The organism is Amycolatopsis sp. lyj-90 (genome assembly GCF_046549035.1).
Taxonomy (GTDB): Bacteria; Actinomycetota; Actinomycetes; order Mycobacteriales; family Pseudonocardiaceae; genus Amycolatopsis.
Map to the genome: position 1 here is coordinate 288188 of NZ_JAJPWP010000011.1, position 57671 is coordinate 345858.

Annotated in this window: 35 protein-coding genes and 1 pseudogene (2 of these 36 running past the window's edge); 13 read left to right on the forward strand and 23 right to left on the reverse strand. The window is 65.8% G+C overall.

Annotation, left to right across the window (positions count from 1 at the left end):
• The 3 genes from ACLJPX_RS35620 to ACLJPX_RS35630 form a co-directional block, all read right to left on the reverse strand.
• A protein-coding gene (locus ACLJPX_RS35620; RefSeq protein ID WP_410604745.1) for a hypothetical protein crosses the window boundary here: on the reverse strand, positions 1 to 67 show its beginning. Its footprint begins 284 nt before the window's first position; only the first 67 of its 351 coding nucleotides appear in the window; it begins with the start codon at positions 65 to 67; its stop codon lies beyond the left edge, outside the window.
• Between the two features lie 225 nt (positions 68 to 292).
• Positions 293 to 1570: a type VII secretion-associated serine protease mycosin gene (mycP, locus tag ACLJPX_RS35625; protein WP_410604746.1), complete on the reverse strand. Its 1278-nt coding sequence runs from the start codon at positions 1568 to 1570 to the stop codon at positions 293 to 295.
• 91 nt (positions 1571 to 1661) lie between these two features.
• Complete coding sequence (locus tag ACLJPX_RS35630) at positions 1662 to 4097, reverse strand: hypothetical protein (RefSeq protein ID WP_410604747.1); 2436 nt, start codon at positions 4095 to 4097, stop codon at positions 1662 to 1664.
• A 19-nt stretch (positions 4098 to 4116) separates the two neighbouring features.
• Here ACLJPX_RS35630 and ACLJPX_RS35635 point away from each other — a divergent pair, with 19 nt between their 5' ends.
• Positions 4117 to 7167 (forward strand): AAA family ATPase, encoded by a 3051-nt coding sequence (locus ACLJPX_RS35635; RefSeq protein WP_410604748.1) that lies wholly within the window; start codon positions 4117 to 4119, stop codon positions 7165 to 7167.
• Positions 7168 to 7175: 8 nt separating this feature from the next.
• Here ACLJPX_RS35635 and ACLJPX_RS35640 read toward each other — a convergent pair whose 3' ends face one another.
• From ACLJPX_RS35640 to ACLJPX_RS35670, 7 genes are all read right to left on the reverse strand, one after another.
• Positions 7176 to 7709, reverse strand: a complete 534-nt coding sequence (locus ACLJPX_RS35640) for a type VII secretion system-associated protein (protein ID WP_410604749.1) — start codon at positions 7707 to 7709, stop codon at positions 7176 to 7178.
• Between the two features lie 2 nt (positions 7710 to 7711).
• Positions 7712 to 10021: a hypothetical protein gene (locus ACLJPX_RS35645; protein ID WP_410604750.1), complete on the reverse strand. Its 2310-nt coding sequence runs from the start codon at positions 10019 to 10021 to the stop codon at positions 7712 to 7714.
• Between the two features lie 209 nt (positions 10022 to 10230).
• Entirely contained in the window at positions 10231 to 12810 is a 2580-nt protein-coding gene (locus ACLJPX_RS35650; RefSeq protein ID WP_410604751.1) for a helix-turn-helix transcriptional regulator, read from the reverse strand.
• Between the two features lie 393 nt (positions 12811 to 13203).
• Complete coding sequence (locus tag ACLJPX_RS35655) at positions 13204 to 14676, reverse strand: SCO6880 family protein (protein WP_410604752.1); 1473 nt, start codon at positions 14674 to 14676, stop codon at positions 13204 to 13206.
• Complete coding sequence (locus ACLJPX_RS35660; protein WP_410604753.1) at positions 14676 to 15797, reverse strand: hypothetical protein; 1122 nt, start codon at positions 15795 to 15797, stop codon at positions 14676 to 14678. The genes ACLJPX_RS35655 and ACLJPX_RS35660 overlap by 1 nt, the downstream gene beginning before the upstream one ends.
• Positions 15798 to 15806: 9 nt before the next feature.
• Positions 15807 to 16109, reverse strand: a complete 303-nt coding sequence (locus ACLJPX_RS35665) for a hypothetical protein (RefSeq protein ID WP_410604754.1) — start codon at positions 16107 to 16109, stop codon at positions 15807 to 15809.
• Complete coding sequence (locus ACLJPX_RS35670) at positions 16109 to 16792, reverse strand: hypothetical protein (protein ID WP_410604755.1); 684 nt, start codon at positions 16790 to 16792, stop codon at positions 16109 to 16111. The genes ACLJPX_RS35665 and ACLJPX_RS35670 overlap by 1 nt, the downstream gene beginning before the upstream one ends.
• A gap of 746 nt (positions 16793 to 17538) precedes the next feature.
• Here ACLJPX_RS35670 and ACLJPX_RS35675 point away from each other — a divergent pair.
• Both ACLJPX_RS35675 and ACLJPX_RS35680 read left to right on the forward strand, forming a co-directional pair.
• Positions 17539 to 18117, forward strand: a complete 579-nt coding sequence (locus ACLJPX_RS35675; RefSeq protein WP_410604756.1) for an SMI1/KNR4 family protein — start codon at positions 17539 to 17541, stop codon at positions 18115 to 18117.
• Between the two features lie 467 nt (positions 18118 to 18584).
• Complete coding sequence (locus ACLJPX_RS35680) at positions 18585 to 19262, forward strand: NAD(P)-dependent oxidoreductase (RefSeq protein WP_410604757.1); 678 nt, start codon at positions 18585 to 18587, stop codon at positions 19260 to 19262.
• A gap of 762 nt (positions 19263 to 20024) precedes the next feature.
• Here the strand turns inward: ACLJPX_RS35680 and ACLJPX_RS35685 are convergent.
• The 5 genes from ACLJPX_RS35685 to ACLJPX_RS35705 form a co-directional block, all read right to left on the reverse strand.
• The gene (locus ACLJPX_RS35685) at positions 20025 to 20996 is read right to left on the reverse strand and encodes an aldo/keto reductase (protein WP_410604804.1); all 972 of its coding nucleotides are present in this window, start codon (positions 20994 to 20996) and stop codon (positions 20025 to 20027) included.
• 2 nt (positions 20997 to 20998) lie between these two features.
• Positions 20999 to 21418 carry a hotdog fold thioesterase gene (locus ACLJPX_RS35690; protein WP_410604758.1) on the reverse strand — a complete coding sequence of 140 codons (420 nt, stop codon included), beginning with the start codon at positions 21416 to 21418 and terminating at the stop codon, positions 20999 to 21001.
• A gap of 18 nt (positions 21419 to 21436) precedes the next feature.
• Positions 21437 to 22663 (reverse strand): cytochrome P450 family protein, encoded by a 1227-nt coding sequence (locus tag ACLJPX_RS35695; protein ID WP_410604759.1) that lies wholly within the window; start codon positions 22661 to 22663, stop codon positions 21437 to 21439.
• 127 nt (positions 22664 to 22790) lie between these two features.
• Positions 22791 to 23480 (reverse strand): O-methyltransferase, encoded by a 690-nt coding sequence (locus ACLJPX_RS35700; protein ID WP_410604760.1) that lies wholly within the window; start codon positions 23478 to 23480, stop codon positions 22791 to 22793.
• A 5-nt stretch (positions 23481 to 23485) separates the two neighbouring features.
• Positions 23486 to 24361, reverse strand: coding sequence for an L-tyrosine 3-hydroxylase (locus ACLJPX_RS35705; RefSeq protein ID WP_410604761.1), 876 nt, complete (start codon positions 24359 to 24361; stop codon positions 23486 to 23488).
• A 1294-nt stretch (positions 24362 to 25655) separates the two neighbouring features.
• Between ACLJPX_RS35705 and ACLJPX_RS35710 the strand changes: the two genes are divergently transcribed.
• The 8 genes from ACLJPX_RS35710 (at position 25656) to ACLJPX_RS35745 (ending at position 42066) form a co-directional block, all read left to right on the forward strand.
• Positions 25656 to 26810, forward strand: a complete 1155-nt coding sequence (locus ACLJPX_RS35710; RefSeq protein ID WP_410604762.1) for an epoxide hydrolase family protein — start codon at positions 25656 to 25658, stop codon at positions 26808 to 26810.
• A 599-nt stretch (positions 26811 to 27409) separates the two neighbouring features.
• Positions 27410 to 28864, forward strand: a complete 1455-nt coding sequence (locus ACLJPX_RS35715; protein ID WP_410604763.1) for a cytochrome P450 — start codon at positions 27410 to 27412, stop codon at positions 28862 to 28864.
• Positions 28861 to 29838: a terpene synthase family protein gene (locus tag ACLJPX_RS35720; RefSeq protein ID WP_410604764.1), complete on the forward strand. Its 978-nt coding sequence runs from the start codon at positions 28861 to 28863 to the stop codon at positions 29836 to 29838. Before ACLJPX_RS35715 ends, ACLJPX_RS35720 begins: the two co-directional genes overlap by 4 nt.
• Complete coding sequence (locus ACLJPX_RS35725; RefSeq protein ID WP_410604765.1) at positions 29835 to 31181, forward strand: cytochrome P450; 1347 nt, start codon at positions 29835 to 29837, stop codon at positions 31179 to 31181. Before ACLJPX_RS35720 ends, ACLJPX_RS35725 begins: the two co-directional genes overlap by 4 nt.
• A 37-nt stretch (positions 31182 to 31218) precedes the next feature.
• Positions 31219 to 32790 carry a prenyltransferase/squalene oxidase repeat-containing protein gene (locus tag ACLJPX_RS35730; RefSeq protein WP_410604766.1) on the forward strand — a complete coding sequence of 524 codons (1572 nt, stop codon included), beginning with the start codon at positions 31219 to 31221 and terminating at the stop codon, positions 32788 to 32790.
• A 187-nt stretch (positions 32791 to 32977) separates the two neighbouring features.
• On the forward strand, positions 32978 to 34024 hold the full coding sequence (locus ACLJPX_RS35735; protein WP_410604767.1) for a polyprenyl synthetase family protein: 1047 nt from the start codon (positions 32978 to 32980) through the stop codon (positions 34022 to 34024).
• Positions 34025 to 34100: 76 nt separating this feature from the next.
• Entirely contained in the window at positions 34101 to 35399 is a 1299-nt protein-coding gene (locus ACLJPX_RS35740; protein ID WP_410604768.1) for an acyltransferase domain-containing protein, read from the forward strand.
• 16 nt (positions 35400 to 35415) lie between these two features.
• Positions 35416 to 42066, forward strand: a complete 6651-nt coding sequence (locus ACLJPX_RS35745) for an SDR family oxidoreductase (RefSeq protein ID WP_410604769.1) — start codon at positions 35416 to 35418, stop codon at positions 42064 to 42066.
• An 80-nt stretch (positions 42067 to 42146) separates the two neighbouring features.
• On the opposite strand, the gene ACLJPX_RS35750 is transcribed toward ACLJPX_RS35745, so the two are convergent.
• Together ACLJPX_RS35750 and ACLJPX_RS35755 are read right to left on the reverse strand one after the other, a co-directional pair.
• A complete protein-coding gene (locus tag ACLJPX_RS35750) occupies positions 42147 to 43940 on the reverse strand; it encodes a 1-deoxy-D-xylulose-5-phosphate synthase (RefSeq protein WP_410604770.1) in 1794 nt (597 codons plus the stop codon).
• Positions 43941 to 44249: 309 nt separating this feature from the next.
• Positions 44250 to 45893 carry a PucR family transcriptional regulator gene (locus tag ACLJPX_RS35755; RefSeq protein ID WP_410604771.1) on the reverse strand — a complete coding sequence of 548 codons (1644 nt, stop codon included), beginning with the start codon at positions 45891 to 45893 and terminating at the stop codon, positions 44250 to 44252.
• 242 nt (positions 45894 to 46135) lie between these two features.
• Here ACLJPX_RS35755 and ACLJPX_RS35760 point away from each other — a divergent pair, with 242 nt between their 5' ends.
• Positions 46136 to 46345 (forward strand): hypothetical protein, encoded by a 210-nt coding sequence (locus tag ACLJPX_RS35760; RefSeq protein WP_410604772.1) that lies wholly within the window; start codon positions 46136 to 46138, stop codon positions 46343 to 46345.
• A 24-nt stretch (positions 46346 to 46369) separates the two neighbouring features.
• On the opposite strand, the gene ACLJPX_RS35765 is transcribed toward ACLJPX_RS35760, so the two are convergent.
• The 6 genes and pseudogenes from ACLJPX_RS35765 to ACLJPX_RS35790 all read right to left on the reverse strand — a co-directional run bounded on the left by ACLJPX_RS35765 (position 46370) and on the right by ACLJPX_RS35790 (position 56376).
• Positions 46370 to 49666, reverse strand: coding sequence for a serine hydrolase (locus tag ACLJPX_RS35765; protein ID WP_410604773.1), 3297 nt, complete (start codon positions 49664 to 49666; stop codon positions 46370 to 46372).
• Between the two features lie 23 nt (positions 49667 to 49689).
• Positions 49690 to 50409: pseudogene (locus ACLJPX_RS35770) on the reverse strand (ABC transporter ATP-binding protein); the annotation flags it as partial.
• Complete coding sequence (locus ACLJPX_RS35775) at positions 50406 to 52331, reverse strand: dipeptide/oligopeptide/nickel ABC transporter permease/ATP-binding protein (RefSeq protein WP_410604774.1); 1926 nt, start codon at positions 52329 to 52331, stop codon at positions 50406 to 50408. The pseudogene ACLJPX_RS35770 and the gene ACLJPX_RS35775, both read right to left, overlap by 4 nt.
• A gap of 2 nt (positions 52332 to 52333) precedes the next feature.
• Positions 52334 to 53326, reverse strand: a complete 993-nt coding sequence (locus ACLJPX_RS35780) for an ABC transporter permease (RefSeq protein ID WP_410604775.1) — start codon at positions 53324 to 53326, stop codon at positions 52334 to 52336.
• An 18-nt stretch (positions 53327 to 53344) separates the two neighbouring features.
• Entirely contained in the window at positions 53345 to 54937 is a 1593-nt protein-coding gene (locus ACLJPX_RS35785; protein WP_410604776.1) for an ABC transporter substrate-binding protein, read from the reverse strand.
• 47 nt (positions 54938 to 54984) lie between these two features.
• A complete protein-coding gene (locus ACLJPX_RS35790) occupies positions 54985 to 56376 on the reverse strand; it encodes a serine hydrolase domain-containing protein (protein WP_410604805.1) in 1392 nt (463 codons plus the stop codon).
• Between the two features lie 447 nt (positions 56377 to 56823).
• Here ACLJPX_RS35790 and ACLJPX_RS35795 point away from each other — a divergent pair, with 447 nt between their 5' ends.
• Positions 56824 to 57671, forward strand: partial view of a LuxR C-terminal-related transcriptional regulator gene (locus ACLJPX_RS35795; protein WP_410604777.1) — the 5' portion only. Its footprint extends 103 nt past the window's final position; 848 of the gene's 951 nt are visible here — the first part of the coding sequence; its start codon is at positions 56824 to 56826; its stop codon lies beyond the right edge, outside the window.

Sequence of the window (57671 nt, forward strand, 5' to 3'; positions counted from 1 at the left end):
TATCCGACTTCAGCTTGTTGAGCATGTCCTGAACACCCGAAGGGTCCAGCTTGAATTTGTCTGCCATTACTCCACCTTTCCGTTGCAGGATCCTCGGGGATCACTGACCGACTACGTCAGAGCCGACGGCCGCTACATCGACCACCAGCTCCCTGTGCACCTCGACCACCGAAACACCACGGAAAGCGGGCAAACTGCCGCCGACCTACCCCAACCCCGGAATTCCCGACGAACGTGCCTTCCGAAGGCATACCCCTGCCACGCACCTTCGCCGTGAAACGTCTCCAGACTTTCAGAGCCTCCTTTCCATTCCCAGTGATTCGTCTTGGAGACGACCGTTCATCGAAACTTTCTGCCCCGGCGCACCGGCAAACTCGATCACCCTGGCAGGCGTCCAGCGCCGAGTGCGCGCACCTCGCAGCAAGCCGGCCACCAGCAACGCCAGCGCGCCGAGGACCGGTACGGAGATCGCCGCGACCAGCGCGACGACGTCCCCGTTTCCAGCAGCCTCCTTCGCTGATGGCAGAGGTGCCGGCTCAGCCGAGACAACCGACCCCACCGCGCCCGACTCTTCAGGCAGGACTGCCGTGACAGCCGCCACCGCGTTCACGGTGCCCCAGCCGAACCCGGGGTCGGGCAACGTGGCCGCCGGGTGATCAGCGGTCAGTTCGAGGCGCCGTTTGACCTGCTCCGCACTGAGATTCGGATGGTAAGCCCGCACCAGGGCGGCGACACCCGTCACGAACGGCGCCGCATAGCTGGTGCCGCTGCCGAGCCAGTGACCAGCGCCGCGAGGGCCGACGCTGGTCACGCCGACGCCGGGCGCGACCAGGGACAGGAAGTCCCCGGTCTGGGAGAAATCCGCCTTCTTGCCCGTGATATCGATGGCGCCCACCGCGATCACCGATGGCAAGGAGGCCGGGTAGGTCGCCGGGTCGCCCTGCTGTGCGCTGTTCGCCGCGGAAGCCACGACAACAACGTCACGTTCCGCGGCATAGCGGACCGCTTTCGCGAGCTCGGGGTCGGGGGCGGAGGTACTGGCCGAAATGTTGATCACCCGGGCGCCACCGTCGACCGCGGCCCGAATGCCGTCCGCCATCTGGACGGCGGTCAAGATCGGCGGAGAACCGTCCTGGGTGACGATGGCGCACCGGATCGGCAGGATCTTGGCCTCCGGCGCGATTCCGCTGAACCCGGTGTCCGTTCGCACGCTCGCGCCGATGATCCCGGCCACGAACGTGCCGTGGCCGAAACAGTCGTCGTCAGCGGTCCGGGCACCGGTTTTGGCGGCAGGCTCGGCGCTGGGCAACGCTGCCGGAGCGGCGACGTCCAGCCCACGCAGCACCCGGCCGGACAGCTGGGGCGTCTTCGCGTCGACACCGGTATCGACGACACCGATGATCACACCCGCTCCCCTGGTGAGGGACCGGAGACGATCCAGCGCGAGCCGCTGCTGCGCCCACGGCACCCCGTTCTCCGAGCCGACCGGCGGGGAGAGGCAGCCCTTCTGATCGGCGGGGAGCGGTGCCGGCGCCTGCTGGGCTGCCGCCTGGTGCGGAAGCAAGGTCATCCATGGAACAGCGACGACCACCAGGCAGCGTGTCACCGCCCGGCGCCGTGACGATCGTTCCCACCTCATCGAACGTCCCTTCTCGAGCCGCTCACGAGGCCAATGTGGCGGAGCGTTCCACCGCGACTGGAGACGACGCCTGCGCGCGCCACTCGACCAGGGTGGTCGTCATCCGGTTCACCGCACCGGGCTCGTCGACGACTCGTAGAGCGCCGCGGCGCCGCCGTTCGAGAGCCTGGTCGAGCTTGGCCAGGGCGTTGAGGTCCAGTTCGTCGAGCTCGCCGGACGGGGAAGGCTGTTCGCCCGGCGCGAGTTCGCGGAACAGTGCCGCCGTCCTCGGCACGATCGGACCGTCTTCCTCTTGCTCGTCGGCCGGTTCGGCAGGTCGCACGGCCAAGGCCTTGAAACGCGCGCCGGCGAAGAACACCACTTCGCTGACAGGCTGCCCGATCCGCAACTCCGCCGTACGCCGGGCAGAGGCCGGCCAGATGAGGACGTCGAGTTCGGCACCCGGCACGGTCACGTCGAGGTCCGTACTCCCGACGAGGAAACCCGGCTCGGTCAGGAGCGCTCCGGGCTCCGCCGTACCTTCGAGCGTATGGTCGGCCTTGCCTTGCCGAAGCACGGCCCGCCGATGGATCGGCAACCGCCGCAGCCCCGAAACGAGGCAGGGAACCTGCCCGTCGAGCCCGCCGTCGTGACCATCCCGTACGGCGGCATCCAGCTCGGAAGAGCTGCCCCGGCCACTGCCCAGGTAAAGACAGACGGCCACGTAGTCCGCTTTGGCTTCAGCCTCCTGCTGGCGCATCGAGGGCCAGGTCGCGAGCGCCGCGTTGACCGTCGCGAGAGCTTCGCCGTAAGCCTCTCCGGCCGCGGCGGTGAACCGGCTCTGCTCCGCGGCCGTGCTCGGCCGGTCGGTGACCTTCAGCGTCCGTACGGGCGAGGTCCCGGCGGAGGGGAGCTCGAGACGGGGCGGCTGGGTGGCGCCGGGGGCCGCATCGGCAGGGCGCGGGATCCCGGCCGGATCAGCTGCCGGCGGCGGAGGCAAGGTCTCCCGGGATTGGTGTGTCGTCGTCGGTTCGCCGCCGCCATCCGCTGGCCCCTCGGACGGCCTTCCGGCGGTTTCCGGCACATCGACGGCTCGGCCGGGCCCGGCTGCCATTCCCGTCGGTGGTGTTGCGGCCGACGGCATTGATCGAGCGACGTCGTCCAACGGACGTGCCACGTCCCTCTTCATCGAGGAGGGTTCCGGCGCACTCGAAACCGTCGGCACCGGAGGCCCCGAGACCAGCGCCACCGGCGGCGTCACCATCGCCGGTGGCCTGCCGACCGGCGTTATCGCCGGCATACCCCGATCTGAGGACACGGCTCCGGTGTCAGGGCGGACCGTGGGCGTGGTGCTCAACAGTTCACGCGATCGGTCGTCGAGCTTCCCGGCCAGCCGCAGCCGGGCCGTTCCCCGGAGATCCGGGGTGAGTTCCTCCAGCACGGCCTCGGCCGCGGTGAGCAGCTCCGCGCCGAGCGGTTCGCCCGGCGTCCCCAGGTGCAGCGTCCATCCATCCGGGTCGAATGGCGACTCGGCCGAAGCGGGATCGGAAGGCCCGGTACGCAGCGCCAGTCCGGACGGCACCACATCCGCCAGGACATTGCCCATGCGGTACCCGGCGCGATCCCGACGCTGCCAGCCCCGGGGTGGCGACACCGATTCGACCACTTGCTGGGAACCGTCCGCGCACTGCCGAAGCAGCGTCGCGAACGGCGGGAAGCTCCCGGCGAACGGAGCGGTCACCACACCGATGTCCCGGGCGAGCACCCGCGCCATTTCGCGCAGCCAGGCGTGCGTACGGGCTTGAGAAGGAGGCACGACCAGTTGCAGCGGGACACGCGGCATCAATGCGGCCACGACGGAGGGATCCGGAACCTGGCCATCGGCACTCACGACGACTTTCGCCACGTCGGGATCAACCTGGACCGAGAATGCGAGATCACCAGGCACGACCGGCCGGGCGTGGACGTCGCGCACCGAGATACCGGCCGGTATCGGCTCGATCACCACACCGTCCACGGCGATCGGCGCAACGGGGAGTAACGCCTCCCAGCCCGGTGCAGGATGCCGATGTCCGCCAGGGCTCGACGGAGCGCCGGGGCGAAAACGCCGCCAGCCACCACTCGCGTACAGCGCGGCTCCAGGGCGTGCGCTGAAGTCCCCTGACGGAGCGAAGATCCCGACGTCCAGCGCGTCCGCAAGCGCCTGCGAGACGAAAACGTCGGCTCCCAGGCCCGCCAACGCGACCCGCACCGCCTGGACGTCTGCTCTCCCGACGATGTTCCGGTGCAGCAACGCCGGCAGCAACGTGGCCAGCGACGACTCCCTTGCCGCTCCCGCGGACACCGCCACGAAGAGCTCTCCCGGGACCGGCGGCGGCCAGGCGAACGACTCCGCCTCCCCGGATCGCTTGATCAGGAGGTGCGGCCCCCGTCGTTCGGCGACGAAGTCGCCGGCGGACTGGGGTGCGGAGCTGGTCATCCTGCCTCCCGGCTCGGCAGTGCGGTTCCTGGACAGCGGTGCACTTTCGTGCACGGGCACCGTCGTGGTCTCACGCACCGCCGTGATTCCGGACAGCGCCTTGGTCACCAAAGCAACGTTCTGGCTCACGCTGCGACTCTCCTTTCCTCATTCGTGCCCGTCTGCGATCGGTCCGAGTTTCAGAGGACCACCCGGTACTCAAGAAAATCTCTATCCACCCCGGTGGACGCCCCGAGCGACCGGAGGATGTCCGAAACATCGGAATGGGAGAACTTCGGGCACGATCTCCGACGAACGTCCTCTGTGTACATCTGCTTCGCGTCGATTCATCGACGATGACACGGTGGAGGACATCCTCGATGCCGTCGGCGCGGCGGAGACACCTCTGGTGTTGTTGACCGGATTCGCCGGCACCGGCCGTACCACCGCGCTCGCCCGGCTTTGCGAGCGCTACGAAACCCAGCGCAAGCATGTTTCGGCGATGAGATTCACGTCGAGAGGCGATGTGCTCCCCGCGAAGTTCTCTCTCTCGCCTGCCGGAAGGCACGGGGCGGCCGCCACACGATTGCGGGGGCCGGTCCGTGACGAGCCCGCGTGGGCGACGATCGGCCCCGTCGCCGGTGCCGCCGACGAGCCCGCGGTGGCACGGCGGGCGGCCCATGCCGCGGCCGCCGCGCTGCGACGCGCCGGTGACGGCACGGTCCTGCTGATCGACGACCTGCAGTGGATCGACCGTCATTCCCTCGCGGTCCTGGAAGCGCTGATCCGGATGCTCGATGGCCGGCACCTGACCTGTGTCGGAACGCTGCGCGTCCCGGTGAACGGTGCCGCCGCCCACTACGGCCCCGACGTACTGGCCCGGCTCCGCAAGGAAAGCCTGGTGCACACACTGCGCCTGCCCCCGCTGGACAAAGGCCAGATGACCGACCGGTTGAAGAACACCCTCCAGGCAGCACCCGAGCCCGCTCTCGTCGATCGTGTCCACACCGCGAGCCGCGGCGTGTATTCCGCCGTACGCGCGGCGACAGAGACCTTGCTGCGAAACGGAGCGATCCGCGTTGTCGGGCAGTCCGCGTTCCTGGTCCCCGGGACAGCCCGGGCGGAGCCCCCGCTACCGGCCGAGTGTCTTCAGCTGGTCCGAGAACTGGGGCCGACCGTGTGGGAGTCGGCCAAGGCCCTGGCCTGGCTGTTCCCACTCGGTGACGCCGCGCCACGATTGGCCGGCGCCGTACTCGGCATAGCCGAGCGCGAAGTCCTAGACCACTGGGAGTCCTTACGCAGGGTAGGCGTGGTCCACCGCGGGACCGCCGCGATGTGGCGCTTCACCATCCCTCTCGTCGGCGACGCGTTGGCCGGATTCTGCGGACCGTATGCGTCCCGGGGCCTCGCGGCCGCCGCTGTCGAGGCCTTGTGGTCAAGCGAAGCTTTGTGCCACGACCCTGACCATCGTGCGAACCTCGTCGCCGAAGCCGGCAGGCTGATCGACCCAGCCCGTGGAACGGAAGAACTCATCGGCCGTGCCATCGAAGCCGGCGACGCCAACGTCCGATCCGCCGTCCGATGGCTCGAAGCCGCGGCCGACCTCGCCGATGACCCGGCGCAACGGGCCAATGCGCTGCTTCCCCTGGCCGCGGCTTACCTCGCCTACGGCGACCAGGAGAAAAGCGTGCGAACCGCGCGGCTGCTGCTGGAGGGCCTCGAGGAGCACCTGGGCCCGGACGCCGTAATCGAAGCCCAAGCACTGCTCGTCCGTGGCCTCGGCGATCTGGGCGACACCGAGGCCCTGCGCGACATGGCGGACGGCGAACTGCGGCTCCCCTGCGGCGCCGGGGAGCGAGCGGCGCTACGGAGCTTCGCCTGCGCTCGGCTCGACCGCTGGATGGAGGCCGAGCGCTGGTCGGAGGCCGATGGCCGGGCATCCCAGGACGGACGTGCACACGCCGTTTTCGGGCGTCTCATCAAGGCAAGCGGCAGTCTGTGGCAAGGTCGAGCGGAGCCGTTCGACCAAAGCTTGCGCGATCGGGAACGATGGCCGCTGCGCGCGGTAGCGCGTTATCGTTTCGAACAAGTCGACGCGCATCTGACCGGACTGCTGGTGAACGGCGAGCTCGGCCGTGCGGAGAAGCTACTGGCTGACGAAGGCCTTCCCTTGAACGGCGCGGGACTCGCCAACCGGGTGATGGCCGCGGCTCTGCGCGGCGACTTCGGCTCCGCGACCGAACTGGCCTGCCGGTTTGTGGCGCTAGGGCCAGGCTCTGGCCTTTTCCCCGCGCGGACCGGGATGTTCCACGCTGCGGTCTCCGCGCTTGTCAGCCAAGGACGCTTCACGGCAGCGCGCGAACTGCTGACCGCCGCCCGCAAGCAAACACCGGCGCTGGCGCATCTGCTGGACTTCGCGGAATCGCGGATCGATCAAGCGCTGGGTGACCACCGTCGCGCGGCCGAGCGGTTGACCACCGCACTGACAGCGGCGGAGGAACGTGGCCTCGTGGTCGGCTGCGATACCGCCTACGCGGAATTGGCGGACTTGGCCCTCGATGCCGGGGATCGGAAGACGGCGGAGCGCTGCTTGATCGTCGTCGACCGGCTGGCACACGACCTGGCGACCGGCCGTGCCACGCTACTCGCTCTGTTCATCCGCGCGGTGGTCGAGCACGACCCTCACGTGGCGGCCGAATGCCTGCGCCGCGCTCGCTCGAGGAATCAGCCTTTCGAACTGTCACTCACCATCGCGTGTTTGGTGAAGCACGGGGTCGCGGATCCTTCCCTTCTCCGCGAAGCCTACGAACTCATGGGCGACGGCGATGCCCTCCTTCACCGCGCGAAAGCCCGGAATCTCATGCGAGAACACGGTGTCGCCGTTCCCGGTCGACGTGAAACGACGGAAGAGAACGAGCGGCTTCTGGCGACACTGGTTGCCGAAGGCCTGAGCAACAAACAGATCGCCACCGCTTTGGACCTGAGTGAGAAGAGCGTGGAAGGGCGCCTGAGCCGGCTCTTCTCCCGGAGTGGATACCGCTCGCGCATCGAAATCTCCACGGCGGTCGTGAACGGCGAACTGAACCTCTGAATCGCCGTTCAGCCGTCGTCCGCCATCGTCCGGATCGCTTGCGCCAGCACCCGCATGGACGCGGGGGAATCAGGATTCAGCAGCACGTCCACCCCCTGCGACGGCAGTGCCTCGGCAAGCTCCTCGAGCGTGACGTCAAGCCATCGAAGATCACGCCCGGCCTGTGGACGATGACCGTAGGACGTCGTCACCAGGACCACTGCCACCCCGTCCGGGGCGGACCGGACCACGGCCGTGCCGTCCTCGTCCACGGCGATCGCCAGCACGCTGTCCTGTAGCACGACACTCAAGTGATCGGCGACATCCTCGCCGCCGGCAAGTGCCCTGAGCACCGCGTCCACAGGATCGAGCGGCGAATCCGGTGAGTTCGGCCGGTACTCCGGGTTGGGGTGGAAGCGGCTGGGTTCGCCAGCTTCATCGACCTGCCACGCCCCCAGGATGACATGCGGGGGGATACCTTCCTGCTCATCGCTCAGCTCGAACGCGGGATCCAGAAGAAGCAGCACCTGGCTCTCAGGTGGCTCCTCGGTCGGCCCTCCCACTGTCACTCCTTCCCGACCAGCGCATCGGTCATGCCGGGCACGCGGTCGAATCTGCTTGCCTCGGCCGGTGGCACCGAAGCCGATGTCCTGGTCCCTCGATCGGCGAATGTCCTCAGGGCCGCCCGCACGAGATCGTCGCGGCCGACGGACTTGTCGCCCTCGGCGGCTTCCGCGGCCGCCAGCTCGCGTACCAGGATCCTCCCTCGCTGCGCTCCATCGGGTTTCACGGATTCGAGCACCTTGAAGGAAGTTCCAGGCGGGAACACAACCCGATCGGCGACACTTTCGTTCACCGGCTCGATCGACGCCGTGAGCCTGCCGGTGAGCGACCAGATGACCAGATCGGTCGAGCCGCTCTCAGCCGGCCCTAGCACCGTGCGTGCGTGGAAAAAGCCCCACTCCCGTAGTATCCGTCCACCCTCCAAGAGGTCCCATAGCCCGTCCTCTGGCTCGATCACCGTCGCAGCCGCCTTGCGGTGCAAGGGAAACTTGGTCATGCCGGCTGCCACGCAACGTCCGAAATCGACATGGGGACCGGCCTTGCCGAGCCGCAGGCCGACGTCGACGTCCGGGTCCTCACCTGCCAGGTAGAGCCCAGCGGCCACCGCCGCGATGAGACTCTTCTCGGAAACCTTCCGGTTGGGCGAAAACCGTCGCATGACGCCCTCGACCCGGTCGGACAGCGCGTCGAAGGCCGACTCGCGGCCGTCGCGGACGAAGCTTTGCTGGACGGTGAACCCTGCCGTCGCCGGCAACGCCCGCTGTTCCGGATCCGGCACCGGCTGCCAGACTGAACGCTTTTCCGCCATCACGGACGGCAGCAGGAACTCGGTGGATTCCGCGGACTCGCTGAGCGGCGGTTTCGAAGACGTTTGGGGAATCTCCATAGTGACGGACACCGCGTCGTCGTCGACGGGTACGCTCGCCGGCTCCAGGCGCGCCGCGATGTCGGGGTCCGCGACCACCGTGGCCGTGGTGGCCGGGGCCACCTGCCGTCGTAGCAGCTCGGACAGGCGAGGCAGCGGGGTAAGGGGCGCTGCGGGGACAGCCTCGATGCCGGCCGATGTCCGCGACAGATCAGCTGGGGAAGCCACCGAAACGGTCTTCGTCACGTCACGGAGCTTGTACGGCAACTCGTCGATCACCCGTACGGCGAGTTCTTGCTCCGCCGGGTCGTGGAACACGAGAAGTGCGGCTGGGTCGGCGGGCATCGTCCTGACGGCCGTGGCATGGGCAGGCTCGCCAAGGGGTCGAACCCACAGACCTGCCTGGACGACTTCGATGACAGCTCCGGACTCATGTCGATAGATTCCCGGCCGGTCCTCCACCAGGTTCTCGCCGGGGTGCCGAGAACGACGGACGTGCGGCCCGACCGGATCGGCCGCGGGATCGGGCCGAGGCTGGTAAGCGAGCTGGTCGGCGAACGCACGAACACCGTGGGTGCCGTCCCGGCGTAGTACGAATGCCTCCGGCAAGTCCGGGCTGCCGATCGGGAACCCCGCGTAGCAAACGACTTCTTCGCCAAGCGCGTCGGCAAGGGCCTGTCCGGACGAGTCGCCTTCCGTCACGGCGAACTCACCGAAGCAGAAGAACCGGACGCGAGCCCGCACCTCCTGGGGGACCGCTGCCCACCACTGCGCGACATCCGCCAACGGCAGCGGTGACACACCGTGCGCCCCGAGTACGACGGTACATTCGTGCGGGGAGACACGCAGCCAGCGAATGAGCTTGGCGCGGCTGGCTTCCAGCCATGCCTCGGGCCCCTCGGTGTGGAACCAAAGCCCGGCCGGCAGCGGTTCGGCCGACGTGGCCGCGCCTACCCGGAACGGGCTCGACGCCACCTGCCCTTCCCACGCCGGCACTGGATAACGCCGCCCTTGAAACGTCGGAGACTGCACCGGCGTGCAGACAGCCCATCCTTCACTGCTTTCGGGCGGCAGGAAAATCACACCGGTCGGGCCGACCAGCATCGCGCCATCGGGGCAGTACACGGGGAGTCCTACGCGATCCGAGAGCGCTTGCGCGGCCGACAGTGGGATTTCACCGGCCTCCTCGGAGGGGAACAACCGGATCGGTCGCTGTTCCTCGACGGCCAACGTCGCTACAGCGTCCCATTCTCGGAACGACGTACGGGCGGGCAGGAAGTCCACGACGACCAGGACACAGTCTGTGCCGGCTCGCAACGACGATGCCAGCTGGGCCGCCTGGTCGGTCATGCCTTGAGGGCCGTGGACGACCACCGCGTCGCCGACCCGCAGGCAGGCAGCGACCGCCTTGCGACGACTGTGGCGCCGCAACTTGAAGAGCGACATCGGTTTCGCCTTCCGGTTGTCGTCGGTGTACTTCGCGGAGAACCGGTACCGGGTCTCCGGCGGCTCCTCAGGTCCCTGTCCACTGTGATAGACCGGCAGGTCCATCGTGACGCTGAACACTGCCTCACCGCTATCCGAGCGGAGATCCCTCACGAACAACGCTGATCGCCGACCCCTGAGCGATTCCGCTCGGGAGGAGCCCGGCGCCTCTAGGCACCGATGGCGTCCTGGTGCCGCCCCAGCTTCGACGTCGCCAAGCCGTACCTGGTCCGGCAACCGGCTTTGGTGAACAAGCGGGAAAGGTACTTCTCGACCGTCTTTTCGCTCATCCGGACCCGCCGGGCGATCTGCCGGTTGGTCTGCCCCGACCGGATGAGCTCCAGGATCTCCAGTTCGGTTCCGGACAACACCTCCGCGGCCGGCTGCTCGACCGCGCCTGCCGACTGCGGAACACCGCCGGGACGCGTGTTCTCGTACGCTTCACGCAGCCGCCCCTCCGGCGAACCGGACAGCTGCGCGGCCGACGTGCCCAGGAGCACGAGTTCGCGGTCACCGAGCCATCGGACAAGCCTTTCCGCTGTCTCGATCTCCGCCCCGTCGCCCGACAGGCCACGCACCAGCCCCAGCACCCCCGACGAACGAGAGGACTTGCGACGTTCGTGATATGTCTCCGCGAGCTCGACGACGACGCGCCGCTGCCCCTTGTTTTCGACGCGGCCCGCGAGCCAGGCCAGCCGGACAAGCAGCCGCGCGACTCCGACCTCGTCTCGGGCGAAAGGATGGGCACGGAGGGCCCGCTGGCCGGCTTCGAACGCCTTCTCGGTTTCACCGGCACGGTGGCGCAGCCCGGCCTCGACCCAGGCTCTGTGGTGAGGGAAGTACCCCGGCTGCGGCACGATGTCAAGCAGAGCGACCGCCTGATGGCCATCGTCATTCCAACCCCGCATCTCGGCCGCCAGCAGCCGGGCATGCTCGAGGACGAGCTCACTGACGGTGTCTTGGAGCTCCAACTCCTCCAGCGCCGCGAGAGCGTCGTTCCACCGGCCTTCGGCGTACCCGGAACGGATCCGGTGGTACGCGGACAACGGGCCACGAGCCGGCACCTGGTAGTCCTGGCCCAGTACCGCTTCGAACGCGGGAGCGAGGTCTCGCACGGCGCAGGCGTCCGCGATCAGGGAATCCCTGTACAGCCGCTCCCGACCGAGCGGGTTCGACTCAGCCGGGGCGCAGCCGATCCGCTGCCATACCGGCAGCAGGCAGGCGGCGATGCCATCCGGCTCGACGCGGTCGCCGGAGAACCAGCTGTCGGCAAGCCGCACTACCGAGCCGCTCTCCTCGTCTCGGCCTAGTTCTTCCCGGACTTCGCGGGGAACCGGCTGCCCCAGGTGCAGCGCCGCCAAAGTCGCCGCCACAGCGAGCTCAGCCCGTTCACCGGCCCTCAGCTCGTCCTTCGACGCGTCGGCGGCGAACCCTGCCATGGCGGAGTAGTCGGCTACGCGGACCAGATGCCGGATGACGCGGCGCTGGAAGGCGACGCGCCCGGCCCCTGGGCCTGTGTGCCACCAGGCGGCGAGCAGGTGGCGAGTACTCGTTGCGGCGTCCGCGGCCAACGTCACTTCGGCGCTCCGGAGGACCGCCCCGAATTCCTCACGACTGGGCAAGGCCTGTCCGGCGGAGGCGATATGCCTGGCCGCGGCGCCCGGACGTGCTCCAGGCCCGTCCCCGGGTTCGAGCATGCGCTCGGCGATCGCGCCATGCAGCCGCTCGCGTGCGCCTTCCACGGCAGTCGCCTCCACCGCGGTGCCGATACCCGGTATCCGGCATCGGATCAAGCCGGACGGCTCCCAATCGAGAAGGCCGTCTCGGAGCAGTGTGTCGACCGCGCGGCCGGCGTTCCCCTCCAGGAACCGAAGGTCATCGACGAGCAAGCCCTCCGGGCTTGAAGCGAGCAGAACGACCTGTCTGCCGACTTCGCCCAGCGGAGCCAGCAACTCGAAGCAGGGATGCCCGGCAGGCAGGGCGACAGGGGTCGCGGGATCGCGTAAGCGGGTACGGCCACCGACCGCGTCGAGCCTGCCTCGGTCGCGGAGATCGTTCATCGTCGACACCACAGCGCCCGGGTTGCCCCACAGCGGGCCAAGGGCTTCTCGAACCGACCGCTCGACCGTCGGCGACACGGGCCCCGCCAAACGCCGCAGGAGGTCCGACGTCCTGTCCGGCGAAAGTGGTCCGAGCTCGATCATCCGCGAGAACGTCTCGCCTAGCGGAGTCGGTACGCGCTCCGGCGCGACCGTGCACGAGGCGATCACGAGATGTCCCGCGCGGTGCACCGGGGCCACGGCCGGCATCGGATCGGGAAGATGGTCGACATCGTCGAGGACGACCGTCACCGCCGCAGAGGTGTTCAGGCGGGTGTAGAGCGTGCTCATCGCGTGCAGCAAGCCGAACCTCGTCCAAGGATCGGCGTAACCGTCTTCTGTGCACAACTTGCTGACTTCGTCCAGCGAATCCGGGAGCCTGGGGTGCGCGTCGAACAGCTCGTACTGCCCGCGCACCGCATCGAGGACAGCCCGGAAGCCGAACCTGTCCCACGCCGGCCCGTCGGTGAGAGAATGGACCGAGAGAACCGGCTGCGCTCGGCCCGTGAACACCCGGCAAGCCTCCTGCAGCAGCGCGGTCTTCCCGCTGCCGGGAAGGCCGTGAACCAAAACAGGGCCAGAGACGCCGCCCTCGACAAGGGCATCGAGTTCGACCCGCCGCCCCACCAGTCCGCCACGCTGACGTGCCATCACTCATCCCTCCGATCCCGGATTAACGAATCCAGCCCTGGGCATCCTTTCTTCCCACGACGTCACCGATTTCACTGGAGACGACTCAATGATTTCTCTATCCACGTCAACCTGGTCATTCCAGGCAATCCCGCTGCCCTGGAATCACTGGAAACCTAAAGTTCCAGCGGGGGTGGCTACAGTCGGCCCCGTGAACCCTCAGCCGAGCCCCAAGGCGAATGACGAAGCAGCGCCGGATTCCGACGTGTTACCCAGCGAAGAACCGACGCCGATCTATGACGAACTGGCTCTCGCTTTCAGCGGGTCTGGGCAAGAGTCCGACCAGAATTCGGATTGAGCCCGAACATCCGGCGGTCTCGCCGATCGACTGCGCCTCGTTGTCCAAGCCATCCGTCACGCGGTCACGGCCATACCCCGCGCCAGCGGATAAGTGACGATCGCGGCCGCGTCGTGCCAGGTGTCCTGCCACTCCAGTCGGCCGATCGCGCAGTTCGCGGCCGCGTTCGCCACCCGGGTGGACGCTCGCGCGAGCTCACCGGCATCGGCCGCGGTGACGGAGAGCGCCATTGTCCAGACCACCCCATGGTGACCGCCGCCTGGAGTCAGATCGTCGAGCCGCCGCCGGGAGGCGGACAGCAGCATCTCGTCCGTGCCGTCTCCGACCTGTCCCTTGGCGGCGGCACTGCGCCGGCTCGCGCCGTCGACGGCGACGTCCCGGACCGCCCTCGCCCTGGCGACCCGCGCAGGGACGAACTCCATGCGCACACTCAACGTGCGGATCACCGCCGGGTTGACCTCCACCAGCAACGGGGCGAGCCAATGCGGTCCGAGCGGCACCGCGGCGACCGAGTCCGGCGGGACTGTCGCCACCCGGTGCAGCCAGCGGTCGTTGACCGTCACGTGGCCCTGTTCCGCCTGGTAGCCCTGCCAGCAATTGCTCCAGCGGACTCCCTCGTGCTGGTCCACAGGGAAAGCCGGATCCTGCATCGACCGCAGGACCGCGCAGGTCCGCTGCTCACCCAGCACTCGCGGGCGGACCAGGTCCGCCCGTCCCACGAGTTCTGTCAATCTCGCCAGTTCTTCCCGAACCAGCCCTGCCCAGCCTGTTTCGCCTTGACCGTAGCGCCGGGCGCCGGCCGCGAACTCGCCGGTCAACGGGAAGCGGGCGACCAGATAGTTGCGATGCTGCTCCGAGGTGTACGTGGTGAGATCGATCAGATCCTCGTAGGAGCTGACGAGCGCCTCGATACCCGGTCTGCTCGCGATCCGAGCCGCGACGAACGCGCGATGGCGAGCGGGATCGTGCGGCAGGATGCGGTTGATCTGCTGGAGTCCGCGGATGAAAGACCCGTCTCGGGCGAGCTGGGACAACATCACCCCGTACCGCGCCGAAGAGGCTTCGAACTCCGCGATCGTGCGCAACCGCTGTGGTTGCCCTTCGATCTCGATCACCACCGACAGGTACGGTGCCTCTCCTGGGTTGTCGTGCCTGAGGACGAACATGTCTTCGTGCGGCGTACCGGCCAGGTCCAACGGTGCGACCCTGCCGACAGGCGGAGGCAGCACCGGTTCCGTCCCTTCAGAGCCGACAGTGTATGTCGTGGTACCTCGCCATCGCCGGAAGAAGAACCGGCCGCGCCGAATCCATCCCGCGGCCCAGGAACGCCCCCCGTTCCAGGGGTACAGGACCATCACACCGCTCGCGAGGATGCCCAGTCCCGAGACGGTGCCCGCAGCACCGCCCACCGCCAGCCACAGGAAAGCGGCGACCAGGGCGGTGACACCGAGCGCGACGCCGGTGCGGTTGTCCACTCTGCCCAGCACGCCACGGCCGGCGATCTCCCCGCCCAGTACCGAAGTGCGCATCAGGTGTTCCTCCGGCCAGGTGGCGTCATCACTTCAGTGCTGCTCGCTTCGTCCATGTGGTTCGCTCCGGAGGTAGCGGGCCGCTCCTTCGCTTGTCCGCGGTCCCGTTGCGGGGTGCTCCGATGTCGCTGGGCGGTTTCATAAGCCTGCTCGATCGTGCGCGCGGGACCGGATGCCCGATCGAGGGTCGATGGTGTGATCACAGTCACTCGATCCAGTGACGCGGCGGCCGGGCCTCGGACACCGACGGGGGCCGACCCCACGCCGTACGGGCGGACCGCCGTCTCCCGGCCGCCAGCCGGGAATTTACGGACGAGCAGGAGAGGGACAGCGCTCGAGACAGCCAACGCGACCGCGAGGAGGCACAACAGGATCAAGCCGCCGACGCCTTCCGGCTTCTCCTCAGCCGACCCGAACGCGCCGAAGGCCACTGCCAGCAAAAGGAAGAGGGCAGGTTTGGCGAAAACCAGCCCCAGCCAGACCTTGGGTGCTTGCAGCGCCTTCAGCCGCCATCGAGGATGCACGAGCATGCCCCAGCCGATCCCGGCGACGATCCCTGCCACCGGTAGTCCGACCTTCTCGATCGCGAGCACGACGAACACGCCCAGCGCGCCGGCGACTATCAGAACGGACACGATCAGCCCGACGAAGGTGCCGCCAGGCAGCTTGTCCGCGGTCAGTGCGGCCAGCGTATCGACACGGGAGCCCGTCTTTCCGATCGTCGTGGCGCCCCACTCAGCGATCCCCTTGGTCGCCGCGTTTCCCACATTGATCACCAGGACCCCGATCGCCGGGGAGAACGTGATCAAGAAGACGGCCAATGGCAGGTACTTGAACAAGGACTCTCTCAGGTCGTCCCGCCCGCCCTGGCGCATGCTGTGCACGATCGAGAAAACAGCGGCGAAGGCCATGATCACGAGGCCGATACCGGCGGCCGCGGCGTACTGGGCCAGGAATCCGGGAGTCGTCGGATCCAGGTTCCCCGGTTCTCCCAACCCGTCCAAGATCTGCTTCACCAGATCGAACGCCGAACTGTGGACCGAGTTCGCCAGGTCGTCGAGAGGGGTCGACGGATCTGTGACGAAGTCGGCCTTCGGGGCGTGATCGCCGATGCCAGGCATGTCGCGGTCTCAGAACACAGCCAGCACGGCACCGAAGATCAGCCCGAGGCTGGCCAGCAGCCCCAGCCCGATCACCGATCGCTTGAGTGCCGCGGTATGGCCGGCGACCGACGACTCATAGCCGTTGCGTTTCGCCGACTGCAGTTCCAGCGTCGCTCGGATCGCGCCGAAGGCGAACAAGACGAACGCCAGCCCCCAGACACCACCCAAGAGCTTCTTCCAAGTGGAATTGAACTCGACACCGAAGACGTCGAAGTTGGGCACGACGCCGTCGAAGGGGTTCGGCGACTGGGCGAGAATGTGAATGATCATCAGCTCACGGCCATCTTGTAGTCACGGACGGCGAGATCACGATCGGTCTGTTCCATCTCCCGCAGGACGGCCCTCGCCAGCGGCCTGCACAGAGAGTCGTTCCCGGTCGGCACGGTGTCCTGCCGCAGCCTCACCCGTATGACCTTCGCCGTTCGTGCCCGGAAGTGCCGGACGATCCTGCGAGCCAGCTTCCGGTCGCGCCCGGTTTGGATGGCCACCACGACAGCCGCCTCCGCCAGGTCAGGCCGTCCCCCTGCGGCAAGGCGGTCCAGCAGCCACTGCGCGGCGTTCGCCGCCAGCACGTCATCGGGAACCGGGATCACCAACTGGTCGGCCAGCGCCGTCTGGCGCTGCCAGTCAGCACCGCTCAGGTCCGACGGCATGTCCCCGATGACCAAGCCGCCGGGCCTGGTGTCGCCGGCCCCGTTCCACAGACGCACTCCTGGCTGGCTTCGTTCGATGGCGCCGAAGAGCAACCTCGAAACCACACTCTTGTAACTTCGAGTCTGAAGATTGATCACCGCGATCAGGCCGGAGAGTGCGTTACCGGCAGCCGGGCCCGTCACGACCGGGGTTACGGGTACTGGCTCATCGGAGCTTTTCGGCCGGCTCGTCCTCACGCGTTGTTCCTCGCGCGAGGAATTCCCCTTGCCGTGCGATGCCTGGACGACCGGCTTGCTCAAGTCAAGAGGTTGCTCGGTCTCATAGCCTGGCGGATTCTCATGCATGCTGATCGAGCCTTTCTCCCGGAATCGGTCCCGGCGTCCTTGACACCGAGGGCGCGGCAGGGCCCATCAGCCGCCCCGACTTCACAGTTGTCGGAGACCCCGCCCCGTGAGCGGTCAGACCCGCAGGCACGGCGTCCGCCTCGTATGGGTCAGCCGCCCTGGCGAGCGACATCGTCGGTCAAGGTAAGCCCGAGGTCCGTACTCCCTCGCACCCCGCGTCGACAGCCGGTCCACACTCCCGCGTTATCAGCACTCCGCCAAAGACGCGGGCCACGGCGGAAACGCCGACCACATCGCTCACCTCCTGACCTAATCGTGAGGCTACTGGGAGTGTGTGGCCGCGGCGGCTAATTGCCCAGCGAAGTCATGGATCTATGTCCGAACTGCGAACGAAAAGGGTGTTCTCGGGCAAAGCAGGCCCCGTCTCGTCTCTCGCACCAAGGCCACTGATCCCCAAGGGCGTCTGCGTCTCGCTACCGTCCACCCCGCTTTCGCGGACCGTTCGAAGCGTCATCGAGATCACGGCGGCACGCACAGACATTACCCCGACAGTGAAGACAACCCTCTCTCCTGCCCGACCGGCCTTCCGAACCCCGGAGTTACGGCCAGCAGTTCTACCCGAAAGGGCAGACTGGTTGGCGCGCAAATATCCTCCCTGCAAGAATCGCTCGAAACTTGTCATCATCACAAGGAGTGCGTCCATGGATCGACCAGAACTGCTATCACCGGCCGATTGGCACGGATTCCTGCGAAGCTACAGCGCGGAGTTCCTCGATTCAGAGTTCCTGCATGAACTCGAATCCGAAGGACGAGACAAGTACTTTGTCAGCGAAGTCCAGCGAAGCAGCGGCTGGCTCGGATACGAACCGGCGACCGAAGAGGAAATCGCGACCACGGAGAAACGTATTGGCACCAGGTTGCCACCGACCTATCGCAATTTCCTGCTCGCCAGCAACGGCTGGAGCACAATCTCCTACGCTGTCGATCTGCGCAAGGTCGACGACATTGGCTGGTTCGCCGACCTCGAGCCGAATATCATGAAAACATGGTCCGAACTTGAGCACTTCGCCGACCATATCGAACTGCTGAAGCAATGCCTGCTGATTTCGGACGACAACGGCGGAAGCGGCCAGTACCTGCTGCTTCACGCGTCGAGTGCGGGCGACAACGCGGACTGGGACGCGTACGAATGGTGGCCTGGCGACGGGGAAGCACCTGAACACTACGAAAACTTTGCAGCCATGGTGACGACTTTGCATCAAGACTATCACGAGGACTGATACCGAAGAATCGACAGACACCACTTCGTCCCTCTACACAACCGCCCGACATCGAGTAACCGTATCGATTTCCTTATATCCTTGGCCTGCCCCGCTCACTCCGGCCACCCTGCCGACTTCCGCCTCGCGGCCGACCGCCGAAACACTCGGCGAGATGAGCACGACTCCACACCGCGGCACCTCGCCTCCGGAGAGATTCTCCAGATTAAAGAGAACTCTTCCATGGTCAGATTTCAGGCAAGGTCTGGTTCCATGCGGTGGAACCAGACCTTGCATCCGCATTGCCCGCGATGAAGAGTGACCCTGCCGATACCGATTCAGCGCCGGAAGCCGGATCAGCGCGTCAGCCCGCAGTACGGAGGGCACTGACGAAAAGGGCTTGGTCGCCGATCTGCGGGTCCCTGCCGGAATTCGGATATCCGCCTGCGCAAACGCACGACCGAAACCGACCTCCGGAAGGGTACCTCATGCCAAAGATTGCTGTAATAGGCGGCACCGGCTATGCCGGATCGGCCATTGCCGCGGAGGCGGCCGCTCGCGGGCACCAGGTCACGTCGCTGAGCCGCTCACTCCCCGACACTCCGATCGCGGACGTCAGCTATGTCCAAGGCGACGTCTCTGACGAAGAGCCGCTCGCGGCGACCATCGCGGCCGCGGACGTCGTAGTGGGCGCGATCGCCCCACGTGGCTCACTGTCCTCGACGTTCCGCGACGTTTACGGCACTATCGCCCGCCTGGCCGACGCGGCGGAAGTACCGCTATTCGTCGTCGGAGGCTACTCCTCGCTTCGCCCGGCTCCCGGAGCGGATCGCTTCGTCTCCGACCTCAGCCGCATCCCTCCGAAGCTTCATGGCGAGATCCTCGCCGGCTCGGCGCTCATCATCGAGGACCTCCCTGCCACCCCTGAGACTCTCGACTGGGTCTTCGTCAGTCCGGCGCTCCGATTCGGCGCCCGCATGCCCAGCGATCCACTCGGTCACTACCGGCTCGGCGACGACATCGCGGTCCAGCCCGGTAACGGAGGCCTGATCTCCGCCGCGGACTACGCTCTCGGATTCGTCGACCTTATCGAGAAGGGCGGTCACCACCGGGCGCACGTCAATCTCGGGAACGCCGTGGAAAGCTCCGGCAGCCCGTCGTCCTGATCCGGCCCGGCCACACCGCCGGCCGAGCGGTATCCGGCTCATCCGCCGGATACCGCCGGTTCCCGGGGACACCCGCTCTTCCCGGTCGCCACCACCGGCGCGCCAGGAGCCTTTTCGCCGTGATCGCGATGACGAGGTGACGGGAGGCGGCACCGTCAGCCGCGGCCCGAGCAGCGACAGTCCGGTCTCGCGGGCTCCAGCGTCTCAAGTGGACTCGGCACCCGACTCGCCCGCGGGGCCAGGGAAGTCGCGACTCAAGTGAGATAGGGCACTTGAGGTTCCAAAATCGGGCACTGTTGTGTAGGGACGGTTGGTTCAGTTCACTTCCTCGTGCATCCTGAGAATAACGACAGGCAGTGAGTGGAAGTGGTCATCATGGACCCGAAGGTCTTGAGCTTCAGGGACAAGGCGATACTCCGAGCGGTCGCGGCCGGAAGAGCGGAAATGCTGGCCGGATGTTGTCCTGATATCGCCATCGACGGCGCGTGGTGTGACCATATCGCGGCCGCGAAGCTGGTAGGCGAAGGCTGGATATGCGCGGTGCGACCGGTCCGACCCGGAGAGAGAGTAGCGGTTCGACTCACCGATGAGGCTTTCGCAGCAGCGGAAATCTGGCAACCCCGGAGCGCGTGAGAATCATTCGGCTGTTGGGCGATGCCGGGGCCACCTGCCGCTGACAACCCTTTCCGGCTCGCCGCCGAGGCGGCGGGCGTGGAACATGCCGCATTCAGACGCTGGGCGAGAAGCCCAATTCATCTGTCGTCATATCCGGTGTTCAGGGTAAGTGATCGGTATCTCCGACACCGCGTCCAGGCGCTGCCTGATCTCGCCGGGGAGCACCAGCGACTCGGATTCGAGGGACTCCGCCAACTGTTCAGCCGTTCTCGCCCCGACGAGCGGGGCCACCACCCGCGGCCGGTCACGGACCCAGCTCAGCGCGATGGCAGGCGGCGACACCTCCAGCTCCCGCGCGCACCGAAGAACTTCCTGCACAATCGTCGCGCATCTCTCGTCGGTCGCGTACTTCTCGACGTACCAGCGGAAGAACTTGCTCTCCCGATTGGCGGCGCGAATCCCGGAAGCGTACTTCCCGGTGAGCACACCACGGCCGAGTGGAGCCCACGGCATGATGTCGATACCGAACTCGTGGGCCGCCGGGACCACCTCACGCTCGATGCCACGCTGAAGCAGTGAATACTCCACCTCCGCCGTCGCCAAAGGCGCCTGCCCGCGAAGCTGCTGAACGGTTGCGGCTTCAGCGGTCTGCCACCCGCAGTAGTTGCAGACGCCGACCGCGATGGCCTTCCCCGAAAAGATCGCGGTGTCGACCGCTCGGAGGGTCTCCTCGATCGGCACCGCGTAGTCCCAGGCATGGACCTGCCAGAGCTCGACGTGGTCTGTTCGAAGACGTCGCAGTGAGCCCTCCAGTTCGGTGAGCAGTCGCTCTGCGGAGGCGTCCGTCTTCAGCGGCGGTTTCCCTGGGACCAGTCCCGCCTTTGTCGCGAGCACGAAGTCAGCACGGGTGAAGACCGTCGACAACAGCTCGCCGATCATTGTCTCGCTCCCACCATTGCCGTACACATTGGCGGTTTCGATCAGCGTTCCGCCGGCATCGGCGAACAGGCGCAACTGCGCGGCCGAGTCGTCCTCTGAGCCCCTGCGGCCCCACGTCGAGGTTCCCAGGCCGAGCCGGGACACCTCCACCGCCCCGCCGGAGAACTTCCGCTTCTCCATCGTCATCGTTCCTTGGCTCGCAGGATGCAGCTCAACCTGGCAGTACAGACCCGGACCCCCGCATCATCGGAGATCACGATCTCGAAGGACGACATCGTCCTGCCGAGGTGCAGAGGTGTGACGACCCCGGTGACCTGGCCCTCATACACGCCGCGGTGGTGCGAGCAGGACAGCTCGACACCCAGCGGGACACGGTCGTGATCAGCCGCATGCTTGGCCGCGGCGGCCGACCCCAACGTCTCGGCCAGCACCGCGCTGGCGCCACCGTGCAGCCTTCCCCACGGTTGCCGGTTGCCTGTCACCGGCATGGTTCCCACCAACCGGTCCCGATTCGGGTCGGTGATCCGGATACCCATCCGAGCCGCCAGCTGGTCAAGCTTCGGGTCAAGCAGCGTATCGGCTCTGGGCAGGGGCGCGTTCATTTCAAGCACCTTTCGTCGTCAGCGCAGGATGACCGGAAGTGCGTCCAGGCGCCGCATGAACTTGCCTGGACGCCAGCTCGCCCGCTCCGGAGGGTCCACCAGGCGCGTGTCCGGGAACCGCCGGAACAGCGTTCGCAACGCTGTGGCGGTTTCGATCTTGCCCAGCTCCGAACCCAGGCATCGATGCACACCGTGCCCGAAGCCCAGGTGACCGGTCGTGTTCCGTTCGACATCGAAGACGTCCGGCTCATCGAACCGTGCTGGGTCGCGATTGGCCGCGGCAGGTGAGATGAGCAGAAGCTCGCCCGCCGGAATCGTCACGCCATCGAGTTCCAACGGCGCGGAGGTATAGCGTGGTGGGACGAAACGGAACGGCGACTCATACCGCACCACCTCGTTGACACACTCGGTGAAGAGCTCAGGCTCGGCGAGCACCTTTGCCAATTGCCCGGGATTCGACAGCAGGGCGAACACACCGTTACCGATGGCGCTGGACGGCTCCATCCCCCCGACCAGGATCAGGATGTAGGTCGAGATCAACTCATCCTCGGACATCTCGTTGTTTTCGTACAAGCGCAAAAGGCGTGTGCTGAGATCGTCACCCGGCTCCTCGCGCTTTTCCTCGGCGAGTTTCTTCGCAAAAGCATGTAGTTCGCCCACAGCCTTTTCGATCTCGCTGATGTTCGACGAAGTGATCATCTCGCTCTCGTTCGCGGCCAGCATGTTCTGCTCGTCGGGAATGACGCCGAGCAACTCGCAGATGATCGTGCCCGCGATGGGGCGCGCGAAAGAACCGATGAGTTCGACCGGCTCTCCCACCGGCAGCGTGTCCAGTAGTTCGTCAGCGAGTTTCTCGACCCGGGGCCGGAGCGCGGCCAGCCTCGCCGGAGTGAAGACGTTCCCCACCAGGCCGCGCAAGTGACGATGGCTCTCACCATCGCGATCGAAGAAGCCTCTCCGAGATCCGTGAGGGAGGTGTGCTCTCGGCATTTCGCGAACCATGCAGTGCGAATTGATCTCGCGCCGGTGCTCGACAAGATCACGCAGTACCGTGGGGTCCGCAAGGACCTTGCGGACATCGTGATAGCGGGTAATGGCCCACATCCGGTAACCGTTGTTCTCGATCGCGAACGCCGGAGTCGCCTCCCTGACCCCGGCCAAAGTCCCGTACGGGTCGACCATCAGATCCTTCATCCTGATGCGGCCCAGAACCTCGGGGATCCCGTCCTGCTGCGTAAGCTCCATCTCGACCTCTCATATGCTCAAGGGCTTGCGTTCACCAAGGGGTCGGCATCGTGCGGGGCCTCGCCCCTTCCGCTTCTTCGAGGAGGATCTCCCGTTGCCGACCGGGAGCCGGGAAAGGCCATGCCGGTCAGGACTTCTTGCGGGCGATGGTCAGTCCATCCGCGACGGTCAACATCACCGACTCGACCCGGTTGTCGGCCAGGACATGCGCGTTGAACTCCCGGATCGCCTTGGCGTTGCCCACCGCGTCCGGGGAGACGGCCTCGCCGTAATAGAGCACGTTGTCGGCCAGCAGCAGTCCGCCTGGCCGGATCCTCGGGACAAGTAGTTCCCAGTAGTCGAGGTAGCCGACCTTGTCCGCATCGATGAACGCCAGGTCGATCAGGAGCCCTGCGGGCAGCTCGCGCAAGGTGTCCTTGGCCGGCCCGAGCTTCAGTCGAATCCGGTCGTCCAGCCCCGCCTCCGCCCAGGCATCCTTGCCTATCGCCGTCCACTCGTCGGACATGTCGCACGTGATCACCTGCCCGCCGGGTTCGAGCCCCGAAGCCAAAGCCAGCGTCGAGTATCCGGTGAAGGTGCCGACCTCGACGATCGTCCGAGCGCGGATCGACCGGGCGAGAAGAGCAAGAAGCTTGCCCTGCTCCGGCGGGATCTGCATTTCGAACGACTGGCCGAGCTGACGAGTGCGCTCGATCAGCCGACGCTGGACATCTGACAGCGGCTCGGCCTGTTGCTGAACGTAGTCGACGAGTTCGGGGGTGACCGGCACGGCCTTCAGCTTGGTCCCGGGAAGTCCTGTCTTTCCTGGCGTGGTCATGCCGTTCAGCCTTTCGTCAGAAGTTCACAAGCGATGTCGGCGAGGCGGTCGAAGTGATCGCGCAACCCGCCCTGAAACCGGTCAAGGTCGTCCCGCCCGTACCGCGTGAAGATCGGGTACGCGGCCAGGTCCGCGAGGATCAGCTCGGTGCGGACGATCAATTGATCGACGAATTCGTGTACACAGATCCCGGCCCTGCGGGTGCGAAAGAACGCGTCGAAAAGTTCCCGCTCGTCGTTCTCCGGTGGGCTGCCGACCCGTCCGGCATCACGGAGAAGCGAATTACCCTCGGGCACCAGGCGTTTGGCGACCGATATGTGCACCAAGCGGTTGAATCTGACAGCACGTTTGAGCCGGGCGCCGGGTTCACACTCCGGCAAAGGCGGTTGCAGCAGCTCTCGCACCTTCTCGTAGTCCCTGGACCAGGTCCCGCTGAACGCCGGATGGCAGGCGATCATGCGAGGCCTGATCACGTCGGCGTAGACCTGCGTAGTGCAAGAACCGGAGTAGAGCAGCAGTGCGGAGTACACATCGAACAGCTCGGCTGTGGCCGTTATCTTGCGGTGAACCGCCGAACTGGTATCCGGATCGCAGCCGCCATGACCTGTTGATTCGGAGAGGGCCCGGCAGATCAGCCTCCACACCACGAATGAAGCGTGATGACCGAGCAACCAGCGGCGCCACGCCAAGGTTTCGGCGCTCTCGGTCGTGCTCGGTCCCGACCGGAGGACAAGGACGTTCTGGGTACTGTCCTGCCTTCGACAAGAAACGCCGTCACACGGAGCGAACCGAGCCGAGGGCATGGGTAGCCACAGGTCCGCGAGCACCCCTTCGGAAGCGCCGTCGAAGGGCGCCGGCATGCGCAAAGTCGCGTCGCTCATCTCATTACTCCTGCACGAAACCGATCAGGCAGGTCAGCGGCCGTGCGAACCTCATGATTCGGCGGGCGGTCATGGTGGTTCGGCTCGCCCATTTCGGCGAGTGCGGTGACCAGTCCGGCACACCACCCGGCTTTCACCGGCGCGGGCGAGAGATGTGTCAGCCGCCTGGCACGGGCACACGGGTGAGACATCGCAGGGACCGTCATCGGGCCGGCGACGGGCGGCCCGGCCTGTTCCGCCGAAGCCATCGGCGCATGCCCGTCCCGGGACAACCGTGTTGCGCACCAAGCGAAAGGCGGCTTATGGCGCGCATGTGAGCCGGTCGGCAAGCTGCCCTCGATCCAGCTTGGCCTGTTCGCCTCGCAGATTCGCCACGGCGCCGACACGCGGTGTCGCTGTGCCGCACCATCACCCTGTCGAGGTCGCACGGCTCGATACCGATGACATCCAAAGGAGCATGTGTCGTGGCAAGCCTTTCGAACCACGGCAGTCCTCCTCGATGCTCTTCGGACGATTTCCCAGTCCTCGAACTCTTGTCGTTACGTCATATGTCAGTCGACTCTGGAGATGCCCTAAACTTTCGCCGATAACCTGGGCCCTGGCGATAGATCACACATATTCTGCCCGAGAACGCAGCGTGAATGGCCGGGTTCACCCGGACTGGCAGCAGAAGCGTGCGCTGGTGTGGTATGTCGAGCCGCAGGTTCTGTCATCCCGCTTGACCCACTTCGACGTGTGCCGGAGCCGTGGCCCCGATGCCGGATCGTCGCTTGCCCGCCCTGGCCGTGCGGCGATCCACCTTGCACGTTTCGTTAGACATGCTGCCCGTTCAGGCAAATCGCGCCACCCGGTCCGCCAGTTCCTCCGGGCGCCGGCCATGGCGTCGGCGGTGAGCACGTGGCAGTGCGCGCGATCGCCCAGACCCGGGCGAAGCGACGTACGCGGAAATAGGACAAGGCCGAATCAAGAACTCATCTTGCATCGGCAGGCAGCCACGGAACGGACGGAACCCGCCGATTCGAGTACGGCAGGAACGCGGCAGGCATGCGAAATTCCGACAACGTGGTCACGCGACCGGAAATACCCGGAAGCGCACTTCCCTTGCACGGCTACGTCGGCAACCTGTCCGCGAGCGCGACTTCCCGGGATGGGTGAAGAACTCGAGCATCGCCCTGTTGAACTCCTTCAGGCCGGTGTTGCCGGTCCGCCCGATCCGGCAAACCGCCGTGACGGTTTCAGCACTCGCCGATCTGGCGGTGCGCCCATCGCGGAACTCCGGCTAACATCGCTCGGCATGAACGCGATGCCCTTTCGGGTCGAGGTCCCAGAAAGAGATCTCGACGACCTCCGCGCCAGGCTTCGCCGCACCCGCTGGCCAGAGAACGAGACCGTCGACGATTGGTCGCAAGGCGTCCCCGCGGCGTATCTCCGCGTGCTGTGCTTGTACTGGGCGGACACCTACGATTGGCGTGCCGCGGAGTCCCGGCTCAACTCGTTCCCCCAGTTCCGGACCGAGATCGACGGTCTCGGCATCCACTATCTGCACGTCAGGTCGCCGCACCCCGATGCGCTGCCGCTGGTCCTCACCCACGGTTGGCCGGGGTCGGTCTTCGAATTCCTGGACGTGATCGGCCCGCTCACCGATCCTGTCGCCCATGGCGCGGACGCGGCCGACGCCTTCCACGTCGTCGTGCCCTCCCTGCCCGGATATGGCTTCAGCGACAAGCCGACGGAGACCGGCTGGTCTGTCCAGCGCATCGCGGACGCATGGATCCACCTCATGAACAGCCTGGGTTACCAGCGCTACGGCGCCCAAGGTAGCGATTGGGGCACCAGCATCACCACCCTCATGGGGCTGAAGGCGCCGGAGCGGCTGGCGGGCATTCACCTCGTACCACCCTTGGCCGCGCCGGATCCGACGACGTTCGGCGATCTCACCCCGTTCGAACAGAAGTCTCTCGCGGACCTCGAACGAGCCCAGATCGACGGTTCCGGGTATGCGAATCAGCAAGCGACAAGGCCACAGACCATCGGCTACGCACTGGTCGACTCGCCTGTCGCGCTGTGCGCTTGGATCGTGGAAAAGTTCCAGGCCTGGACAGACTACGACGGCGATCCAGAGCTCGCTTTGAGCCGCGACGCGATGCTCGACGACATAACGCTCTACTGGTTGACCGGTACCGGAGCCTCATCCGCCAGGCTGTACTGGGAAAGCCTCGCCTACGTGTCCAACTGGTTCGCCGGCTCCACCGCGGAGCCGGTCACCGTGCCGACCGGCTGCTCGATCTTCCCTCACGAGACCCCGCGTCCGTCTCGCCGCTGGGCCGAGCGCCGGTTCACCGACATCCGGTATTGGAACGAACTGGAGCGGGGTGGACATTTCGCGGCCTTCGAACAGCCCGGCGTGTTCACCGAGGAGGTGCGCTCCTTCTTCCGGCTCGTGCGATGACCTCCTGAGACCAAGCTGTCGTCCGCGCTGTGCCGCGTTTACCCGGTCAGCGACGTTCCGGCCGAGGATCTGTGCAGCACCCGGATCGACGGCCGATGTGGGTACGGCCAGCGACGCGTCCACAGACGGACCTCGCTTACGTCTCGCCTTGTTGTGGTCACTCTCCGCATGAGGCTGAGATCGCTCCGTGACTTGCCGTCCGGCACGCGCCTCCGTCGCGTCGACCACGGTGGCCGCTCCCTTCGCTCTCGCGCGGGCTCTGCCACCGCTTTCGGCCACACCACTCACTAGGGCAGGATCGACTCCGCCAGAGCGCCTCGGCCCGGAACGGGCCCGCCATCCCGACGGAACGCGCGGCCTGACCTCCATGGCCCGCCGCGGATGTTCACCCCTCCCCCGCGCGCGGCAGTCCAGCCGATTCGGGCATCACTGCCTGAAAGTCTTGGAATCCTGGACGTAAGTCTTACGCGATCAACAAGGCAGACACACGCGAGTTAGGTTCACACTTGACCGCGCGACCGCCTGAGAAGAGGCCGACAGGCCGGCGAACGATGGCCCAGGGGTCCGGGAAGCACGGTGCGGGAAACCGTCGCCCGGATATGAGGACCAGCTCACCGAATCCATTCATTCCGTGTTTTCTTGTCAACGGAAAGCTGGTAGTGATGAACAATCTGCGAGTCACGATGACCGGATCCCGAAAGACCGGAGCGGCAGCCGCTCCCGGTGGCTGGCCCGGTGTCGGCCACGCACCGGCCCTCATCGCCAACCGCCTGAAGTTCCTGTCGTCACTGCCGCCGGCCGGAGAGGTCGTCGAGATCCGGCTCGGCCCGATCCCCGCCTACGTCGTCACCGATCCGGCCATCGTCCACCAGTTGCTGGTCCCGGGTGATCGCGACTACGACCGTGGCCGCCTCATGGCGAAAGCGAGCGCGTGGTTCGGGGATGCTCTTCTGACCTCTCACGGCACGTCCCATCAGCAGCAACGCAAATCCCTTCGATCCGCCTTCACCGCAGAGCAGGTGACCGCCCACATTCGACACGTCCACAGCTCCGCCGTCGTGCTCGCACAGTCTTGGATCGCGGACGAGGTTCACGCCGTGGACGATCAGATGAAGGACCTCGCACTGGCGAACACGGCACACAGTCTGTTCTCCACCGACCTCACCCAGGAGAATTTGGACCGTATCCGGGTGAACATGCCGATTCTCTTCAAGAGCGTGCTTTTCCGGACGATCCTGCCCAGCGGCTTGGACCGGATGCCGACGGTCGGGAACCTTCGGTTCAAGAAGGCCCTGCTGGCCATGGACGACGTAGTCGGCACCATCATCGCGGACCGGCGTACCGACAAGGGAAGCAACAGCGAGCATGGAGACCTGGTCGCGTCCCTCCTCGCGGCAAGGGACGCCGATGGCGAGGCGCTGTCGGACCGGCAGATTCGCGACCACGCCATGACGATGCTCGTCGCCGGAAGCGAGTCCACGGCAGCGGCGCTGAGCTGGGCCCTGTATGAGATCTTCCGGAACCCGGACATCGCCCAGCGAGTTCACGAGGAGTTGTCGACCGTCCCGACGCGCAAGGCCTTGACAATCGATGACATCACCTCACTTACCTACTTGAACGGCGTCGTCAACGAGACACTCCGACGGTACCCGGTTCCTTTCATCATGCGCAGGACCCTGAAGCCTGTACGCCTGGGCAGGGTGGAGCTCCCCGCCGGCGCGGAAATCGTCTACAGCCCGTATCTGCTGCACCACGACCCACGGTGGTTCCCTGAGCCGACACGGTTCGACCCCGAGCGCTGGTCGCCGGAGCGTCGGCGCTCGATCGTCCGAGGCGCATACCTCCCTTTCGGCGCGGGCGCGCACGTATGCATCGGCAAGAAGATGGCGCTCGCCGGCGTCACCACGACACTCGCGGCGATCTGTTCACAGTGGCGCCTCGAACCGCTGGCAGGCAAGAGGATCCGGGAGGTGGCGACCGGTACCGTGCAACCGAACCAGTTGCCCATGATCCCGCGGCGGCTGCCCGTCGGACAGCCGAGGCGACCGGCATGACCGAGTTCGTCGGCCCACCGACCCTCGCCTTGCCGTTCCCGAGCGGCCGATACGCGGAAGAGCACCATGTCCGAGCGCGAGCACGCGCTGTCCGCGAGCGCCTCGATGCCGCCGGATTGGGACGTTTCGTGCAGGATGACGCAATCATGGCCGACCTGATCTGCCGCACCTCACCGCAGGCCGACATCGGCAGCATAGGGTATGTGGCCGACTGGTTGCTCTGGGTGTTCCCTCTTGACGATCTTTGCGAAGAAGTCTTCAGCGAGACCAAATTCGCCGAAGGTATTCCTACTGACACCGCCTTTGACATGAACAGTGTTCCAGTCTCCACCTTGCCTCAGGTCGTGACCACGGGGGTGGCCGACTTCCACCGAGAGGTTACGGCACACATGAGCTCCGAATGGAGCGATCTGTTCAGCTCCCACTTGAACACGTATATTCTCCACGCGATCCATTTCGCCGGCTTGTCGGACACGGAGAACCTTCCCGAGCTGAACGATTTCCTGATACTCCGCAGAGAGGAAGGTGCAGCCAAGCCCACCATTGACCTCATCGAGGTCGCGACACGGGCCGACCTGCCCGATGAGGTGCACGACTCTGCACTCTGGCGACAGATCTGCGATACCTGCGCCGACGTGCTCACCTGGAGCAACGACATCTTCTCGTACCGCAAAGAACGACGTTCAGGAACTCGATTCAACCTTATCGACGTCCTCGTTCATCACGGCCGATTAACCGAACAACAGGCCCTTGTTCGAGCGGTCGACATGACAAACGCAAGAGCCCAGGATTTCACCGACAGAGCCACAGAGCTCCTGTGCCACTCCGACTTTCTCTCCCTCGCCGCGGAAACACGTGCGGCCGCACGTCGTTGCCTCGAAGGCATGAAGCACTGGATGCGGGGCCAGTACGACTGGTTCGTGATCACCCGGCCGGACCGCTACCAAGTACAGGTGGGACAGGAGGCCAGATGAACACCATGGAAGAAGCACCGGCGGCTCCGGGGTCCCTGCCGATATTCGGTCACCAGCTCTGGCTGAGGTGGTATCCGTTGCGATTCCTGGAGCGGCAGCGCGCCTTCGGATCGATCACATCGCTTACCCTGCAAGGAAAACGCGCCTATCTGGTCAACGAACCTGATCTGGTCTGGAGCTTGCTCACGGAGTTCTCCGGTCAGGTCGGGCGTGGTTCGACAGCAGACAAGACTCGCGCCCTGACGGGCAATGGACTGGGCAGCTCCGATGGCGAGTTTCACCGTCAGCAACGGCGGCTGCTCCAACCCGCCTTCCACCACGCGCAGGTTTCCTCCTATGTGCCTCTGCTGCGGCGAGCCGTGGAGCTTCAGGCGTCACGATGGCGAGAAGGCGAGACGCTGGACCTCGTCCTGCAGATGCTCGCCATTGCCGCTACCGGAGTGCTCTCGAGCTTCTTCGGTGTACAGAACCCCAAGGCCATGGCCGACGTCGTGTCCACCGCCTTGCCCACCTGCCTGGACGGTGCCGCCCGTCAAGCCTTCGCGCCGGTCAAAAGCTTGACCAAGCTGCCTACCGCGAGGCGACGGCATTACAGGGCCGAGCTCGCGAAGCTACGACACCTCTCGGACGCGCTCTGCAACCATGGTCCCGCACGGCCTGCTGACGCTTCCTCCGACTTCCTGAGTATTCTCCGCGACGCGCATGAACGTGGACTGCCCGGACTCGATACCCGGCAGATCGGGGACGAGGTCAAAACCATGCTGGTGGCCGGCGTGGAGACAGTCGCGACGACGACATCCTGGATCTACCACCTACTGAGCCAGAATCCCGCCAGCTATCGGCGCGTGCACAGCGAACTGGAGCGGGTGCTGAACGGTCGGCCGGTCGAGCACGAAGACCTGGCCAAACTGGACTGCACGTACCGAGTGGTCTGCGAAGCCTTGCGACTGTTCCCGCCGGTTTGGCTGGTGCGGCGGCGCGTGTCGATACCCTTACGACTAGGCGAACAACACATCCCCAGCGGCACATCCGTCTATTACAGCCCGTACGCGCTGCACCGCGACCCGCGATGGTATCCCGCCCCGGAGAGATTCGACCCCGACAGGTGGCTTCCGGAACGCAGAAGGGACCTCCCTCGTGGCGCCTATCTCCCGTTCGGGGCCGGAGTCCACCGATGTATCGGCGAAACCTTCGGTATCGCGGAGGTCATGACGATTCTCGCCACGCTCATCCCACGCTGGGAGATCCTGGCCGATTCGGACCGTCTCGCCCACCCGAAAGCCGTTGTCACCCTGCGGCCGGATCGAATGCCGGTCACGGTGAGGTCACGTCGGCGACTCTGACCGCCACTCAGCAACCACGACGCAGAGAGGTTCGCCGATGCGCCCATTCGCCCGCCACTGTTCGCCTTGGCCCTCATCGCTGCTACCCGGCTCCATCGAAGATGCCATCGGCCTCCTGCGCCGTCATGTCATCAACCACGTCGACTCCACCGGAGCAGTTCGTCTTCCTTGCCGCAGTCGCCCGCTGGAAACCGCGCTGCTGTTACGACTTCTTCAGCACACCGGACAACCATTCGACCGCCAGGCTCGCTACTTGCGCACCCTTCCGCCGGGGAGCGACCCCTTCGACTTGGAGATCGCCGAAGCCGCCGTGCGAAGGAACGCGACGATCACCGATGAGCTCCGCCGGGACGTGATCGCAAAGAGCCCGCACTTCACCGGAGCACGCAAGCAAGCTCTGCTGGACGGGCTGTTCGCCATCCTCGGCGACACCGATGACAGCGACCCACGATACGGCCATGACATCTTCCACCGAGGAGGGTTGCATTCCTGGGCTCAGGTGCAGGTCACCGCCTTGAAGGGTGTTCTGACCGGGAGGCTCGACGACCAGGACGTCCATCTTCTACTGGCCACCCAGCGGCTACCCGACATATGGGAAGGCAATCTCCTCATCCATCTCTTCACGCTGCACGCCTTGCGGCGACTGCCTGGCACCGAGCAGGTGGTCGAGGAAGGGGTACGCAAGGCGCTTCGACACATAAGGGCCGACGGCGGCGTTCCCTTCGTCACCGACACCGACACCTGGTGCACGGTGACCGCGGGCATCGCCTTGTCCGCCGCCGACGCGCCGGAGGCCATTCTGGACAGAATCGCCGATCGGCTGGTGCGCTGCCAACTGCCCGGCGGCGGATGGTCGGTCACCGACATCGCCCTGCAAACCGACGTGGACGACACCTCTGTCGCGCTGCAGTTCCTTCAATCCCGTCATCGACCGTCCGGTGACCCGGCAGTCGAACGCGGGTTGTCGGCGCTTACGGCGGTTCGTCATGCGCAAGGTGGCTTTCCGACATACGTCCGCGACTCGGCTGCCGAGGCTTCCATGACCGTCGCGGCGCTGGACGCCTTCACCTTTGACTTCACGAGACATCGTCGCATCCTGATGGATGGTTTGTCGTTCCTCGCGGACGAGCAGCTGACGGACGGCACTTTCCCCCCAGACTGGAGCAGCAGCCGGCTCCATACCGTCTTCCGGGCCGTTCTGATGGCGTCGCGGATTCCAGACGGACTGTCGGGCTCCGCAGGGCAGATCGCGCGGCGGGCGCTGAACTTCGTTCTCCAGAGCCAGAACGATGACGGCGGCTGGGGTCAGCGCGACGGGGTCACCAGCGACCCGATCAGCACCTCCTACGCGGTCATGGCACTCTGCGCTCAGGACGATCCGCGACCCGTTGCGGCCGGAGCCCGGTACCTTCTGCGGCATCAGCGCGAAGACGGAAGCATTCCATCCGTCAGCGACTCGATCGGCCCGCGCCCCTTCGTTTTCAGGATTCCCCTACTGGCGGACATTTTCGCGCTCATGGCACTTGGTCACGTCAGCAGGCGGTTCGCCGACGCCGGCCGACAGACCGGCCGAACCGATCCGGGATCAGCGGAAACGCTCTCTGGGTGAACGTCGCACGGGTGGACGGGATCCCGCTGTCCTCACGCCCTCAGGAGCCACGGCGCGTGGATGGGGCTCGTCTTGCCCGATATTCCGGCATGAGTGCACTAAAGACATAGAAGCTCCCAGATTGACCGAAGGCCGAAGCTACTATTCGGACCGGTCGGCTCGTCCCGACCAGCTACCGGTTCGTGCCGTGGAAGGAACCGACGTGTCTGTGAAACCGATCTCATGGCCGAGCGACCTGATGGCCGATCCAGGTACAGCCGGATGCGGACCGTTCGAGACACGGTTGCACGCGGCGATCGACCAGCTGCCCGAAGCGCTGCGCCGGATATCGGGATATCACCTCGGCTGGTGGGATGCCAGCGAAAGGCCCGTCGACGGGCACGGTGGCAAGGCCCTGCGCCCCGCATTGGTACTGGCTTGCGCCGAGGCGGCCGGGGGTTCCGCCGGGGCCGCCTTGCCTGCCGCAGTCGCGGTGGAACTGGTGCACAACTTCTCGCTCCTGCACGACGACGTCATGGATGGTGACCGCACTCGCCGAGGTCGCCCCGCGGCGTGGACCATGTTCGGCTCTTCGGCGGCGATCCTCGGCGGTGACGCGATGCTGGCCCTGGCCACAGATGTCGTCGCCGCCAACGATGCACCATGGTCGTCGATCGCCGTCGGGTGGCTCAGCCAAAGCGTTGTAGAACTCTGCGAAGGCCAGTCGGACGACCTCGAGTTCGAGACGGCGGCGGCCGTCTCCCGGTCCCGTTGTGAACGGATGGTGGCAGGCAAGACCGCCTCGCTGATCTCGGTCTCGTGTGCGCTCGGCGCTCTGGCAGGGGGAGCCGGTGTCGACCGAATCGAGGCACTGCGCGGCTTCGGCCGGCATCTGGGCATGGCGTTTCAGTTCGTCGATGACCTGCTGGGTATTTGGGGCGATCCGATCGTCACGGGTAAGCCTGCTGGAGCCGACCTGCTCAAGCGGAAGAAGTCTTTACCGGTTGTGGCCGCGCTGACCTCCGGTACCGGGGCAGGCATCGAACTCGGCCGCATCTACCGTTCCGACAAGCCCATCGACCAGGCCGTGACCGCAGAACTCGTCGAGCTCGCCGGCGGCCGGCGCTGGGCGACCGAGCGGGCCGAGGAGGAGCTCGCCAGGGCGCTCTCACAGCTCACGATCGCGGGATGCGAGGAGTCACCGACAGACCAGCTGATCGAAATCGCGCACCGGGCCGTCCGACGTACCTGGTGATCGTCTTGCCGAAGCCTGATGCGCACGCCATATTCGCCGAAAGTTCGACGGCTGCTCCCATTCACAGGAGATCAACTTGAGTAGGCACCATTCGAGGTCAGTATTCCTCTTCCCAGGGCAAGGCGGCTACACGCCAGGGATTTTCGCTGCGACAGCCGAGACGGACCCGGCAGTCACTCGAGTCCTGACCGATGTAGACCGCACGGCTACCGCCTTGGGAGGACCGGAGGTCTGCGAGCTGCTGACCGACCGCGATGCGCCCTCGCTGACGCAACTGGTGACGTCAGATCCGGCAAGGCTCCATTTGGCTATTTTCGCTACCGAGATGGCGGCCTACACTCAGCTGACCGCAGGTGACACGGGTCCGGACTTGCTGGTGGGCCACAGTTTCGGTGAATTCGCGGCGCTGACAGCCGCCGGCTGCGTGGATCTGCACACCGGCACCTCCCTGGTGTGCCAGCGTGACTTCGCGTTACGCGCGGCCGGCCCCGTAACAGGCGGCATGCTCTCCCTTTCAACCGGCTTCCGTCGTGCGGAGAACCTGGTGGCCGCTGTGGACGACTGGCATCTCGCTCTCGCTGCCGACAACGGCCCTGACCAGGTTGTCGTGTCGGGCCCACACGAGGCACTCGACAGGCTCGCGGCCGTTGCCGACGCGGCAGGGGTGAGCAGTCGACGTCTGCAGATACCCTACCCTTTCCACAACCGGATTCTCGGAGACGCTGCGGAGCGATTCCAGAGCCAGCTGGACGACTTGAAGATCGTCGCACCGAAAACGCGAGTGTACTCACCGACCTTGAGCAGGTACATCGAGACCGCCGAGGACGCCGCAAGGGTCTTCAGTAGGCACTTACTTCAGCCGGTCCGATTCCTCGAAGCGGTCCGGGTCGTTCACAGTGACGGTTACCGTCGGTTCGTCGAGTGCGGCGCGCGTTCGATTCTCGTCGACTTGGTGAACACAGCAGTCGCGGGAGCCCTCACGGCCACACCGCTCCGGCGACGAAAAGCACCGGACAAGGCCGTTCCGGCGATCGCCTCCGACCGGAACACCGTTCTGCCTGCCGAGGTACCCTCCGATGTGCCCTCCGCGGCTCCCACTCCCCACGTCGACCTCGATCCGGCGAGTGCCTCGGACGTACTCCGCGAATTGCGGTCTCTGTATGCGGAAGCGGTCGGCTATCCGGTCGACGTGTTCGAATCAGGAGTCGAACTCGAAGCCGACCTCGGTATCGATTCGATACGACAGACAGAGTTGCTCAATCGGGCGCTCAAGAAGTACGAAATTCCAAGCTTGGACGTACGGATAACTGAATACACCACGCTGGAGGCAGTCGCAGCCCTGGTGTCGGAGCAGGCTTCCGCAGCGGCCAAGTGATGACGCGGAGGGCCCAGTGAGTAGCGGCTTCGAAGGCAAGATCGCCCTGGTCACTGGCGGTACGAAGGGTGTCGGTCGCGCGATCGCGCTCGAACTCGGCCGCCGTGGCGCACACGTGATAGCGAATTGGTTCCACAGCGAGAAGGACGCTGAGGATACCGTTCGCCTGATTCGCGGTGCGGGCGGTTCAGCCGAACAGTTGCGAGCCAGCGTCGCCAAGCATGACAGTGTGGAGAGGATGTTCACCGCGATCGCGCGGAAGCACGGCAGACTCGACATACTGATCAACAGTGCGGCACGAGGCGTATTCGAGCCAACCGAAGTTCTCACCGACCGAGACTGGGAACGGGTGCTCGACACCAATCTTCACGGCCCGCGGTGGTGCGCCAGGGCGGCACTGCCATTATTGCCGAAACCCGGTGGGGTGATAGTCAACGTATCCTCTGTCGGCAATCGGGTCGTAATCGATAACTACACGTCGGTTGCGGTCAGCAAAGCAGGACTGGAGTCACTCACCCGATATCTTGCCGTCGAGTTCGGAAAGTACGGCATTCGGGTAAATGCCGCCGCCGCCAGGATGCTGGCCGGCGCCACTGTGGGATTGTTCCCAGGAAGCGAGTCGATGCTCGAAGCGGTGGCGGCCGGAACGCCGCTGGGTCGTATCGGGACCGCCGAGGAGTTTGCCGGCCTCGTCGCCTTTCTGGCCTCGGAAGACGCCGGCTGGGTGACCGGCGAGGTAGTACTCGCCGACGGGGGCAACTCGTTGGGTGGAGCCCTCGCCCGAGCCGGCGGCACTTGGGGCCCGGCACATCGTCAAGAGGCAGCCGACCGAGGAGGGCGAAGCGAACAGGTCTCGTCGCCACAGGATTCCGACGACGCTGTCGCCATTGTCGGCATGGGGATCATGGTACCCGGAGCCGATTCCCCGGAACGATTTTGGAAGCTGCTCCTTGGCGGCGAGCCGACGTTTTCGGAACCCGGTGATCGCTACCCTCAGGAACATTTTTGGGCTGCGGACCCGGGCGAGCAGGATCGTACCTACGCGGCCAAAGCAGGATATCTGGGTAAATCCGATGAACCCGACTTCGCCGGCGGATGGCTCCGCCAGGCCATCCGGCAGGCGCTGCCCGCATCGTTCGATTCCGAACGAGCCGAACTGGTCATCGGCGCATGCGCCGACGGCAATCAGCATCTGGAACAGGCGTTGGTCGTCGAAGGCCTCAGCCGACGACTCGCCTTCAATTGGGCAAGCCAGGACCACAGTGACCCGGAGGAACTACACGATCGCCTCCGTGAGGCACTGCGCGCACACTATCGAATGGACGATGGCGACCCTTCCAGTCATCTACCGGATGGTGTGGTGCGAAACGCGATTGCCGGTCTGCTCCCGACTTCGACCCCCTACACTGTGATCGACACAGCTTGCTCCTCTTCGCTCTATGCGCTCGATCTCGGCGCCAAAAAGCTGCTCGCCGGCGAGTGCGATCTGGCGTTGTGCGGTGGCGTGTACATGGTGACTCCTCGATTCAACGTACTGTTCGGTAAGCTGAACGGTCTCAGCCGCAGAGACGACCTACGCGCTTTTGACCGCTCCGCGGACGGCACGATGTTCTCCGACGGTTCGGCGATGGTGGCATTGCGCCGACTTTCGGACGCACGACGCCGAGGTGATCGGATTCTAGGCGTACTCGCCGGCTTCGGGGCAGCTGCCGACGGCAAAGGAAAAGCGATCTACGCGCCGAATCCGCGTGGTCAAGAACTCGCGCTACGGCGCGCCTTCGAGATCAACGACCTCTCGAAGAGTGACGTCGGCTGGGTTGTCGCCCATGGGACGGGTACCCCTGTCGGCGACGAAGTGGAGCTCCAGACCCTGAACACCGTCTTCGACGGTACGGAAGTCGTCTGCACCAGCAGTAAGTCGCTCGTCGGGCACACGGGGTGGTCTTCAGGAGTGGTCTCCGTGATTCATGCGCTGCTCGGCCTGCGACATGGGGTGGTGCCAGCCCAGTACGGAACGACCGATCCCTTGCCACACGCGATCGGAGCGTCCGTCCGAGTACCTGCTGAAGACACCGCGCTGCGTCAGCCGGTCAAGGGACGGCAGGTCGTGGGCGTATCCGCGTTCGGGTTCGGTGGCACCAATGCGCACCAGCTCATCGAAGGTGCGGCCAGTGACGCCAGGGCGCCGCGATGTCAACCACCACAGCTGGTCGATGAGATCGTGCTGGTGGCGTGGAGCGCGCACCTACCGGGTGCCCCGTCCTCCGCGGACATCCGAGACCGCCTGCGCAAAGGAGAAGCACCCTCCGAAGCCACCAGCTTCGGCTCACCGATGCCACTGCCCGGCCCTCGAGCACTGGGTATGCCACCTGCGACGGCGGCAGCTCTGGATCGAACTCAAATCATGGCTTTGGCTGTCGCAGAACGTTTCATCGCGGAGAACGGCACTCTATGGACGGGGATCGAAGACAAGACGGGCGTAGTGGCCGCACACTACGGACCGGTGCTCGCCTGGGCCGAAGCATCGCTGCGATGCTACGCCGACGACCTCCTGACTGTCGCAGCGGGCGATCATCTGGACCCTGCCGAATTCGCCAAAGCGGCGAACGCTTGTGTGGCCCAGATCCGATCAGAGGTGCATCCGACGACGCCCGACACCCAGCCGGGTTTGATGAGCAACGTCATTCCGGCACGCATCGCGAACCGGTATGACCTGAACGGCCCGGTTCTGCTCGCCGACACCGGTGCGTCGTCGTCGCTCGCCGCGATCGACATCGCGAGCCGATACTTGCGATCGGGCCAGATGAACCTGGCACTGGTACTGGCGCTCCACGGCGATAGCTCGCCGGATCTGGCCGCCCTTCTAGGCCAGGACGGGCTGGCGGAGGGCGCGTTCTTGCTCGCCTTCGCACGCCGCAGCGACGCGATGCGCGAAGGCTGGCCAGTGCTCTGTGACGTCAGCACAAGTCCTCCGGACGACACGCGGCAGGAAACCGCTCCCTCCCGGTCGCGCAGCTACCTCGCCGCCGACGGGATCGTCGACTTGCTCACTCAACTAGAACGTATCTCGCACGGAGGTGCAGCCGTCGTGACCGGACAGTTCCCAGCTCCCCAGGTCGGACTGAAGACCACCGCGACGGCCGCCCACAACCGTCGCTATGTCAGCTGTCTCGTCGAAGAACCGATCGCGCTCGCTCCGGCTGTTCCCGCGACACCCGGCGACGACTGGCTCGTCATCGTGCAGCGCGGCTGTGAAGGCGCACTCCCCCGGGAACTTGCGGCTTCCGGAGCGGAAGTACTGGTGGTCGACGGTCTCCGGCCTCGTGAGGACCAGTTCGCGACCAGCGGGCCCTTCCGGCACGTTCGGGTGATCGGCAGCCTCGACACGGACACCTGGCCGGGGCCGCCTGCGCCTGACGTGCTGGCGCTGCACGAACTGCTGTTCCTGGCCGCGCGCGCCTATCGAGATCAGCTCGAGACAGGGGGATCGCTCGGTGTCCACCTCAGCGATCCGTTGCGAGGTGGAGTTCCACACCCTCATTCCGGTCTCTTCACCGGGACGATGAAGAGCCTCGCCTGGGACCTACAGGGCTCGCTGTCGGCTGTCGTGCTCAGTGACAGCGGCGGTACGGAAACGTGGGGGCGGCTGCACGATGAACTGCGGCAGCACCGGGGAGACCCCCTCAGCGTGTACCGCGGCGGCATTAGGCAACGATATCGACTCGCCGAGGTGCCGGTATCTGTCGAGGAAGACGCCGACCCGTTGCGACCAGGGGCGGTAGTGGTCGCCACCGGTGGCGCGCGGGGGATCACAGCGGCCTGTGTCGAAGAACTCGCACGACGCGTACCCCTCCGCGTGTGGCTGCTCGGGTCGTCGCAACTCGACGATGTCCCTGACGACATACTGCGCGCCAACGAACCCGAACTGCCCGCATTACGTGCCGCCTACCTGCGCGAACGCCGCGCGATGAAGTCATCAGCCACTGTTCCTCAGCTGAGCGCCCAGTTCGACAGGTTGCTGCGTGCCCGTGAATCACTGCTGACCTTGCGGAGGCTCCGGCACTCCTGTGGCGCGGACGCCGTGCGTTATGTGACCTGCGATGTGACTGACGCCGCCGATGTGCGCCGGGTCGCGAACGAGATCGCGGGAGTCGAGCGCTCGATCGACCTGCTCATCCATGGGGCGGGCCTCCACGGTGGTGGCGACATCTCCCGTCTCACGCTGGAAGGTTTGCGTAAGATACGCGACGTCAAAGTCGCCGGATACCACAATCTGCGCGCGGCGTTCGTCGATCCGGCGCCGCGGCGCTGGTGCAGCTTCGGCTCGGTATCCGGACTAGTCGGTCTGCCGGGCGAGTCCGATTACGCTCCGGGTAACGACTTTCTCACGTCCGCCGCCCGGTACAGCGCCCACGTCGAAGGCCGTGACGAACAGGGCATCGGCTGGCCCATCTGGTCCGAAACGGGGATGGGCTCCTCGGAACTCGTCCAGGCACACAACGCGCGAACGGGCTTGATGGCGCCACTTTCAACCGCAGAAGGAGTCCGGCATTTCGCGCACGAAATCGCGGCACACCGGACAACCGAGCCGGTGGTGTCGTTCCTCCACCAGATCGAGCTGGAAAAGTTCGGTACTCAGTTCCCTGGCCTCTTCTTGACCGCCGACGACGCGCCGCCGTCATTCCTGCTCGACACGCCGTACCTGCGGACGCCGCGGCATGCCCGATGGACGTTGGACATGACGGCCGAACGAACAGGGTGGCTTGAGCAGCACCTCGTCAAAGGGACACCCACCGTCCCGGGCGCCGTGCTCGCGGCCGTCGCCGCTGAGGCCGCGATCCAGCTTCGCCCGCGCCTCGTCCCGGTGGAACTTCGCTCTTTGCGCTTTTCGTCGTTCGTGCGCCCCCACGCGGGCGACAGCAGACGGCCGTCATCGCCATTCCAGGTGGACGCGTCGATGGTCGGTGAGGACGAGATCCACGTCGTCATTTCCTCCGACGTGACAGGCCCTGGTGGACAGTTACTGCGCACCGGACGCGAGCACTTCAGCGGCACGGTCGTGCTCGGTACGGTGGAGACCGATCAGGTCACGAGGGTGCCCTCAGTCGGCGCCGAAGTGTCCGATCCGTACTATCTCGAGGGCGCCGCGGTTCACCTCGACGGGATGTTCCACGCCACGGACGCCTGGCTGGCAGGGCCCAGCGGCTCCAGCGCACGATGGCGGCTCCCGCAGGCGAGCCGGCCGGACGAACGATTCCTCGCCCAGCGGTCACCGATTCCCGTAATCCTGATCGACAGTCTCCTCAGGACCGGGGTGTTGTGCGCGGACGAGAGCGGTCGCCAGGTGGTGAAGGTACCTCGAGCCGTCGAGAAGGTAGAACTCCGTGTCGCAGGCAGTGACCAGCTGATCGCCCGCGACCACCCGACGATCACGCTGCACCACCATGCGGAAGACGGCATCGACGAAGCTGTCAGCGGCAACGAAGTTCTTCTGCGCGTATCAGGCTGCGAACTGATTTCACTCAGCGGCACGCCAACGGCGGTTTCACCAAGGACCATGCCCACGGCCAAGACCATTACAGCAGCGGTCGCGGAGAAGGCAGGGGCGGAGTTCGTGATCCGCGAGGTCGAGTTGGACCTTCCCCGGGCGGAGGAAGTTCGGATCCGGGTGGAGGCATCCGGTATCTGTCATACCGATCTCTTGGTCCGAGACCAGATCTATCCGCCTGGCTTGCCCGCAGTGCTAGGCCATGAAGGTGCGGGCGTAGTGGAAGAGGTCGGTTCCGCCGTGCGCGGCATCGAACCGGGTGACCACGTTGTGGTCTCCTACGCGTCCTGTGGTGACTGCACCCACTGTCTACGGGGTTCGTCTTGGTGTGATCAGTTCCTGCAGCTCAATCTCGGCGGCAGCAGGCCTGACGGCAGTTCGCCGATTTCGCTGAACGGCGAACAGCTGTCTGCCCACTTCTTCGGGCAGTCGTCGTTCGCGACCCATCTCGTGACCTCGGTTCGCAATGTCGTGCGCATCCCGAAGGACGTCCCGTTCAAGGTGGCCGCACCAATGGGCTGTGCGGTGCAGACGGGCGCAGGCGCCGTGCTGAATGCGCTGAGGCCTCCCGCGAACAGTTCCATGGTGGTCTTCGGAGCGGGAAGCGTAGGGTTGAGCGCGATCATGGCCGCACGAGCCGTCGGTTGCTCTCCGATCATCGCGGTGAACCGGCGGCAGGATCGGCTCGAACTCGCGAGTGAACTGGGTGCCACACATCTCATCGACGGGAACGCCTCCGACATCGTCGAACAGGTTCTCGCCATCACGGGCGGAGGCGCCGACTACACACTGGAAAGCACTGGCGACCAGAAAGTGATCGCCTCCGCTGTGCGCGCACTCAAGATGGGCGGCGTGTGCGGCCTGCTCACTGTGGCACCGCCTGGAGTCGAGGTCGGTATCGATCTGTCTCACCTGCTGTTCGGCCGGACGATCAAGGGGATCCTGGAGGGTGACCTCCTCCCGCAACTGCTGATCCCGCAGTTGGTCGACCTCTACGTCAAAGGTCTGTTGCCGGTGGACCGACTCGTCCGCACCTACCGCCTGGATGAGATCAACCGGGCGGTTTCCGACGCGAGAACCGGCACGACCATCAAGCCGGTGCTGCTTCCTTCAGGGTAGGCCGGCGACCTGCAACTGTCGGGTCTTGCGACGCTCGGAGAGGACGGGAGGAGGAAGCGCCGGCATACCCAGGGCGATGCTCATAGCACCACTTCCTCGACCGACCGCTCGTCCTGGGCGGCCGGTGACAGCGAACGCAGAGCCGCTCGCGCGATCGACGGGCCGTCGAGGCCACAGGCACCCAGGATGGCGGCACGCTCGCCGTGAGCGAGGAAGGACTGCGGCAGCCCCAAGTTCGTGACCTGGGTGGCGACCCGGGCATCCGAGACGGCCTGGCCGAGCGCAGAGCCCATACCGCCGCTGCGGACGCCGTCCTCGACCGTCACCACGAGTTGATGCCGGGCCGCGAAATGGACGAGCGCCGGGTTGACCGGCAAGACCCACCGAGGGTCCACGACAGTCACCCCGACACCCTGCTGTTCGAGTATCGCGGCGGCCTCCAGCGCCGCGGCCGCGGTGACACCGGCCGCCACGACCAAGACGTGCAGCGGCATACCGGAGCTGCGGTGCAGGAGGTCGAGGCCGTCCATCCGTCGCAGGGCCGGGATCGCCGGCCCTGCGACGGCCTTGGGGAACCGTATCGCCGTCGGTCCTCCAGTGACCGCGACGGCCTCTCGCAGCAGAAGGGAAAGCTGATTGGCGTCACGTGGCACCGCGACACGCATACCGGGCACATGACCGAGCAGTGCGAGGTCCCACATACCGTGATGACTGGGTCCGTCAGGACCGGTGACACCAGCACGGTCCAGGACGAACGTCACGGGTAACCCGTGTAATCCGACGTCCAGCAACGCCTGATCGAACGCGCGGTTCAAGAAGGTGGCGTACAAGCAGACGATGGGATGGCTCCCGCCCATCGCGAGACCGGCGGCCGCGGTCACCGCGTGCTGTTCGGCTATCCCGACGTCGAAAGTACGTTCGGGAAAGGATTCCGCGAACCGTCCGAGCCCCACGGGCAGCATCATGGCGGCGGTCACCGCGACGACCTCGTCGTGCTCGGCACCGATCTCGGTGATCACATCACCGAACAGGCTTGTCCAGCTTCGCCCGGCGCCGGGTTTCGGTTCACCGGTCAGGGGTTCCATCACACCGACAGCGTGCATACGGTCCGCGTCGTCGTTCTCCGCGTGGACGTAGCCGCGTCCTTTCTCGGTCACGCAATGCACGATCGTAGGCCTGCGTCGAGCGGCGGCTCGGCGCAATGCCCGTTCCAGTTCGCCCTGGTCGTGTCCATCGATCGGCCCGAGGTAGCCGAAACCGATCAGCTCGAACAGGCTGTCACCTTGACCTTCGCGAGAGCGGAGAGCGGCGAGGTGCCGAGCGAGCCCTCCTGCCGTAGGGGCATAGGAACGGCCATTGTCGTTGAGCACCACCACGACCGGCGAGCCGCTGACTCCGAGATTGTTCAGCGCCTCCCAGGCGAGGCCGCCTGTCAGGGAACCATCTCCGACCACCGCCACGACTGTTCTCTCGGTCTCACCCCGCAAACCAAACGACTTGGCCAGCCCGTCCGAGTACGACAGTGCGGTCGAAGCGTGAGAATTCTCCACGAGATCATGGACGGATTCCGAGTTCCGGGGGTATCCCGAGAGCCCACCGGTCTGGCGGAGTGTCTCGAAGCAGTCGCCCCGGCCGGTGAGGATTTTGTGCACGTAGGACTGATGACCGGTATCGAAGACGATCTTGTCTTTCGGTGAGTCGAATACCCGGTGCAAGGCCATGGTGAGCTCGACGACCCCGAGATTCGGACCGAGATGGCCGCCGGTACGGCTCACCTCCCGGATCAGGAAGGCCCTGATCTCTTCGGCCAAGCGGGCCAGACCGGCGTGGTCGAGATTCTTGAGTTCCGAGAGGCCTGGAAAGGTTCGAGACACGCTTCTTCACCTCTTCCGGACGGCCGGGACTCCTTCGCCGAACCCGGGAGGACACCGGACCTGCGGCGGCCCGTCGCCGCTCTTCGTGTCGACCGCCGCGGTGCCAAGCACGGCATGAACGACCATCATCCTCGGCGCCGGGACCGCAGGAAGAGGGCACTCCAGGCGCGCAAGGGCAGATCTTCTGCCGGATCCGCTCTCACGTCGTTCGATCTTCTTGCCGAGACGGAGTTCCCGAGTTAAGCCAGAGGACCGAAGCGTCGCGGACGTAGAGTGTCCTCGCTGGTCGCCATGGTGCCGATCAGCCGGTCAGGACGCCCCGCTCTCCGAGGGTGCCGTCGTGTCAGGAAGTACGTTGGCATGCAGGACCCGCAATTCGATCATCATCCGCAAACGCTGATCCGGGTCGGTGAGGTCCAGGCCGCCCACCTCGGCCGCCCGCCGGATTCGGTAACGGAAGGTGTTCTGGTGAACGTAAACGGACTCGGCGGCCAAGATCACGTCGCCGAAGGCGTCCAGCCACGCTCGCAACGTCTCGACAAGATTTCCGCCATGCTTCCGGTCGTACCGGATCAGTTTGGCCAGTGCGCCTGTCGGAGCTTCGCCACGTGAAGCGGCCAAGTCACGAAGCTCCGATATCAGGGCTTCGCCTTGTAGTTGCGAGAACGCGCCCAGGCGTCGATGGGGGTGCCCGTCCCGGAGTACGCGCAAGACACGGTCCACGCCCGAACGGCTGTGCGCCATGTCGGACAGACCGTTCGCGATCGGCCCCACGGCCGTGATCGACGGCAGCCGAGCGCCCACCCGTTGCAAGAAATCCTGGAGTATGCGGACAGCGCGGCATTCCGCCTTCTCCGCGTCGCCCGTCGTCGGCAGCAGCCCATAAGTCACCGCTCCGACCTGCGCGGCGGCCGCCCGCGGGTGCACACTGGTCAGATGCACGGCGAAGGCGTCGGCGAGGCGATGCCGGTCGTGGATCACGGCGGCACCATCGGTGAAATGAGAGACGCGTTCGTCGAGCGTCACCCCCAACACCAGCAGCGGCTGTCCCGAAAGTCCCAGCCGCTCAAGTGCCTCTATGGCGCCGTATCCTCCTTCCAGCGCAGTGCTCAGCAGGTCCGCCCGGAGGCGCTGCTGCACATCGGCGCTGGCGCGGACACTGAGCAGATGCAGCGCGACCAACTTCGCCGACTCGCGCAGTGCGATGTCACGATCGTCGTTGAGCGGACCGGTGACCACCGCCCAGATCGAGCCCAATACCTCGTTGCCCGCACGCACGGCGATGGCCACGCGAGGCAGTGTCTCGTCCGCTATGGGTTCGATATAGACGGGATCTTCACCGCGCAACAGTTCACGAAACACGCCGCGCTCCCGCAGGATCCGGGAATAATGCTCAGGGACCTGTCTGCCGAGGATGGTCTCCACCCGCGCGGGGTCCGCCTCGTCCTGCCCGCCGGAGAAAGCGAGAACGCGCGAACTACGATCCTCGATGGTCACCGGCGCGTCGAGCAAACCGGCGATGGCGTTGGCCACGGTGAACAGATCGCCGGCGGGCAGCCCGCCGAGCGATTCCGAATCGACCACACCACCACTTGCGCCACCAAGCAGTGACCGGACCATCTCGGCCAGATGTCCCCAGGGCACTCCCCGGTTCAATCCGAGCAACGCCACCTTGGAGGCCCGGGAGGCAGCGCGGATTTCGTCGGTCACCGGGGCCGGTGAGCGGACCACCAGCGCGGCGGCGCCCTGTCCGCCGACTTCACCCAGCAGCGCGGCTATCCCGCTGGAGTCGCAAGCCCCCACCCCGAGCACGAGAGCGCGTGCGGGAAGCACCGGCGCGTCGAGCGGATCGTGGAACACGACGCCACCGACTTCCTCGGTGGAGGTGACATCGCCGTATGCGAGGTCCAGCAGCGTGGCTCCCAGATCGTCGAGAATCCGTTCGAGGCTCACGCGGGGGCGTGACGTTCCGGGTCGGGGCATACCCCTATGGAAACGCGCGCTTCGACCCAATTGGTCGTCCACACCCAAGAAAGCGGACTTCCTTTGTCGAATCCTGCACCTTTCACCTCTACATCTTGCACATTGCGATCCAGCCTGATATGGCCAAGCCTGCTGGAGTACAGCCTGCTGTACTGATTTTCCGGGCGCGGACGGGGTCGGCCTGAGAAGCCGGTCCACCTACCGTTCTTGTCATGACCGATGAATCGAATGCCCCGCAGACCCACCGCCGCGCGTTGCTCTGGACCGTTCTCGTGATCAGCGCCGTGGCCAACGCCGCCGCGTCCATGGCCGGACTGAGTGCCTACATCAGCGCCGGCTTCGGTTTGCTGACCCTCGCGTGTGGCGCCACGTTGATCTTTGGCCGTCGGAAGAGCCATGAAAGGCCGGGGAGCCGAGACTGAGGCCTCAGGGGCATGCCGCGGCTTTCAGCTCACCTTCGGGGTCGCGCGAACACCGAAATGAAGGTATGACTCGCCGTTCGGCAGTTCATAGAACGTGAGCGGTGCCCACGTTTCGCCCCCGGGTGGCTTGAGGGCGAACAGTCCGGGCCCCGCCGGTATCAAGGGAAGTTCCTCCACCGGGTCCGGAACCAGTTCGGCGAGGGGACCGAGAATGGTGGTCCTGAGCAGCGGTCCGTCCGGGCCTTCCTCTACCTCCATCCGTACCCCGGCCCTTTCGTAAACCCCGGCGTACCGAGTGACGTCGAGGTCAAGTCCTTCGGCAGGTGGCGCGAACGGTTCCGGCATGGCCACTTCGGCGACCTCGGCGAAGATCTCCCGGTAGAGATCTGCGAAAAGGTCCCGGCCGTTCCCGCCGTTGGTGAGCAACGCGACGGCGATGCCCTGACAGGGAAGGACACGCAGGAAAGCCGTCTGCCCGAGGGTCCGGCCGTCGTGGCCGATGAGCCGGTGCCCGTTCCAATCGAACCGGATCCAGCCCAGGCCCCAAGAGTCGCCGAGGACGATCTTGTCCGGGAGATCGGCCTGGTGTGCGGCCATCGACGCGGTGGCCTCCTCGCTCAGGACCCGAGTGCCGTCCGCGGCGACCCCACCGCTGAGATGCATTCGCGCGAAAGCCAGAACATCGGCGGTGGTAGAGGTGATCAGTCCGGCCGGACCGATCGAACGAGGCAGCGACCAGGAAGGGGACGGAACCATCTCTCCTTCGTGCTCGTCATGGCCCAGGGCCGCGGAGTGAAGAAGCACTTCCTCCGGCAAGGTGGCGGTGTGGCTCAACCCGAGTGGCGTGAGCAGCCGGTCTCGCAACGCCTGATCCCAGGTCTGCCCGGTGACCTTCTCGATCAGCCTGCCGATCACCGAGTAACCCGAATTGCAGTAGGAGAACGTAACGCCGACAGGGTGATTTTGCCTCGCTTCGCCAAGCTCGTCGACGTACTTGGCCAGGCAGTCGTCACCTCGTCCGGTGTCGGTGAACACGTCGCCGTCGATGCCGCTGGTGTGATTGAGCAGATGCCGCAGAGTCACGGTTTTCGCGATACTGGGATCGGCGAGCCGCAGTTCCGGCAGTACCTCGGCGATCGGCGTGTCGAGGGCGAGCAATCCCTCGTCGACCAGCGCCATGGCCACCGTCGCCGTCCAGACCTTGGAAATCGAACCGATCTGGAACAGGGAATCGGTGCCGGCCGGGACTCCGGTGCGAACGCTGAGGACTCCGTGTGCGGCTTCCACCAGCTCGTCCTCGAACCCGTTGTTCCCGATCCGGAGGATGCCCAGCTGGGCACCGGGGACTTTGTGCCGCCGCGCGAGGTGGGCGAGCCGGCTCCGCCAGTGCTCACCGTCAACCCGGGGGTGACCGTCACGACCGACGTGCAGTTCGATCCAGTCCACCAACCGGCGGTTGTAGTCGATCCGGTGAGATGGCTTGCCGAAGACGACGAACCCGTGCGAAGCGTCAGGGTAGACGACCAGGTTGGCAGGAACGCCCCGCTCCTTCAACGCGGCGTGCCACAGCTGAGCTTGACCGAGCGGGAAGGCCGAATCGTCGGCTCCGTGGAGTAGCAGCGTGGGTGTCCGGACCGCGCCAACCCGAGCGAAGGGCGACATTTCGGCATAGTTATCAGAATCCGCCCCAGGAGCTTCGCCGAGCTCGAAGGCGCTGAGCAAACGCCGGTCGTCACTCGTACCGCCCAAGCTGACGAGGTCACTGGCTGCCCCGCCGGCGATGGCTACCGCGAACCGGGCATCGTGCCCGGTCAGCCAGCAGGCCATGTACCCGCCGTAGCCGTACCCTGCCACCGCGAGCCGGTCCGGATCAGCGAAACCATTCAAGACAAGCTGGTCGATCGGCTCGAGAAGGCCTGGGGAGTCGGCAACGCCGCAGCGACCTTGAATTCCGGTGTAGAACTCCTCGCCGAATCCGTCGCTGCCGCGCGGGTTCACCAGGAGCACCGCCCAGCCCCGGTCGACGAGTTCCTGGTGGTAGAGATGGGCGCTGTTCAGCGCCCCGCTCCAGGCGTTGTGCGGTCCACCGTGGATATCCAGTAACAGTGGCATCGGGCCGGGTCGATCGTGGTCGTACATCAGCCACGATTGCACCGATGTGCCGTCCTCGAGGGTGAACCACTTCTCTTCCCGAGGGTAGAAATCGAGCCCGGCGGTGGACACGCCGTGGTCGGTCAGCACCGTTCTGGAACCGCTGTCAAGGTCCACGACCGCGATCTCGCCGAACGAGGTGGACGTACTGAGCGCCATCGCGGCGACACCCTCACCGACGGACAGGCCTGAGACCAGCACGTCATCGGCCACCAGCGGCTGGGCACGACCACCTTCCGAGGCAACCGACCAGAGATGCGTCCAGCTCTGTTCCCGCAAGCAGAACCACACCCGGCCGTCCACCTCCGCCGGGCGGTCGCCCAGCATGGCCGACGCGCCGGACATGACGTTGCGGTCCACTTCGGACGCGAGGTCGGTGGTGGCACCATCGGAGACCGCGACTCGATACAACCTGGAGTGGCCCGATGGGTGCCCCGTCCATCCCGTCACCAGCAGCGCCGAACCGTCGCCGAACCAGCTTACGGTGGTGACGACACCTCCGGCGAAAGCCAGCACTCGCGGCCGGGCGAGAGGTACGTCCACCCTGATGAGCTGCACGGGTACACGAAGACTCAGGTCGTTGTCACACTCGGCCGGAGCGGCGTAAGCGAGCGTCGTACCGTCCGGCGACCAGGCGGGCGCCCCCGCGTCGTGTGGCCCGTCGGTCAACTGCCGCAGCTCGTGCGTGTCCAGATCGAAGACATGCAGCTGGTTGCGCACCCTGCCTTTCCCCTGCCACCCGTCACGCTGGTAATCGATGGCGTCCGAGCCCGCTGGGACCCGTTCTCCACCGGAAGGGGCGACCGGCGCGGTGAAGGCGAGTCGACGACCGTCCGGACTCCAAGCCGGGGCACCGGCTCCGAACGGCAACTCGGTCAGCTGTTCGGCGTCGATCGTTCCGGGCTCGAGGAGCGTGAGCTGCCCACCGCGCAAGAACGCGATCTTGCCACCGTCGGGCGACCAGGCCGGCGCGGTGTCGTCCGGGCCCGCGGTGAGACGGCGGGAGGAGCCGCCCTCGACCGGCACCACCCACAGCTGATCCACATTACGGTCGAGCTCGACATCCTGGGTACGCAATACGTAGACGATCCGATCGCCGTCGGACGACAACGATGGCTGCGAAGGGATCGCGACATCGGCGAGGTCTTCGATACACGGTCGCTTGGTCATACTCGACTCCTTCGTGCGGTTCGCCCCGGAATGGCGGCTAGAAGTTCTTTGGTGTACTCGTGGACGGGGTCGGCGAGTACCTGCCCGGCGGGACCCTGCTCGACGATCTGACCGCTGTGCATGACCGCGATATGCGAAGCCACATAGCGCACTACAGCGAGGTTGTGGGTGATGAACAAAAGGGACAGGCCGAGGTCGCGCTGGAGTTCACGGACCAGGTTGAGCACCGCTCCCTGGACCGACACGTCCAGCGCGGAGGTGATCTCGTCGGCGATGATCACCCGAGGTTCGGCGGCGAGCGCCCTGGCCAGCCCTACCCGCTGGCGCTGCCCGCCGGAGAGCCGCGACGGCAGTGTCCGGGCGTGCGCCGGGTCGAGGTGTACCAACTCGAGAAGCCGCTCGACCTCGGCCCTCCGCTCGGTGCGGCTACGTCCGGGTGGCATCCCCTCGGCGATGCTGTCGCCGGCCGTCATCCGCGGGTCGAGTGAGGAATACGGGTCCTGGAAGACCATCTGGACCGGACGTGCTCTCCCCCGGGTCGGCACTGGGGCGCCGTCGAACGTGATCCGGCCTGAGGTCAAGGGACGCAGCCCGACAGCGGCCGCGGCCAGGGTCGACTTGCCCGAGCCGGATTCGCCGACGAGTCCGACCACCGCGCCCGTGGGCACGGTCAGGTTGGCCTTGTCGACCGCGATCACGGAACCGTGGCGGATCGTGACATCTTCGAAGCGCAGTTCGCTCACGGCGCCTTCACCAGCTCTCCGGAGTTCCGTTCGGACGGCAGCGGCTCGTCTGCGTGCCAGCACGCGACGCGGTGGCCGTCCGACAGATCAGGTCGCGCCGCCAAGGGCGGATCCTCGGCATGGCAGAGATCGTCCGCGAGGGGGCAACGCGCGGCGAAGGCGCACCCGACCGGGTTGTCCGCCGGGGTGACCGGCCGGCCGTGGATGGTCGCGAGCGGCTTGTCCAGGTCGGTGTTCATATCCGGCACCGCCTCGATCAAGGCACGGGTGTACGGATGCCGCGCGAGGCCACGCAGGCCGGCAGCTGGAAGGTCTTCGACAATCCGTCCCGCGTACATCACCATCACCCGGTCGCAGACCTCCCCGACTACCGCGACGTCATGGCTGATCAGGATGAGCGCGACGTCGTCGGTCCTCCGGATGGTGGAGAGCAGGTCGAGGACCTGGCCCTGCACGGTGACGTCGAGCGCGGTGGTCGGTTCGTCCGCGACGATGAGTGCCGGCGATCCCATCACTCCCATTCCGATCATCGCCCGCTGCCGCATTCCGCCCGAGAACTCATGGGGGTACTGGCGGGCTCGGCGTTCCGCTCCGGGAATCCGTACGGCCTCGAGTCTGTCCACCGCACGATTCATCGCCTCGGAGCGCTTCATCCCGTGGTGCTCGGTGGCGACCTCCGCGAGCTGGCGACCGATTCGACGGGTCGGGTTGAAGGCGGTCGACGGATCCTGGAAGACCATCGCCATCGAAGTGCCGAGCACCCTGCGCCGCACGGCGGTTTCCGGGGCGAGAAGATCGTTCCCCAGCAGTTCCAGCCTGGACGCGTCCACCCGGCCGTATTCCGCGACGAGTTTCGTGATCGCCAGCGCGGTCAGGGATTTGCCGGAACCCGACTCTCCGACGAGGCCGACCGCTTCCCCACGACGGACGGTGAAGGACACTCCCCGGACCGGCCGGACGTGACCGTGTGCGCCGGGCAGGGTGACCTCGAGATCGCGGACTTCGAGCACAACGTCTGGAGTGGTCGTGCCGGGCTCGGGGAACTCAGGGCCATCCACCGGCTTGCGCCGGGGCAGCGCCAGGTTTCGGACGCCGAGTTCAGTGGAAAGGCCAAGTCCCTTGGCAATCGACTCGCCGAACAGATTGAACGCCAGTCCGGCCACGAGGACCGCGGCGCCCGGGACCAAGGCCGCGAGAGCGTTGCCGTAGATCGCGGCGATCCCGTCGAAGAGCAGCCTTCCCCAGTCATAGGAGGGCGCCTGGACACCGATGCCGAGGAACGACAGCCCCGCGAACGAAAGCAGCGCCGTCCCCGCGCCGATGGTGGCGTTCACGACCAGGGGTTCGGCGATATTCGGCAGCACATGACGGATCAGAATCCGGAATCGCCCGATCCCCACGGTCCGGGCGGCCGCGACGTACTCCCTCGCCGTGATTCCGGCGACGAGGGTCTGGATGAGGCGCGCGAACGCGGGCGCGCCGGCCAGACCGATGGCCAGGACAGCGCCTGTCGCGCCGACCCCGAAAACGACGGCGAAGAACAGTGCCAGCAGGAGCCCGGGAAAGGCCACCGCGATGTTGACCGCCGCCGAGACCAGCCGCCCGGACCGCCTGCCGAGCAGAAACGGCGCCGTACCGAGTACCAGCCCCGCCGCCACCGTGATCGTGACCGCCAGCAGTGCGAGGAGGAGGGAAAGACGGCTCGCGACGACAACCCTCGCCAGGATGTCCCGGCCCAGGTTGTCGGTGCCCGCCCAGTGCCTCGAGGACGGGTCGGCGAGGATGTTCTCGGTGTTGACGGCTTCGGCCGCGTCCCCCCACACAAGGGGCCCGAAGACAGCGAGGGCGAGCACCACGGCCACCAGACCGGCGGCTGTGAGGCCGAGCGGGGTGCGCAGTGTCCGAGCCCAGCGTTCCAGCATCTTCAAACCTCCCGGATCTTCGAGCGCGGATCGAGCAAGGCGAGCGCGACGTCCACGACGAGGTTGATGAGCAGCACTCCGAGGCCGTATACGAGCACGATGCCCTGCACGACCGGGTAGTCCTTGGTGAGGATCGACTGGACGATCGTGCTGCCCAATCCCGGCCAGGCGAAGACGTTCTCGACAAGGACGGTGCCGGTGACAAGGGCTCCCAAGAGGAGGCCCCCCAAGGTCAGCGACGCGGTGACCGCGTTCGGAAGAGCATGTCCCAGATAGATTTTACGAGCGGGAAGGCGTTTCGCCTTCGCCGTTCGCACGTAGTCCGCCTCGAGCACAGCGGCCATCTCGACGCGGACGATCCGCGCGAGCACAGCCGCGGGACCGATCGCCAGGGACAGCACGGGCAGCAAGTGGGCCGCGGCCGTGTCGTTCCCCGCGACCGGGAGCAGCTCCAGACGGATCCCGAAAAGATAGACGAGCGCGACCCCGATCAAGAAATCCGGGATCGTCGCCACGACCACGCTGCCCGTGGTGAACGCGAGCTCTGCCCGCCGCCCACGCCCCCGCCTGGTCAGGACGCCCATCGTGACTCCGAGCGGAATCGCGATCACCACAGCGGTCAAGAATGCGAACGCGGCGAGGGTCAACGTCGCGGGAAGCCTCTGCGCGAGGATGTCCGCGACGGGGAGCTGCGAACCGAGCGAAGTCCCGAAGTCACCGGTGAACAATCTTTTCAGGTACGCCAGATACTGGTCGAAGATCGGGTCGTTGAACCCCAGGGCTTCACGACGTGCCTCGACGAGTTCGGCCGGCGCGGTAGGCCCGAGCGCGCCCCGCACCGGATCTCCGGGAATCAAGTGCAACATCAGGAACGAGGCCGTCACCAAGACCCAGAGCGAACCCAGGAGGCGTCCGAACCTCCGGATCCCGTACCGGACCCACGGATTTGCCGGGGCTTTGGACGGCGAACCAGGAGCGATCGTCTCGACCGACATGTGCGTTGCCATCCTTGGTCATTTGGCCAGCATGCGGATACTCGTCGGCACGAGCTGTCCCGGTACCTGGAACTCTGCGGCCTTACCGAAGGTGCGAACAGGCTTGCTCGCGAAGGGCACGAGAGCTCCCTTGGCGACCAGGCCCGCTTCCGCGTCGAGCCAGCTTTGGCAGCCGGTCGTGCCCTGAGTGGTCATCGCCACCCGCACTGCCTTGTCGTAGTCGGGATCCGCGATGGCGGCGAAGTTGTTCCCCGCGGGGGCCGCCGGTCCGGACAGGAACGGGATCAACTGATCCGGCGTGCTGACGTTCAAGGAAACCCAGGCGACATCCCAATCACCCGCTCCGAACAGGGTTCCGGTCAGCGTCGTCTCGTCTTGACTCCGCGCCGTGGCCTGGACCCCGACCGCCTTCCACTGTTGCACCGCGAGTTCCGCCGCCGCGTCACCGCCTGAGCCGTTGTTGTTCTGGTGCAGGAAGTTCAGCGACAGCGGCTTGCCGTTCTTGACACGGACTCCATCGGGGCCGGCCTTCCATCCCGCTTCGTCGAGCAAGGAGGCCGAGGCCTGTGGGTTCCGAGCGGGCACGGACCGGGAGATCGAGTCACCGCGACAGGCGACCGGCTCATTCGAAGCGAGCGTGGTGGCGGGGCCGCCTTGGCCCGACGTGAGCACCTTCTGTAACTGGGCGAGGTCCAGTGCCTTGGTCAGTGCCAGCCGGACTTGGGGATCCTCGGTGACACGGCCGGCACGATGGTTGTACCATTGCTCGCCCACCAGCCCTGGTGTATCCGCCGAGAACAGCCCCGCCTTCTCCAGACGCTCGGCGTCGGGGCCCGCGATCTGGGCCGCGTTCAAACCGCCGGAAAGCAAGAGGTTCGCCGCCGTGGACTCGTTCTGGACCACCTTGATCACAACGGTCTTCGGTAGCCCCTTGGTCGCCGTGGTCGCTCCTCCAGGCCCCCAGGTGTAACCCTCTCGAATCGAGTAGGTGTAATGATCGCCGGGTGCGGCCTCGCTGAGCTTATAGGGACCGGTGCCGGCGGTGGCCGACTTCAGCGAGGCCCGCTCGGTGAGCCCACCGGGACAGATGATGGGCAGTCCACTCAGTCCTTTGAGGATGAAGGGAGCGGGTTGCGCGAGTGTGATGGTCACGGTGCCCGCCGAGTCATCACCGACGGTCTTGGCGCCGGGCGGGAAAAAGGTTCCGAGGAAAGGGCTCTGGTTCTTCGGCTCGGTGATGAAGTTGAGATTGTCCGCGACGGCCCCGGCGGTCAGCTTGGTACCGTCCGCACAAGTGATCCCTGGCGTGAGGGTGAGAGAAACGATGTTGCCCTTGACCTCCCATGTCTTGGCAAGGGCAGTGCGGATCTCACCGGACTTCTCATCGGTGGACAGCAGGGCGTCGTAGGCGAACTGGGTGACGGTGAACAAGCCGCTCCCCGCACCCATCTGTGGATCCAAGCTTCCCGGATCCGACGAAAGGCCGAGAGTGAACGTGCCACCGTCGATGATCTCGGCCTTCTCACTGCTGTTCGAGGCGCTTCCGCAGCCGGTAAGCGTGGCTGCCAGGCAGAGACACAGGCCGTACAAGCCCGCGGTGGTCAGCTTCATGACGGTTCCGTTTCTATGTCTGGTCACTTTTCCTCAGTGGCCTGGGTTCAGGCGCCTGCGCGGCGAACAGCGCGACCGATATGGAGATAGAGCGCGTGCCCTGTCCCGTCGTCCCCGACGAAGGCATGAGGCATGTGGAAGCCATTGTCGGGCAGTAGTGGAATCAGCATGTCGTCGCGATAGTGCACCAGTTCGGCCCGCTCCGGCTGGAGGCCGAGTCCTTCCGCGATGGATCCTTTCGGCAGCTGCTCGATCCAGATCCGCTTGTCTTCGCCCTGGCTCACGACAAGGTCGTAGAGATCCGTCGAGTAGGTTCCGGTGAACCGCTCCGCGTCGATCACAACGGGATCAGCGGGCGGCGCGGGCAGCGCGGGCAGTGTCTTTCCGGTGAGCTCGCCGAGGACATCTCCGACGATGTCGTGGTAAAGCGAGGTACCATCCCCACCGTTGGTGAGAAGCGCGACAGCGACCCCCGCCTCCGGGATCATCCGCAGGTAGGCACGCTGACCGATGGTGGTGCCGTCGTGGCCGATGATCGCGCCGTCTTCGCGGTCGAATCGTTCGAAACCCAGCCCCCAGGAAGAACCCATCAAGCCGAGGTCCGGGAGATCGACAGCCCGTCCATGCATGCTCGCCGCGGTTCCCGGGGCCAGGACCTGGGTTCCGTCCACGGCCTTGCCGTCGTCGACGTGCATCCGGGCGAACTCGATCAGATCCCTCGCGCGCATCGAGAGCATCGACCCGGCCGGGGCGTTGGAACGCGCCATCGCCCAGACCGGGGCCGGATGATGGCCGGTTCCCGGTTCGGACTCGATATGCCCGACCGCGGCACGGAACAGGATCGCCTCGTAAGGTCCGGTGGCGACGTGCTCGAGTCCGAGCGGCGTAACGAGATCGTCGCGCAGGCAGGCGTCATACTGCTTTCCCCGAATCACCTCGACGAGCCGCCCGAGCAGGCAGTAGCCGGCGTTGTTGTAGGAGAACCTCTCGCCTGGCGTGAACAGCTGCGGTACGTCGCGCAAGGCCTCGACGAACTTCTGCAGGCAATCGTCCCCGATTCCGGTGTCCGTGAAGATGTCGCCTTCGAAACCGGCCGTGTGAGTGAGCAATTGCCGAACGGTGATCGCCGAGGACGCCTGATCATCCTTGACCCGGAATTCCGGCAAGTATCCCCGGATCGGCGCGTCGAGTTCGACAAGGCCCTCGTCCACCAATTGCAGTACCAGGGTGCTGGTCCACAACTTGGTGATCGAGCCTATCTGGAAGATCGAGTCGGGGGTCGCGATGACCCCGGTCGCCTTGTTCAGGATCCCGGCGGCACCGTCGATCACCTGACCGTTCCGAAGTACGGCCCAGGCCGCCGCCGGAACCTCGTGTTCGCGGAGAAGCCCAGGCAGTCGCTCTTGGATCCGCTCGTGAAGGTCAGAAAGTTCTCCCATGCCCCGGAATGCTAGGTAGGACAGGCGTTCCTTTGTTCGTCGTCTGCGACAACATGCTCTCACCCGTTTGGTCGGCAACGACGATTTTCCCGGCCGACGGGGCGAACGGGCAACCACCTGCACATTAAGGCCATTGTTCGACCAGGCCAGGGGCGTGGTCTGGTCTTCGCGGGACAGACTGGAGACAGGTATCCGGCACCCGGCATCGAAGGAGGACCCGTGCACGTTCCGCCAGTGGAGGATGTGGCCGGCCTCCGCCTCACCGTCCAAGCCGGACTGATTCGAAAGGGCCTCGTCGTGCGCACGAGCCGCGAAGGACACAACCCACTCGCCAGGCCGATGTGGACGGCCACCTTTCCGGGGCAGTCCACCCCTCCCACCTGGCGGCCCGGATGACCATGGTCCACCTTGGCTTCCCGGACGGCACGGAGACAGTCCACGGCAAGGGTGTTCACGGTCGAGCCCGAAGACGACTTCGTGAAGCAACTGTCAGGGACGGGGCACGCTGACCCGGTAGGAGTTCCGGCCTACGCCTATATCACCTTGACCGAAGACGGCTTTCGTACGGCCGAAGGTTCCGATGAGCGAGCCCGTATCCGCGAACGTGCTCACCGAAACCTGGACAACAAGAAAGGGAAGTTCGCCGGCGAAGCACGGATTCCCCGGCGTTCGAGCTCCCCCGCGAGACTCAGGAAAACCATGAAAAAGAGGAAGCGTCGACACACCCCCACGCCTGTTACCTCTCCCGAAGAGACGCCACCGGAAAGTATGGTACAAGTGCTTCTCGTCGACCCACAACCCCGTCGGCGGCAAAATTTGGCAAGATACCTGAAAGGCATGGGGATTCGAGACGTCGCCGAGAACTCGACGCAAGATGGCATCCGCCCTGAGGACCCACTCGACGGCTACGATCTGGCGATCATCCACGCCGGCCGCAGTCCCCGGCTCGCGGTCACAGCGATCGACACTCTTCTCCGGAATGGCACGAAGCGCGTCTTATTTGTCACATCATTCGCCGATCCCGCCCTTGCGATCGAGGCCATCTCCCGAAACGCCGTCGCATACCTTGCCGACCGGCCGGCCTTTTCGGCGACTGCCAGACCGCCCGAAACCACGCCGCAGCCCACCAGGGTCTCGCCCGTCAAACGCTTGCGCCCCATACCCGGCGCCCGTGCCGCCCCCAGAGAGAACAGGGAGCGCTGGGAAGTCTTTTCCGCCAGAGAAATCGAGATACTCGAACTAGTCGCGGACGGCAAGAAGAATTCGGAGATCAGCGCCGTCCTCGAGTTGTCCAT

Coding starts and splice junctions, on each gene's coding strand:
- ACLJPX_RS35690 (WP_410604758.1), bottom strand. CDS start 21,418: ATGAACGCGCCCCTGCCCAGAGCCGATACGCTGCTTGACCCGAAGCTT.
- ACLJPX_RS35765 (WP_410604773.1), bottom strand. CDS start 49,666: ATGACCAAGCGACCGTGTATCGAAGACCTCGCCGATGTCGCGATCCCT.
- ACLJPX_RS35790 (WP_410604805.1), bottom strand. CDS start 56,376: ATGGGAGAACTTTCTGACCTTCACGAGCGGATCCAAGAGCGACTGCCT.
- ACLJPX_RS35665 (WP_410604754.1), bottom strand. CDS start 16,109: ATGATCATTCACATTCTCGCCCAGTCGCCGAACCCCTTCGACGGCGTC.
- ACLJPX_RS35780 (WP_410604775.1), bottom strand. CDS start 53,326: ATGTCGGTCGAGACGATCGCTCCTGGTTCGCCGTCCAAAGCCCCGGCA.
- ACLJPX_RS35730 (WP_410604766.1), top strand. CDS start 31,219: ATGCGCCCATTCGCCCGCCACTGTTCGCCTTGGCCCTCATCGCTGCTA.
- ACLJPX_RS35705 (WP_410604761.1), bottom strand. CDS start 24,361: ATGAGCGACGCGACTTTGCGCATGCCGGCGCCCTTCGACGGCGCTTCC.
- ACLJPX_RS35660 (WP_410604753.1), bottom strand. CDS start 15,797: ATGCCTGGCATCGGCGATCACGCCCCGAAGGCCGACTTCGTCACAGAT.
- ACLJPX_RS35630 (WP_410604747.1), bottom strand. CDS start 4,097: ATGACCAGCTCCGCACCCCAGTCCGCCGGCGACTTCGTCGCCGAACGA.
- ACLJPX_RS35710 (WP_410604762.1), top strand. CDS start 25,656: ATGAACGCGATGCCCTTTCGGGTCGAGGTCCCAGAAAGAGATCTCGAC.
- ACLJPX_RS35675 (WP_410604756.1), top strand. CDS start 17,539: ATGGATCGACCAGAACTGCTATCACCGGCCGATTGGCACGGATTCCTG.
- ACLJPX_RS35720 (WP_410604764.1), top strand. CDS start 28,861: ATGACCGAGTTCGTCGGCCCACCGACCCTCGCCTTGCCGTTCCCGAGC.
- mycP (WP_410604746.1), bottom strand. CDS start 1,570: ATGACCTTGCTTCCGCACCAGGCGGCAGCCCAGCAGGCGCCGGCACCG.
- ACLJPX_RS35785 (WP_410604776.1), bottom strand. CDS start 54,937: ATGAAGCTGACCACCGCGGGCTTGTACGGCCTGTGTCTCTGCCTGGCA.
- ACLJPX_RS35650 (WP_410604751.1), bottom strand. CDS start 12,810: ATGGCACGTCAGCGTGGCGGACTGGTGGGGCGGCGGGTCGAACTCGAT.
- ACLJPX_RS35695 (WP_410604759.1), bottom strand. CDS start 22,663: ATGGAGCTTACGCAGCAGGACGGGATCCCCGAGGTTCTGGGCCGCATC.
- ACLJPX_RS35725 (WP_410604765.1), top strand. CDS start 29,835: ATGAACACCATGGAAGAAGCACCGGCGGCTCCGGGGTCCCTGCCGATA.
- ACLJPX_RS35685 (WP_410604804.1), bottom strand. CDS start 20,996: ATGGAGAAGCGGAAGTTCTCCGGCGGGGCGGTGGAGGTGTCCCGGCTC.
- ACLJPX_RS35715 (WP_410604763.1), top strand. CDS start 27,410: ATGAGGACCAGCTCACCGAATCCATTCATTCCGTGTTTTCTTGTCAAC.
- ACLJPX_RS35775 (WP_410604774.1), bottom strand. CDS start 52,331: ATGCTGGAACGCTGGGCTCGGACACTGCGCACCCCGCTCGGCCTCACA.
- ACLJPX_RS35645 (WP_410604750.1), bottom strand. CDS start 10,021: ATGTCGCTCTTCAAGTTGCGGCGCCACAGTCGTCGCAAGGCGGTCGCT.
- ACLJPX_RS35760 (WP_410604772.1), top strand. CDS start 46,136: ATGACCGATGAATCGAATGCCCCGCAGACCCACCGCCGCGCGTTGCTC.
- ACLJPX_RS35700 (WP_410604760.1), bottom strand. CDS start 23,480: ATGACCACGCCAGGAAAGACAGGACTTCCCGGGACCAAGCTGAAGGCC.
- ACLJPX_RS35655 (WP_410604752.1), bottom strand. CDS start 14,676: ATGCGCACTTCGGTACTGGGCGGGGAGATCGCCGGCCGTGGCGTGCTG.
- ACLJPX_RS35680 (WP_410604757.1), top strand. CDS start 18,585: ATGCCAAAGATTGCTGTAATAGGCGGCACCGGCTATGCCGGATCGGCC.